59 protein-coding genes and 1 pseudogene (1 of these 60 cut by a window edge) are annotated in these 54,175 nt (G+C 66.7%); 32 read left to right on the top strand and 28 right to left on the bottom strand.

The genetic code is table 11. From position 1 onward, the window contains the following. Window positions 1-1,467, bottom strand: partial view of an amidohydrolase family protein gene (locus EPO55_RS09470; protein ID WP_296336429.1) — the 5' portion only. It extends 207 nt beyond the left edge of the window; the window shows 1,467 of its 1,674 coding nt (coding positions 1-1,467); the start codon lies at window positions 1,465-1,467; its stop codon lies beyond the left edge, outside the window. A 109-nt stretch (window positions 1,468-1,576) separates the two neighbouring features. Between EPO55_RS09470 and EPO55_RS09465 the strand changes: the two genes are divergently transcribed. From EPO55_RS09465 to EPO55_RS09450, 4 genes are read left to right on the top strand one after another with little or no spacing between them, the layout of a single operon-like run. Next, window positions 1,577-2,698 carry an NADH:flavin oxidoreductase/NADH oxidase gene (locus EPO55_RS09465; protein ID WP_296336428.1) on the top strand — a complete coding sequence of 374 codons (1,122 nt, stop codon included), beginning with the start codon at window positions 1,577-1,579 and terminating at the stop codon, window positions 2,696-2,698. Window positions 2,699-2,733: 35 nt separating this feature from the next. Further along, complete coding sequence (locus EPO55_RS09460) at window positions 2,734-3,948, top strand: CoA transferase (RefSeq protein ID WP_296336426.1); 1,215 nt, start codon at window positions 2,734-2,736, stop codon at window positions 3,946-3,948. Beyond that, window positions 3,935-5,113: a 3-hydroxybenzoate 6-monooxygenase gene (locus EPO55_RS09455; RefSeq protein ID WP_296336425.1), complete on the top strand. Its 1,179-nt coding sequence runs from the start codon at window positions 3,935-3,937 to the stop codon at window positions 5,111-5,113. The genes EPO55_RS09460 and EPO55_RS09455 overlap by 14 nt, the downstream gene beginning before the upstream one ends. A gap of 5 nt (window positions 5,114-5,118) precedes the next feature. Next, window positions 5,119-6,051, top strand: coding sequence for a hypothetical protein (locus EPO55_RS09450; RefSeq protein ID WP_296336424.1), 933 nt, complete (start codon window positions 5,119-5,121; stop codon window positions 6,049-6,051). A 3-nt stretch (window positions 6,052-6,054) separates the two neighbouring features. Here EPO55_RS09450 and EPO55_RS09445 read toward each other — a convergent pair whose 3' ends face one another. After that, window positions 6,055-6,549 carry a hypothetical protein gene (locus tag EPO55_RS09445; RefSeq protein ID WP_296336423.1) on the bottom strand — a complete coding sequence of 165 codons (495 nt, stop codon included), beginning with the start codon at window positions 6,547-6,549 and terminating at the stop codon, window positions 6,055-6,057. 121 nt (window positions 6,550-6,670) lie between these two features. Here EPO55_RS09445 and nadA point away from each other — a divergent pair, with 121 nt between their 5' ends. From nadA to EPO55_RS09430, 3 genes are all read left to right on the top strand, one after another. Further along, entirely contained in the window at window positions 6,671-7,645 is a 975-nt protein-coding gene (nadA, locus tag EPO55_RS09440; RefSeq protein ID WP_296336422.1) for a quinolinate synthase NadA, read from the top strand. Window positions 7,646-7,655: 10 nt separating this feature from the next. After that, the gene (nadC, locus tag EPO55_RS09435; protein WP_296336421.1) at window positions 7,656-8,549 is read left to right on the top strand and encodes a carboxylating nicotinate-nucleotide diphosphorylase; all 894 of its coding nucleotides are present in this window, start codon (window positions 7,656-7,658) and stop codon (window positions 8,547-8,549) included. Window positions 8,550-8,616: 67 nt separating this feature from the next. After that, window positions 8,617-8,739: a hypothetical protein gene (locus EPO55_RS09430; protein ID WP_296336420.1), complete on the top strand. Its 123-nt coding sequence runs from the start codon at window positions 8,617-8,619 to the stop codon at window positions 8,737-8,739. A gap of 26 nt (window positions 8,740-8,765) precedes the next feature. Here EPO55_RS09430 and EPO55_RS09425 read toward each other — a convergent pair whose 3' ends face one another. The 6 genes from EPO55_RS09425 to EPO55_RS09400 all read right to left on the bottom strand — a co-directional run bounded on the left by EPO55_RS09425 (window position 8,766) and on the right by EPO55_RS09400 (window position 15,764). Continuing rightward, window positions 8,766-10,493: a hydantoinase B/oxoprolinase family protein gene (locus EPO55_RS09425; protein WP_296336419.1), complete on the bottom strand. Its 1,728-nt coding sequence runs from the start codon at window positions 10,491-10,493 to the stop codon at window positions 8,766-8,768. A 93-nt stretch (window positions 10,494-10,586) separates the two neighbouring features. After that, the gene (locus EPO55_RS09420) at window positions 10,587-12,716 is read right to left on the bottom strand and encodes a hydantoinase/oxoprolinase family protein (RefSeq protein WP_296336418.1); all 2,130 of its coding nucleotides are present in this window, start codon (window positions 12,714-12,716) and stop codon (window positions 10,587-10,589) included. Then, on the bottom strand, window positions 12,713-13,852 hold the full coding sequence (locus EPO55_RS09415; protein WP_296336416.1) for a CoA transferase: 1,140 nt from the start codon (window positions 13,850-13,852) through the stop codon (window positions 12,713-12,715). Before EPO55_RS09415 ends, EPO55_RS09420 begins: the two co-directional genes overlap by 4 nt. A 616-nt stretch (window positions 13,853-14,468) precedes the next feature. Then, window positions 14,469-14,765 carry a pyridoxamine 5'-phosphate oxidase family protein gene (locus tag EPO55_RS09410; RefSeq protein WP_296336415.1) on the bottom strand — a complete coding sequence of 99 codons (297 nt, stop codon included), beginning with the start codon at window positions 14,763-14,765 and terminating at the stop codon, window positions 14,469-14,471. A 26-nt stretch (window positions 14,766-14,791) separates the two neighbouring features. Further along, complete coding sequence (locus tag EPO55_RS09405; RefSeq protein ID WP_296336414.1) at window positions 14,792-14,977, bottom strand: DUF3309 domain-containing protein; 186 nt, start codon at window positions 14,975-14,977, stop codon at window positions 14,792-14,794. A gap of 409 nt (window positions 14,978-15,386) precedes the next feature. Further along, window positions 15,387-15,764, bottom strand: a complete 378-nt coding sequence (locus tag EPO55_RS09400) for a Rid family hydrolase (RefSeq protein ID WP_296336413.1) — start codon at window positions 15,762-15,764, stop codon at window positions 15,387-15,389. Between the two features lie 153 nt (window positions 15,765-15,917). Here EPO55_RS09400 and EPO55_RS09395 point away from each other — a divergent pair, with 153 nt between their 5' ends. The 4 genes from EPO55_RS09395 to ade all read left to right on the top strand — a co-directional run bounded on the left by EPO55_RS09395 (window position 15,918) and on the right by ade (window position 18,871). Continuing rightward, entirely contained in the window at window positions 15,918-16,319 is a 402-nt protein-coding gene (locus EPO55_RS09395; protein ID WP_296336412.1) for a PPOX class F420-dependent oxidoreductase, read from the top strand. Window positions 16,320-16,408: 89 nt separating this feature from the next. After that, entirely contained in the window at window positions 16,409-16,687 is a 279-nt protein-coding gene (locus EPO55_RS09390; RefSeq protein WP_296336411.1) for a type II toxin-antitoxin system RelE/ParE family toxin, read from the top strand. Between the two features lie 12 nt (window positions 16,688-16,699). Further along, entirely contained in the window at window positions 16,700-17,014 is a 315-nt protein-coding gene (locus EPO55_RS09385; RefSeq protein WP_296336410.1) for a HigA family addiction module antitoxin, read from the top strand. A gap of 141 nt (window positions 17,015-17,155) precedes the next feature. After that, window positions 17,156-18,871, top strand: coding sequence for an adenine deaminase (gene ade / locus EPO55_RS09380; protein ID WP_296336409.1), 1,716 nt, complete (start codon window positions 17,156-17,158; stop codon window positions 18,869-18,871). 501 nt (window positions 18,872-19,372) lie between these two features. Here the strand turns inward: ade and phnE are convergent. Genes phnE through psrA form a run of 4 tightly spaced genes read right to left on the bottom strand, consistent with a single transcriptional unit; the run spans window position 19,373 to window position 23,032 of the window. Next, window positions 19,373-20,167, bottom strand: coding sequence for a phosphonate ABC transporter, permease protein PhnE (gene phnE, locus EPO55_RS09375; protein ID WP_296336407.1), 795 nt, complete (start codon window positions 20,165-20,167; stop codon window positions 19,373-19,375). A 2-nt stretch (window positions 20,168-20,169) separates the two neighbouring features. Beyond that, entirely contained in the window at window positions 20,170-21,000 is an 831-nt protein-coding gene (gene phnC / locus EPO55_RS09370; protein ID WP_296336406.1) for a phosphonate ABC transporter ATP-binding protein, read from the bottom strand. A gap of 35 nt (window positions 21,001-21,035) precedes the next feature. Continuing rightward, complete coding sequence (locus tag EPO55_RS09365) at window positions 21,036-21,899, bottom strand: phosphate/phosphite/phosphonate ABC transporter substrate-binding protein (protein WP_296336405.1); 864 nt, start codon at window positions 21,897-21,899, stop codon at window positions 21,036-21,038. 20 nt (window positions 21,900-21,919) lie between these two features. Beyond that, entirely contained in the window at window positions 21,920-23,032 is a 1,113-nt protein-coding gene (gene psrA, locus EPO55_RS09360; protein ID WP_296336404.1) for an iron-containing alcohol dehydrogenase PsrA, read from the bottom strand. 107 nt (window positions 23,033-23,139) lie between these two features. Between psrA and EPO55_RS09355 the strand changes: the two genes are divergently transcribed. Further along, complete coding sequence (locus EPO55_RS09355; protein ID WP_296336403.1) at window positions 23,140-24,054, top strand: LysR substrate-binding domain-containing protein; 915 nt, start codon at window positions 23,140-23,142, stop codon at window positions 24,052-24,054. A 184-nt stretch (window positions 24,055-24,238) separates the two neighbouring features. On the opposite strand, the gene EPO55_RS09350 is transcribed toward EPO55_RS09355, so the two are convergent. Genes EPO55_RS09350 through EPO55_RS09315 form a run of 8 tightly spaced genes read right to left on the bottom strand, consistent with a single transcriptional unit; the run spans window position 24,239 to window position 31,692 of the window. After that, on the bottom strand, window positions 24,239-25,039 hold the full coding sequence (locus EPO55_RS09350; RefSeq protein WP_296336401.1) for an SDR family oxidoreductase: 801 nt from the start codon (window positions 25,037-25,039) through the stop codon (window positions 24,239-24,241). Between the two features lies 1 nt (window position 25,040). After that, window positions 25,041-25,595: a carboxymuconolactone decarboxylase family protein gene (locus tag EPO55_RS09345; protein WP_296336400.1), complete on the bottom strand. Its 555-nt coding sequence runs from the start codon at window positions 25,593-25,595 to the stop codon at window positions 25,041-25,043. A 12-nt stretch (window positions 25,596-25,607) separates the two neighbouring features. Continuing rightward, window positions 25,608-26,423, bottom strand: a complete 816-nt coding sequence (locus EPO55_RS09340) for an SDR family oxidoreductase (protein ID WP_296336399.1) — start codon at window positions 26,421-26,423, stop codon at window positions 25,608-25,610. 10 nt (window positions 26,424-26,433) lie between these two features. Further along, the gene (locus tag EPO55_RS09335) at window positions 26,434-27,309 is read right to left on the bottom strand and encodes an MBL fold metallo-hydrolase (RefSeq protein WP_296336397.1); all 876 of its coding nucleotides are present in this window, start codon (window positions 27,307-27,309) and stop codon (window positions 26,434-26,436) included. Between the two features lie 10 nt (window positions 27,310-27,319). Then, window positions 27,320-28,432 carry an S-(hydroxymethyl)glutathione dehydrogenase/class III alcohol dehydrogenase gene (locus EPO55_RS09330; protein WP_296336396.1) on the bottom strand — a complete coding sequence of 371 codons (1,113 nt, stop codon included), beginning with the start codon at window positions 28,430-28,432 and terminating at the stop codon, window positions 27,320-27,322. Between the two features lie 57 nt (window positions 28,433-28,489). Continuing rightward, window positions 28,490-29,470, bottom strand: coding sequence for a nitronate monooxygenase family protein (locus EPO55_RS09325; RefSeq protein WP_296336394.1), 981 nt, complete (start codon window positions 29,468-29,470; stop codon window positions 28,490-28,492). A 3-nt stretch (window positions 29,471-29,473) separates the two neighbouring features. Continuing rightward, a complete protein-coding gene (locus EPO55_RS09320; protein WP_296336393.1) occupies window positions 29,474-30,601 on the bottom strand; it encodes a CaiB/BaiF CoA-transferase family protein in 1,128 nt (375 codons plus the stop codon). After that, complete coding sequence (locus tag EPO55_RS09315) at window positions 30,598-31,692, bottom strand: CoA transferase (RefSeq protein WP_296336392.1); 1,095 nt, start codon at window positions 31,690-31,692, stop codon at window positions 30,598-30,600. Before EPO55_RS09315 ends, EPO55_RS09320 begins: the two co-directional genes overlap by 4 nt. A 61-nt stretch (window positions 31,693-31,753) precedes the next feature. Between EPO55_RS09315 and EPO55_RS09310 the strand changes: the two genes are divergently transcribed. Beyond that, window positions 31,754-32,968, top strand: a complete 1,215-nt coding sequence (locus EPO55_RS09310) for an LLM class flavin-dependent oxidoreductase (protein WP_296336391.1) — start codon at window positions 31,754-31,756, stop codon at window positions 32,966-32,968. Window positions 32,969-32,977: 9 nt separating this feature from the next. Here EPO55_RS09310 and EPO55_RS09305 read toward each other — a convergent pair whose 3' ends face one another. Next, window positions 32,978-33,790: a metal-dependent hydrolase gene (locus tag EPO55_RS09305; protein ID WP_296336390.1), complete on the bottom strand. Its 813-nt coding sequence runs from the start codon at window positions 33,788-33,790 to the stop codon at window positions 32,978-32,980. A gap of 126 nt (window positions 33,791-33,916) precedes the next feature. On the opposite strand from EPO55_RS09305, the gene EPO55_RS09300 reads away from it, so the two are divergent. Both EPO55_RS09300 and EPO55_RS09295 read left to right on the top strand, forming a co-directional pair. Continuing rightward, window positions 33,917-35,089 (top strand): thiolase domain-containing protein, encoded by a 1,173-nt coding sequence (locus tag EPO55_RS09300; protein WP_296336389.1) that lies wholly within the window; start codon window positions 33,917-33,919, stop codon window positions 35,087-35,089. A 3-nt stretch (window positions 35,090-35,092) separates the two neighbouring features. Beyond that, complete coding sequence (locus tag EPO55_RS09295; RefSeq protein WP_296336388.1) at window positions 35,093-35,485, top strand: Zn-ribbon domain-containing OB-fold protein; 393 nt, start codon at window positions 35,093-35,095, stop codon at window positions 35,483-35,485. Here EPO55_RS09295 and EPO55_RS09290 read toward each other — a convergent pair. Beyond that, window positions 35,482-36,837 (bottom strand): bifunctional 3-(3-hydroxy-phenyl)propionate/3-hydroxycinnamic acid hydroxylase, encoded by a 1,356-nt coding sequence (locus EPO55_RS09290; RefSeq protein WP_296336432.1) that lies wholly within the window; start codon window positions 36,835-36,837, stop codon window positions 35,482-35,484. The two genes, EPO55_RS09295 and EPO55_RS09290, sit on opposite strands and share 4 nt — an antisense overlap. Window positions 36,838-36,904: 67 nt before the next feature. On the opposite strand from EPO55_RS09290, the gene EPO55_RS09285 reads away from it, so the two are divergent. Genes EPO55_RS09285 through cydB form a run of 5 tightly spaced genes read left to right on the top strand, consistent with a single transcriptional unit; the run spans window position 36,905 to window position 42,616 of the window. Next, window positions 36,905-38,602, top strand: a complete 1,698-nt coding sequence (locus tag EPO55_RS09285) for a hydantoinase B/oxoprolinase family protein (protein ID WP_296336387.1) — start codon at window positions 36,905-36,907, stop codon at window positions 38,600-38,602. Beyond that, window positions 38,599-39,123 (top strand): hypothetical protein, encoded by a 525-nt coding sequence (locus EPO55_RS09280; protein WP_296336386.1) that lies wholly within the window; start codon window positions 38,599-38,601, stop codon window positions 39,121-39,123. The genes EPO55_RS09285 and EPO55_RS09280 overlap by 4 nt, the downstream gene beginning before the upstream one ends. Then, window positions 39,120-40,139: an asparaginase gene (locus EPO55_RS09275; RefSeq protein WP_296336385.1), complete on the top strand. Its 1,020-nt coding sequence runs from the start codon at window positions 39,120-39,122 to the stop codon at window positions 40,137-40,139. The genes EPO55_RS09280 and EPO55_RS09275 overlap by 4 nt, the downstream gene beginning before the upstream one ends. 30 nt (window positions 40,140-40,169) lie before the next feature. Next, complete coding sequence (locus EPO55_RS09270) at window positions 40,170-41,606, top strand: cytochrome ubiquinol oxidase subunit I (RefSeq protein WP_296336384.1); 1,437 nt, start codon at window positions 40,170-40,172, stop codon at window positions 41,604-41,606. Between the two features lie 2 nt (window positions 41,607-41,608). Further along, window positions 41,609-42,616, top strand: a complete 1,008-nt coding sequence (gene cydB / locus EPO55_RS09265; protein ID WP_296336383.1) for a cytochrome d ubiquinol oxidase subunit II — start codon at window positions 41,609-41,611, stop codon at window positions 42,614-42,616. Between the two features lie 110 nt (window positions 42,617-42,726). Here cydB and EPO55_RS09260 read toward each other — a convergent pair whose 3' ends face one another. Next, window positions 42,727-43,080, bottom strand: coding sequence for an MliC family protein (locus EPO55_RS09260; RefSeq protein WP_296336382.1), 354 nt, complete (start codon window positions 43,078-43,080; stop codon window positions 42,727-42,729). A 53-nt stretch (window positions 43,081-43,133) separates the two neighbouring features. On the opposite strand from EPO55_RS09260, the gene EPO55_RS09255 reads away from it, so the two are divergent. The 8 genes from EPO55_RS09255 to EPO55_RS09220 all read left to right on the top strand — a co-directional run bounded on the left by EPO55_RS09255 (window position 43,134) and on the right by EPO55_RS09220 (window position 48,175). After that, window positions 43,134-43,928, top strand: a complete 795-nt coding sequence (locus tag EPO55_RS09255) for an alpha/beta fold hydrolase (RefSeq protein ID WP_296336381.1) — start codon at window positions 43,134-43,136, stop codon at window positions 43,926-43,928. A 5-nt stretch (window positions 43,929-43,933) separates the two neighbouring features. Next, complete coding sequence (locus EPO55_RS09250) at window positions 43,934-45,109, top strand: M20 aminoacylase family protein (protein ID WP_296336431.1); 1,176 nt, start codon at window positions 43,934-43,936, stop codon at window positions 45,107-45,109. A 10-nt stretch (window positions 45,110-45,119) separates the two neighbouring features. Then, window positions 45,120-45,650, top strand: a complete 531-nt coding sequence (locus tag EPO55_RS09245; RefSeq protein WP_296336379.1) for a hypothetical protein — start codon at window positions 45,120-45,122, stop codon at window positions 45,648-45,650. After that, window positions 45,647-46,243 carry a DsbA family protein gene (locus tag EPO55_RS09240; RefSeq protein ID WP_296336378.1) on the top strand — a complete coding sequence of 199 codons (597 nt, stop codon included), beginning with the start codon at window positions 45,647-45,649 and terminating at the stop codon, window positions 46,241-46,243. The genes EPO55_RS09245 and EPO55_RS09240 overlap by 4 nt, the downstream gene beginning before the upstream one ends. 76 nt (window positions 46,244-46,319) lie before the next feature. Further along, a complete protein-coding gene (locus tag EPO55_RS09235; RefSeq protein WP_296336377.1) occupies window positions 46,320-46,766 on the top strand; it encodes a DUF2267 domain-containing protein in 447 nt (148 codons plus the stop codon). Beyond that, a complete protein-coding gene (locus EPO55_RS09230) occupies window positions 46,759-47,232 on the top strand; it encodes a host attachment protein (RefSeq protein WP_296336376.1) in 474 nt (157 codons plus the stop codon). The genes EPO55_RS09235 and EPO55_RS09230 overlap by 8 nt, the downstream gene beginning before the upstream one ends. Before the next feature lie 29 nt (window positions 47,233-47,261). After that, complete coding sequence (locus tag EPO55_RS09225) at window positions 47,262-47,924, top strand: phosphoribosyltransferase (protein ID WP_296336375.1); 663 nt, start codon at window positions 47,262-47,264, stop codon at window positions 47,922-47,924. A 38-nt stretch (window positions 47,925-47,962) separates the two neighbouring features. Next, a complete protein-coding gene (locus EPO55_RS09220; protein ID WP_296336374.1) occupies window positions 47,963-48,175 on the top strand; it encodes a ChaB family protein in 213 nt (70 codons plus the stop codon). A 10-nt stretch (window positions 48,176-48,185) separates the two neighbouring features. Here the strand turns inward: EPO55_RS09220 and EPO55_RS09215 are convergent, their stop codons facing one another. Both EPO55_RS09215 and EPO55_RS09210 read right to left on the bottom strand, forming a co-directional pair. After that, window positions 48,186-48,572, bottom strand: a complete 387-nt coding sequence (locus tag EPO55_RS09215; protein ID WP_296336373.1) for an HPF/RaiA family ribosome-associated protein — start codon at window positions 48,570-48,572, stop codon at window positions 48,186-48,188. Between the two features lie 164 nt (window positions 48,573-48,736). Beyond that, window positions 48,737-48,994, bottom strand: coding sequence for a DUF6356 family protein (locus tag EPO55_RS09210; protein ID WP_296336372.1), 258 nt, complete (start codon window positions 48,992-48,994; stop codon window positions 48,737-48,739). A 90-nt stretch (window positions 48,995-49,084) separates the two neighbouring features. On the opposite strand from EPO55_RS09210, the gene EPO55_RS09205 reads away from it, so the two are divergent. Continuing rightward, entirely contained in the window at window positions 49,085-49,564 is a 480-nt protein-coding gene (locus tag EPO55_RS09205) for an Lrp/AsnC family transcriptional regulator (protein ID WP_296336371.1), read from the top strand. Between the two features lie 60 nt (window positions 49,565-49,624). Beyond that, entirely contained in the window at window positions 49,625-50,620 is a 996-nt protein-coding gene (locus tag EPO55_RS09200) for a hydroxyacid dehydrogenase (protein WP_296336370.1), read from the top strand. A 22-nt stretch (window positions 50,621-50,642) separates the two neighbouring features. Here the strand turns inward: EPO55_RS09200 and EPO55_RS09195 are convergent, their stop codons facing one another. Beyond that, window positions 50,643-51,464, bottom strand: a complete 822-nt coding sequence (locus EPO55_RS09195) for an alpha/beta hydrolase (protein ID WP_296336369.1) — start codon at window positions 51,462-51,464, stop codon at window positions 50,643-50,645. Window positions 51,465-51,496: 32 nt separating this feature from the next. Then, window positions 51,497-51,658 (bottom strand): Rdx family protein, encoded by a 162-nt coding sequence (locus tag EPO55_RS09190; protein ID WP_296336368.1) that lies wholly within the window; start codon window positions 51,656-51,658, stop codon window positions 51,497-51,499. Window positions 51,659-51,762: 104 nt separating this feature from the next. Here EPO55_RS09190 and EPO55_RS09185 point away from each other — a divergent pair, with 104 nt between their 5' ends. Further along, window positions 51,763-52,743 carry an aldo/keto reductase gene (locus tag EPO55_RS09185; protein WP_296336366.1) on the top strand — a complete coding sequence of 327 codons (981 nt, stop codon included), beginning with the start codon at window positions 51,763-51,765 and terminating at the stop codon, window positions 52,741-52,743. An 18-nt stretch (window positions 52,744-52,761) separates the two neighbouring features. Here the strand turns inward: EPO55_RS09185 and EPO55_RS09180 are convergent, their stop codons facing one another. Then, entirely contained in the window at window positions 52,762-53,955 is a 1,194-nt protein-coding gene (locus EPO55_RS09180; protein WP_296336365.1) for an MFS transporter, read from the bottom strand. An 80-nt stretch (window positions 53,956-54,035) separates the two neighbouring features. Here EPO55_RS09180 and EPO55_RS09175 point away from each other — a divergent pair. Continuing rightward, a pseudogene (locus tag EPO55_RS09175) lies at window positions 54,036-54,175 on the top strand (TerC family protein); the annotation flags it as partial.

The raw sequence follows: 54,175 nt of genomic DNA, 5'->3' as shown, positions 1-54,175 counted from the left end.
CTTGTGGCCCGGCTCCAGCAGGCCGCGATCGGCGAGGCCGTAGGACAGCGCCGTGCCGCGCGTCTGCTTGGCGATCAGGAATTCGAGCCCAAGCTTCGGTCCGCGCGTGCGGTCACGGCCCCACAGGGTCAGCAGCGAGGTGGGCGAGGAGGCATCGCAGATCACGCCGACATGGGCGCCGCCATCGGCGACGCCCAGCACGGTGGCGGGATCGGTGATCATCTCGCGCACCACGTCGAGGCTGCCGGCTGCATAGTTCTCGAACGGCAGCATCAGCAGGCCCTTGCCACCCTGTGCGAGGATCGCGTCGAGGGCGACTTCCTGCGGTGTGCGGCCGGACCGTTCGGCAATGGCGGCGACCGAGTGGGTGAGGTCGGGCTCGTAGTCCGGACGGTCGGCGATGGGAAACATCTTGTGGAAGGCCTCGCCCATGTAGGCCGGTGCACCGCCGACGCGCGGGGCGAGCAGGCGCTGGCGCAGATCGGTATCCGTCGACAGACGTTGGTAACGCACTGCAGGCGCCAGGTCGCGCAGCTCGCGCCACACCGGATGGGCGGCGAAAGGATGGACGGTGGTTTCCAGCCCCATGATCACGCCGATCGGCCGGCTGCCGACCTGCGCATTGGCCTCGTGTCCTGCCGCGCGCATGCGGTGGATGTTGCCCAAGGTCTCGCGCCAGAGATCGGGCTGGGCATCGACTTGGACCAGCAGGCAGGAAAGCGGGCGGCCGGCTAGCGTTGCCGCCGCTTCCAGCGCCTCGAACTCGCCAGGGCCGAAGTCGGAGTTGACCTCGATCACGCCGCGGCCGGCGCGTCTGATGCCTTGCGCGATGCCCAAAAGCTCGGCCTCGCGGGCCGAAAGCGACGGTGTGAAGCGTCCGTCGCGGGCCTTGTGCTTGGTGGTGCGCGAAGTCGTGAAGCCCATGGCGCCGGCGCGCAATGCCTCCTCGGTGAGCCGCGCCATCTCCTCGATCTCGCGCCCGGTCGGCACTTCGGCGTGCTCGGCGCCGCGATCGCCCATGACGTAGAAGCGCAGCGCGCCGTGTGGCAGTTGGGCGGCGACGTCGACCGCGCGGTCCATCGAGGCCAACGCGTCGAGATAGTCGGGGAAGGACTCCCAATTGAACTTCACGCCCTCGCTCAACACGGTGCCGGGGATATCTTCGACGCCTTCCATCAGGTTGATCAGGTAGCCCGAGGCGCCCGGCCGCACCGGGGCAAAGCCGACGCCACAATTGCCGAACACCGTCGTTGTCACGCCGTGCCAAGAGGAAGGCGTGACGAACGGGTCCCAAGTCGCCTGCCCGTCATAGTGCGTATGGATGTCGACGAATCCCGGCGTCACGAGCAGGCCCGACGCATCGACCTCGCGTCTGGCGGCGCCGAGTCTGGCGCCGACCGCGGCGATCTTTCCATCTTGCACTGCGACATCGGCGACCAGGCGTGGGGCGCCCGAGCCATTGATCACGGTTCCGTTTCGGATGACGAGGTCAAACATGGCGGAAGGATAGGCCCGGGGAGGTGGTCCGGTCTATGTTCGGCCGTTCCGCCTGGAAAGTTCAGAGAGGGAGTTGAGTTTGTCCAAGCCGCTGCTGTTCACGCCCTTCAAGATGCGCGGCGTCGTTGCTTCCAACCGTGCCGTCGTCTCTCCCATGGTCCAGTACCGGTCCACGGACGGCATGGTGAATGACTTTCATCTCGTCCATCTCGGCAAGTTCGCGCTGGGCAAGTTCGGCATCGTCTTCACGGAGAACTGCGCCATCGAACCTCGCGGGCGGGTGACAGAGGGCGATCTCGGCCTGTGGGACGACAGCCAGATCGAGAGCCATAAGCGTCTGACGCGATTCCTGAAGCAGGAAGGGTCTCTGGCGGCGACGCAGATCACCCATTCCGGCCGTAAGGGCAGCACGCCACGCTCGTTCGACAAGCCGGGCGAGCTTGGCCCCAAGGAAGCGGGCTGGCAGCGCTGGCAGGTCGTTGGTCCGACAGAACTTTCCGCCGGCGAGCCCTATTCGCCGGCACCCAGGCAGCTCACGGCGGCAGAGATCGGGGAGATCGTGAAGAAGTTCGGTGCGGCCGCGCGCCGCGCCGACGCTGCGGGCTATGACGTGATCGAAATCCACGGTGCGCACGGTTACCTGTTGGCGCAGTTCCTCTCGCCGATCAGCAACACCCGCAATGACCAGTATGGCGGGGACCGCGCCGGCCGCATGCGCTTCCCCTTGTCCGCGGCCAAGGCCGTGCGCACCAACTGGCCCGAGCACAAGCCCATGTTCATCCGCGTCTCGGCCGTCGATGGCGCGGGCGGCTGGGACGTCGAGGACACGATCGCCTACGCCAAGGAGCTGAAGGCGATCGGCATCGACGTGGTCGACACCTCCTCGGGGGGCCTCACCGGCCTTTCGACGGCGCTGCCGGTGAAACGGTCGCTGGGTTTCCAGGTGCCCTTCGCGGCGGCGGTGAAGCGAGGGGCGGAGATCCCGACCATGGCGGTCGGCTTGATCCTCGACGGGCCGCAGGCCGAGGCGATCCTGCAGGCGGGCGACGCCGATCTGATCGCCATTGGCCGCCAGGCACTTTACGACCCGTTCTGGACGCTGCACGCCGCGCAGGAGCTGGGTTGCGACAGCGACTTCGATATGTGGACGCCGGAATACGGCTGGTGGCTCGAGAAGCGAAAGAACAATCTTCCCAAATAGGCAAGACGCAAAATAAGCAAGACAAGGAAACGCACATGACTGGCATTCTCGCCGGCCTTCGCATCGTCGAAGGCTCGGCTTTCATTGCGGCCCCTCTGGGCGGCATGACGCTCGCCCAACTGGGCGCCGACGTGATCCGCTTCGACGACATCAAGGGCGGTCTCGACAACGACCGCTGGCCGATCACCAAGGATGGCCGCTCGATCTATTGGGCCGGCCTCAACAAGGGCAAGCGCTCGATCGCCGTCGATCTGCGCAACCCGCGAGGCCGCGAACTGTTGACGGCGCTCATCACTGCACCGGGTGAGGGCGCCGGCATCTTCACCACCAACATGCCGGCGCGCGGCTGGCTCGCCTACGAGGAGCTGGCGAAGAAGCGCGCCGACCTGATCGCCCTCAACATCGTGGGCGATCGGCACGGTACGGCGAATGTCGACTATACGATCAACGCCATTACGGGCTTCCCCATGGTGACCGGCCCTGTCGGCCACCAAGGCCCCGTGAATGCCGTGGCGCCGCCGTGGGATCTCGCCACCGCCTATGCCGGCGCCATGGCGATCCTGGCGGCCGAGCGGCATCGCCGCATGACGGGGCAGGGCCAGCGCATTGTGCTGCCGCTGCAGGACATGGCGCTCTCCGTCACATCGGCGCTGGGCTATCTGGGCGAGGCCGTGGTCAACGACGTCGACCGGCCGCGCTACGGCAACGAGATTTTCGGCACCTTCGGCCGCGACTTCAAAACGAAGGACGCCCGCTTCATCATGATCTGCATCTTCTCCGACCGCCATGTCGATGCCTTGGCAGTGGCGGGCGGCTTTGCGGCGGCGTTCAGGAAGATCGAGACCGAGAGCGGTGTCGACCTCAAGACCGACGCCGGCCGCTGGACGGCGCGAGCCGAGCTCTGCGCCGTGATCGAACCCTGGGTGGCCGCGCACACCGCGGCCGATGTGGGTGCGGCGCTCAAGAAGGCCGGTGCGCTGTGGGCGCCCTACCAGACGTTCCGTGAGCTGGCGGCCGACAAGGAAGCCGTGCGCGACAACCCGATGTTCACGGTGCTCGACCAGCCCGGCATCGGACGCTATCCGGTGGCCGCCACACCGCTGCAGTTCGGCGCCCTGCCGCGCGAGGCGCCCAGGGTCGCGCCCAAGCTCGGCCAGCATACGGACGAGATTCTTTCCGCTATCCTCGGCCTGCCGGATCACGAGATCGCCCGGCTGCATGACGAGAAGGTCGTGGGTGGACCCAGATAAAGTTCTCATCGCCGGCGGCGGCATCGGCGGCCTGGCGGCCGCCCTGGCGTTGGCCCAGAAGGGCATCGCCTCGCTGGTGCTGGAGAAGGCTTCCAAGCTCGGCGAGATTGGCGCCGGCATCCAGCTCGGGCCCAACGCCTTCCACTGCTTCGATCGCCTGGGCGTCGGCGAGGCGGCACGCGGCATGGCGGTCTATATCGACAGCCTCAGGCTGATGGATGCCATCGCCGACGGTGAGATCACCCATATCGACCTCGGCGACAAATTCCGTGCCCGCTTTGGCAATCCCTACGCCGTCGTCCATCGCGGCGACTTGCACGGCGTGCTGCTGAAGGCCTGTCAGGACCATTCCCTGATCGACCTCAGGACGCAGGCCCAGGTCGACGGCTATGACCAGGATGGAAGCAGCGTCACGGCCATGCTGGGCAACGGCGATACGGTGAAAGGACGCGCCCTGATCGGCGCCGACGGCCTGTGGTCCAACGTCCGCGGCCAGGTCGCGGGCGACGGCGCGCCGCGCGTCTCGGGCCACACCACCTATCGCTCGGTGATCCCGCTCGAGCAGATGCCGGAGGACTTGCGCTGGAACGCCGCCACTTTGTGGGCCGGCCCCAAGTGCCACATCGTCCACTACCCGCTGTCGGGCTGGAAGGTTTTCAACCTCGTCGTCACCTACCACAATCACGCGCCCGAGCCGGTCGCCGGCAAGCCGGTGCCCGTCGAGGAGGTGCGGAGGGGCTTTACCCACGTCTGCGAGCGGGCGCAGAACATCATCCGCCACGGCAAGGACTGGCACATGTGGGTGCTGTGTGACCGCGATCCCATCGACCAGTGGGTCGACGGCCGCGTGGCGCTGCTGGGCGATGCCGCGCATCCCATGATGCAGTACATGGCGCAGGGCGCCTGCATGGCGATGGAGGATGCGGTCTGTCTGGCAGACTCGCTGTCCCGTTACGATTCCCTCGAGGCTGGCCTTGCCACCTACAAGACCCGCCGCGTGCTGCGCACCGCGCGGGTGCAGCTGATGTCACGCGCCATGGGCGATCACGTCTATCATCCCGACGGCCCGCACGCCGCGCTGCGCAATGTGCTCATGAACGCCAAGAGCCAGGATCAGTGGCTCGATACGCTCGAATGGCTCTACGGCGGCAACGGGCTCGACTGAACGACATGCCGCCTGCCGCCAACCGGCCCCGTGCCGTCGCCATCGAACTCAATGCGGTGCTGGTCGCGTTGATTGGCGACGAGCCGCAGGTGCTGACCCTCGAGAACGGCGCGCTGCTGCCATCGGGGCCGTTCGAGGGCGATCATCCGACCCTGCAGACCGGGTTGCGGGCCTGGGTCGAGCGCCAGACCCATCATCCGCTGGGCTATGTCGAGCAGCTCTACACCTTCGCCGACCGCTCGCGGGCCGCGGCCACCCTGGGCAGGCGCATCGTGTCGATCTCCTATCTCGGTCTCACGCGAGAACGCGCGGCGGCGGGCGAGCATGAGCCCGGCTGGCAGAGCTGGTACCGCTACTTCCCGTGGGAGGACTGGCGCGGCGGCACGCCGGCCGTGTTGTCTCGGCAGCTCCTGCCGCGGCTGCGCCGCTGGATCGACGCGGCCGCGAACGCGATGACCAAGCGCGAGCGCCGGCAACGGGTCGAGGTCAATTTTGCCGACGCGACTTGGAACGAGGACCTGGTGCTGCAGCGCTACGAGCTGCTTTACGAGGCAGGCCTCGTGCCGGAAGCCGCCGCGCGTCGGCCGATCGCCGATCCCTTGCCGGGCGCGCCGATGCACTACGACCACCGCCGCATCCTGGCCACCGGCATCGCGAGGCTCCGGGCCAAGATCAAGTACCGGCCCGTGGTGTTCGAGTTGATGCCGCCCGATTTCACCCTGGGCCAGCTCCAGCTTGCCGTCGAAGCGCTGGCCGGGCGGCCGCTGCACAAGCAGAACTTCCGCCGGCTGATCGACCAGCAGGGCCTGGTCGAGGAGACCGGCGCCGTCTCGGCTGAAACCGGTGGCCGGCCGGCCAGGCTCTACCGCTTCCGCCGCGAGATCGTGATCGAGCGCGCCGTCGCCGGCAGCAAGCTGCCGCTCTCCCGATCTTCCTGAGGGCTATTTCGGGCTGACGCGCTTCCAGTCGGCGGCGACGAAGCCCTGGGCGTCGAGCCGGGTTTCCTTGGCGATCGCGGGCTCAGACCCGCGGCAGATCCAGTCATAGGCCAGCATGCGTTCCGTGCCCATCACGACTCGCGGGATGACCGGTGAGTTGGAGTTGCTGCGGCAGAAGTCGCGCATGCCGGGTGTGGGCGTGCGGTCGGTGTTGGCCTTCAGGCACGACGGACTCTGGGCGTTCTGGCAGACCAGCACATTGCCGCTTACGCAGCGCCAGGAGATACCGTAGATCGCCCGCGGGTATTGCGGATTGACGAACGGCGCCACCATCCACTCCGGAGTCTTGTCCGGGGTGAACTGCCGGTCCGGCATGTCGACCGTGCCGGCCGTCCGGCAATAGGCCTGGGGATCGGTGACGGTGGGTGTCTGGGCCCCTGCGCCCGTTCCGGTGGTGAGCGCCACGAAACCGGCGACGATCGTGAAGAGGCTACGCATGCCGCCCTTCTAGGCGACGGCCGGCCGCTTGTCGAAATCGGGAATTCAGGGGCTTGACGCGATTTATGCTCGTTCATAGCATAAGACTATAAATGCTCATAGTGAGCATAATAGGTGCCCCATGAACGCTTTCCTCCAGACCGCCCAGCTCTACGACAAGGTGAGGTCGGTGATCCTGCCGGCCGAATGGTCCGAGTTCGCGCCCGACGTCGACGCCATCCTGGCGCTGAAGCGCGAGAAGAACGCCGTCATCCTGGCGCACAACTATCAAACGCCGGAGATCTTCCACGGCGTCGCCGACATCGTGGGCGACAGCCTGGCGCTCGCACGCGAGGCGATGAAGACCGATGCCGAGGTGATCGTGCTGGCGGGCGTCCATTTCATGGCCGAGACCGCCAAGCTTCTGAATCCTTCGCGCACCGTGCTCATTCCGGACCTCCGGGCCGGCTGCTCGCTGGCTGAATCCATCATCGCCCAGGATGTGCGCCTGCTGCGCCAGCGCTGGCCGGGCGTACCCATCGTCACCTACGTCAACACCTCGGCGGCGGTGAAGGCCGAGAGCGACATCTGCTGCACCTCGGGCAATGCCAAAAAGATCGTCGAGAGCCTGGGCGTGCCCAAGGTCATCATGCTGCCCGACGAATATCTGGCGCAGAACATCGCGCGCGAAACCGACGTCGAGGTCATCACCTGGGCCGGCCACTGCGAGGTCCACGAGCGCTTCTCTGCCGCCGATGTGCGCCAGGTGCGCGCCGGCCATCCCGGTGTCGTGGTGCTGGCCCATCCCGAATGCCCGCCCGAGGTCGTTGCCGAGGCCGACTTTGCGGGCTCCACGGCGGCGATGGCCGACTATGTCGAGCGCGAGCGGCCGGGCCGCGTCGTTCTGATGACCGAATGCTCGATGAGCGACAACATCGCGGCCCTTCATCCCGAGATCGAGTTCGTGCGGCCCTGCAACCTCTGCCCACACATGAAACGCATCACCCTGCCCAAAATCCGCCGTGCGCTCGAAACCATGAGCCACGAGGTGACGATCGATCCCGCTGTCGCCGAACCTGCCCGCCGCGCCGTCGAACGCATGCTGGCCGTCCACTGAGGAGAGCATCATGAACTTGTCCCCGCTGCCCCTCCTGATGCTCGAGCCGCAGGTGCGCGCCGCCCTCCTGGAAGATCTCGGCCGCGCCGGCGACCTCACCACCGACGCCATTGTGCCGGCCGCAGCCTGGGCCGAGACGGCGCTGGTCGCGCGCCAGCCCGGCGTCGTGGCTGGCCTCGATGCCGCGGCACTCGCCTTCCGCCTGGTCGATCCAGCGATCGAAATCGCGATCGAGCGGCCCGACGGTTCCCGGCTGGTGCCGGGCGACCGCATTGCCATCATCGCCGGCCCCGCCCGCGGCATGCTGACGGCCGAGCGCGTGGCGCTCAATTTCCTCGGACACCTGAGCGGTGTCGCCACCGCGACGGCGACGCTGGTCGAGGCCGTGCAGGGCCACAAGGCCCGCATCTGCTGCACGCGCAAGACCCTGCCCGGCCTGCGCGCGCTGCAGAAATATGCCGTGCGGGCCGGCGGCGGCGTCAACCACCGCTTCGGTTTGGACGATGCCGTGCTGATCAAGGACAACCACATCGCCGCGGCCGGTGGCGTGGCGGCGTCCATCCGTGCCGCCCGTGCCGGCGTCGGCCATCTGGTGAAGATCGAGGTCGAGGTCGATTCGCTCGATCAGCTCGACGAGGCGCTGCGCGAGGGACCGGACGCCGTGCTGCTCGACAACATGGGCCCCGATATGCTGGCCGAGGCGGTGCGCCGCATCGCCGGGCGTGCCATCGCCGAGGCCTCCGGCCGAATCACTCCGGCCACGGCGCCGGCCATCGCCGCCGCCGGCGTCGATCTCATCTCGGCGGGTTGGCTGACGCACAGCGCCCAGGTGCTCGACATCGGTCTCGACTGGCGGCGCCTCAGATGGGACCGCAGCCGCGAAGCCCGTCCCACGGCGGCTTGAGCCAGGTCAAGGCGCCGGGACGTGGCGCCGGTCTACTTACCCTGTGCAGCACTCCGGGGCGGAGGCCATGACGAGACTCCTGGTTCTGATCGTTGCCATCCTGGCGCTCGCCGGCTGCAAGTCGGTGCCGGGCGAGGACGGCCGCTATGCCACGCCGTCGCGCGGCGGCTGGGACAATTTCCGCGGCTGAGGCGGCGCGGGACGAGAAACAGTCTTTCAGGAGGCGCCGGACCGCAGGGCAGCTGTGCGCTTCTCGTCGATGGCCCGGCCATCGGCGGCAATCGCCACGCGATAGTCGCGCTCGGCGCCGGCCGCGCTCACCACGCCGTCGCGCACGTCGCGCAGCACGCGTGCGGGATCGCGAGTCGCGGGATCGCCATAGCCGCCGCCGCCCGGTGACAGCGCGCGATAGCTGCCGGCGCCATGGCGCTCGACGCCGTACTTCGGCGCCTGGATGTGCTGGCCGTCGGCGAGCGTCAGGATCACCTCGCCGCCCGAGCCGGCGCGGCCGCCGGCGACGCCGAAGCTCGACGGCGCGCCCACGCCTTCGCCGCGGAAGGCATAGTCGGCCGGCGTAAAGATCTCGACCTCGTAGTCGCAGCCCGCGCCGCCACGGAAACGGCCGGGGCCGGCGGTGTCGCAGCGCAGCTCCTGCCGCTTGAAGCGCACGGGATAGAGCTGCTCGTAGGTTTCGAGGTTGGGCAGGGTGAGGCCGCCCAGGGTGATGAGATGGCCGATCAGGTGAAAGCCGTCGCGGCCTTCGACACCGCCGCCCGCGGGCGCGCCGGCCCATTGATACATCACGTAGCGCCCGCCATCCGGACGCAGCCCGGCGGTCACGGCATGCACCGCCTTCGACCAGCCGGCCGAGGCGCGCTCCGGCAGCGCCTGGGCGAGCGCCTTCCACATCGCGTGGATGATCTCGTGCGCCACGAACACCGTGTTCATGGTCATCGGCGCCGGCGGCCGCGCATTCACCAGCGTGCCCTCGGGCAAACGAATCTCGACGCTGCGGAAAGCGCCTTCGTTCTTGGGCAGGTCGGGTTCGAAGAACGAGGCGAGCGACATGAACACCGCCGAGGTCGAGTTGGCGATCGAACTGTTCTTGAAGCCACGGATCTGCGGGCTCGTGCCCGCGAAGTCGACGATCATGCGCTGGTCCTTGACCGTCAGCGTGACCACGATGCGGCCGTCGATCGGCTCGAAGCAGTCGTTGTCGACCGGCTCCTCGGCCCGCCAGACGCCTGGGGCCAGGCGATCGATGCAGGTGCGGAAACGGCGGTCGGCGTGGTCGAGCACGCCCTCGAAGAAGTCGTCGGCGCGCTCGCCGCCCAGCTCCTCGACCAGTAGCGCCAGCCGTTCGGCGCCGATGCGGGTCGAGCCGATCATGGCGCGCAGGTCGCCATCCAGCGCCTCGGGCAGGCGGGTGTTGAGCAGCAGCAGGCGCCACAGGTCGTCGCGTACCTTGCCGCCCTCGATCAGCTTCAGCACCGGCAGGCGAATGCCTTCGTGGAAAATTTCCGTTGCCGCCGAATTATAAGTGCCAGCCGCCCCGCCGCCGATATCGGCCTGGTGGGCGCGGTTGCAGGTGAAGGCCACCAGCCTGCCTTTCACGAACACCGGTCGCGCGATCACCCAGTCCGGCAGGTGGTTGCCGCCGGCGGTGTAGGGATCGTTCAGCAGGAACACATCCTCGGGCTCTATGGAATCCTTGAAGTCGCGCAGGATGGCGCGCACGGCGAAGCCGCCGCCGCCGGTATGGATCGGGATGCCGTCGGCCTGGCTGATCAGCGTGCCGCGCGCATCGGCGATGAAGCAGGAGAAGTCGTGGCTCTGGCTGAAGATCGGCGAGCGCGCCGTGCGCGTCATCACCCAGCCCATCTGGTGCGAGATATGGTCGAGCCGGTTCTGCACCAGCGCCAGGGTGACGGGATCAAGGGTCATCGCAGAAGCTCCATCAGCTTCCTCCCCATTCAAATGGGGAGGTGGCGCGGTAATCCGCGACGGAGGGGTCAGGGGCAACAGTCTCGGTGCGGCTCATGACCCCTCCGCCCGCGAAGACGCGGGCACCTCCCCATCTGAATGGGGAGGTGGCGCTGTACCAACATGAACCAGGAAATCGTCGCGCGAATCGACTTCGAGCACGTCGGCCGGGCCGACGAAGGCGGTCATGGTGCGCTCCTCGACCAGCAGCGGACCTTTTAGCCGGCAGCCGGGCGCGAGGTCGGCGCCGTCGTAGATCGGCACATCGCGCCAGCCGTTTGCGGGATCGATCCAGACCTTGCGGGTTTCGCGTGGCCTGGGCATGCCCGCTTGCGGCGGACGCGCGGCCGGCGGCGTCCAGTCGAGCCGGCCGCGACCCACGACCCTGAGCGCCGTGATGTCGATGCGGCCGCCGGGCTGGATATGGCCGAACAGCCGCTGGTGCTCGGCCTCGAAGGCTTTTCGCGCGGCGGCCGCGTCGAACACGCCGCCGATGCTCACCCGCACCGGCCATTGCTGCCCGTCGTAGCGAAGATCCACCTCGCGCTCGATCACGACCGCGTCGGCGCCGAAACCGTCCTTGGCCAGCGCCGCGCGGGCCCGCGCCTCGATCTGGGCGAAGCCTGCCTCGAGCGAGGCGACCTCGGCCTTGTCGAGATCGGCCAGGAACACCTGCAGGTAATCCTGCCGCACGTCCGACTGCAGCATGCCGAGCGCACAGAAGGCGCCGGCGGCGCGCGGCAGCAGGGCGCGGCGGCAGCCCAGCGCGCGGGCGACGGCAGTGCCGTGCATCGGCCCGGCGCCACCGGCCGCCACCAGGGTGAAGGTCGCGGGATTGTGGCCGCGCTCGATGCTGAGCCGCTCCACCGCATGCAGCAGGTTCTGCTCCAGGAGCCGAATGACGCCGGCCGCCGCCTCTTCGACCGAGAGGCCGAGCGGCTTGGCCAGTTTCGTCTCCACCGCCTTGCGCGCCAATGCGCCATCGAGCGTGACCGCGCCGCCGGCCAATGGTCCGGGACGGAGCCGCCCCAGCACCAGTTGCGCGTCGGTGACGGTCGGGTTCTCGCCGCCCAGGCCATAGGCCGCGGGACCGGGCCGGGCGCCCGCGCCCTGCGGGCCGACATGCAGCAGCCCCGCGTCGTCGACCCAGGCGACCGTGCCGCCACCCGCGCCCACGGTGTGGATCTCGACCGAGGGCGTCGTGAGGTGATAGCCGTCGATGGTGAGCGCGTCCGTCACCGGCACCTCGCCGCCCGCCATCACCATGACGTCGCAACTGGTGCCGCCGATCTCCATCGAGATCAGGTTGGCCTTCTCTCCGGGCGCCGCGCAGCCTTTCAGCGCGCCGACGCCGGCCGCCGGGCCCGAGAGCACCAGCATCACCGGCCGCGCCGCCACCTGATCCACCGAGACGGCGCCGCCGTTGCTTTGCAGCAGCAGCAGCGAGCGCGGCAGGCCGAACTGGCGCAGCTGCTCGTCCAGCGCCTGGAGATAGCTCGTCACCTTGGGCGCCACATAGGCGTTGACCACGGCGGTCGAGCCGCGCTCGTACTCGCCCATGGTCGGCATGACGTCGCTCGACAGCGACACCCACTTGCCGTTCCAGCTCTTGGCCAGTTGCGCGCCGACGCTGCGCTCGTGCGCGCCGTCGAGGAAGGAATTGAACAGGCAGACCGCGACCGACTCGACGCCTTCGGCCGTAAAGACCTTGGCCGCCGCGTCCACGTCGTCGGGGTTGAGCGCCGCCAGCTCCCGGCCGTCGGCGCCGATCCGGCCGCGCACCGGCAGGCGCAGATAGCGTGGCACCAGCACCTCGGGGAAGGGCGCGCGATGGTCCCACTGGTTGTCACGGATGCCGCGGCGGATTTCGAGCGAATCGCGAAAACCCCCGGTCGTCAGCATCCCGACCCGGGCGCCCTTCTTTTCCAGGATGGTGTTGGTGGCCACTGTCGAGCCGTGCACGAACAGCGCGCAGTCGCGCAGCAGGGCGCTCAGCGGCAGGTCGAGCTGTTGCGCCGCCAGCCGCAGCACCCCCAGCACGCCTTCGCTGGGATCGGCCGGTACCGACGGCGCCTTGAAGATGCGCACGGCGCCCGCGGAGTCGCGCAGCACCATGTCGGTGAAGGTGCCGCCGACATCGACGCCGATGCGCCACGGCGCGGTGAGGGGAGAGGCCGCGGTCACTTGGGAAGCGACCCCAGGACTTCGTCCGTATGCTCGCCCAGCGTCGGGGCGGAGCGCGGCGAGTGCGGTCGCACATGGTCGAAGGCGATCGGCAGGCCGACCACCTTGGGCCCACCGGGCAGTTGCTGCACCAGCTTCGAGGCCGCCATCTGCTCGGTTTCCGCCAGCTCGCCGATGTCGTTCACCGCGGCGCAGGGCACGCCCGCCGTTTCCATCGCCTCCAGCCAATGCGCGCGGGGCTTCAGCTTCAGCGCCGCGGCGATCATCGGCAACAGCTCCACCTTGTGGGCGACGCGTTGCGCGCTCCTGGCGTACTTGGGATCGGTCGCCCACTCGGGCCGCCCCAGCACCGTGGCGCAGCGCGCCCACAGCCGGTCGTTGCCGGGCGCGAGGCAGATCGGATGATCCGCCGTGTCGAAGGTCTGGTAGGGCACGATCACCGGGCTGCCGGTGCCGTGCCGCTTGGAGACGGAACCGTTGTAGAGATAGGAGTTCACCTGGCCCTCGACCCAGTGCACCGCCGAGTCGAACAGCGAGGTGTCGACCAGGCAGCCCTTGCCCGTCTTGTCGCGCAGCCGGAGGGCCGCCAAAGCCCCAATCGTGCAGAACATGCCGGTCGCCTTGTCGTTGATCGAGGCGCCACAGAAAGTCGGCGGATCCTCCGGCCGGCCGGTCACGCTCATCATGCCGCCATAGGCCTGCAGCAGCGGATCGAAGGCGGGCTTCATGCGCAGCGGCCCCTGGTAGCCGAAGGCCCAGATCGAGCAGTAGATGAGGCGCGGGTGGCGGGCGAGCATCGACTCCGGCCCGATGCCGACCTCGTCGACGACGCCGGGCCGCAGGTTCTGGATCAGGATATCCGCCGTCTCGCAAAGCTTGTGGAGCTTGTCGACATCGGCCGCCAGCTTGAGGTCGAGCACGACCGAGCGCTTGTTGCGGTTCTGCGAATAGAAATAGAGCGAGGTCTCGCCGTCGGGTCCGAACGGAGGCCCCCAGAGGCGGGCATCGTCGCCGCCGTCGGGCTTCTCGATCTTGATCACGTCGGCGCCCATGTCGGCCAGCAGCACGCCGGCCAGCGGCCCGGCCAGCGCCTGGCCCACCTCGATGACGCGAACTCCTTCCAGCGGCAGTGTCACGACGACCCTCTCTCTCGACTTCCCGGCACGCCTTTGATGGCAGCGGGCATCCTAGCCGCCGCTGCCCGGACGCGGCTACGTGCGGGCGCTCGCGAAGCGGAACGCCGCTGCTCGACGAAGGCCTTCTCGACGACAAATCCGCCTTCCATCCGCATTGCATTTCCCCATCGCCGAACTACGCTCACAGGTAGCGGAGGATAGCCATGGCTACATGTCCAGATTGTAGGGGTAGTGGCAGAACTGGAGAGTGCGAACGTTGTGATGGTTCTGGCACGGAATATGTTGCGCTCTTGCTGGCATTTCACTGCCGTACTTGTAAAGGCGACGGCAAGGAAGATTGTCCCAGGTGCGACGGTAGCGGTGAAGTTTAAGGTTTAGCGTCTCGTGAAGGTCTTGTTGTTGTCGTACTTGAAGTCGTCGACAGGGATAGTGCGCTCGCGCTGCAGGCCATTGTTCAAGTTGTCCATAGACGGTGCCCTCGCCGTGCGTCACGCGGAGTAGATCACGATGCTCGCGGCCGGCGGTCAGGGAACGCCGCGACGGCCGCTGATCCGGTCGATGCGGACACGGAAATACAGGAACTCCAGCGGGCGCTCCTTGCCGTCGATGATCGTCTTCACGTAGCCCGCTCCCACCAGACCGGGCGCCGTTGCAGGAGCGCGTGCACGTGCCGCCGGTCGGCGTCGTGCCGGGGCGTGTCCGGCAGCTCTTCGTACCGCCCCTGAACGATCACGGTCTCCCACTTCTCCACGTTGACCAGTTCGTCCGCTTCCACGCAGACCCGGGGATTGGTACGCATCCAGACGATCTTTTCGCTCAGTGTCGAAAAGCTGTAGAGGCAGTCCGCGTCGTAGGCGAACGACATCGGGACGATATGGGGTTGACCGTCCCGGACATGGGCCAGCCGGGTCATTGTCTCGATCGACCTGGCGGTGACCTTCAGGGACGAGGGAGCGGGACCTGGCCGAGCGCGTCGAGGGCGCCGAGCAGCCAGAGGATGACCAGCACCAGGAGGAAGAGGCCGAAGGCGGCCCCCAGCCCGTGCACGCCATGGAAATTGTAGCCGTACCAGCTGCCGCCGCCGAGCAGCACGATCAGCAGGAGGACGATGAGAACCATGACCATGGCGCACCTCTGTTCGCTGCCGCTCCGGCCCGCTCGCGGACACGGCAACAGACCATGGCGGCGCCGCCGGCCTTTTGACCTGCATCAACGACGGGCGGCGGGATCGGCCTAGCGTTCGCTTTCCGCAGTCGCGCGGCGAAGACGCGCCGTTTCGCGGGGCCTCGAAGATGTCGTATCGCATTGCTGGCGTCCTTCTCGCGTGCAGCCTGATGGCGGCCTGTGCCATCGGCGAGGCTGGGCGCGTTCCGCCCTCGGCGACGACGGTCGAGGGCGCCTGTGCGGCGGGCGGGTTCGTTCCGGGAACGGACCCCTATACGGCGTGCGTGCAACGCATGACCGATACGCGGCGGCGAGGCCGGTTTGGCCCGGGCGCCGACGAGCCGCTCATCTCGCGGGACGCGCCGGCGGGCTAGGCCGGCAACGCCGCCGTAATCAGGATCTCGACCAGGTCGCCCTCGGGCATGACGGACTGCACGAACGAGCGCACCGGGCCCTCGCCGTCGGGCATCCACGCGGCCCACACGCGGTCGAAGGCGGGCTTCTGCTCATGGTCGGTCACCACCACGTCGGCGCGCAGGATGCGCGTGCGGTCGATGCCGGCCTTCCTGAGATGCGCGTCGAGCAGCGCCAGCGTCGCAGCCGTCTGGCCGGGCAGGTCGAGCGACTTGTCGGGCGAGGTCGCCACGGCATTGAGCAGACCGCCGCCGCCCGGAAAGCGGTAGATCGACACCGCCGACTTGGCAGGCAGGGCCTTGTTGGGAACGCGGGCGATGTCGGGGTGGGGCAAGCGATTACTCCAAGGTTGTCATCCTGAGCGAAGCGAAGGATCCTTCGCTCCGCTCAGGATGACAGACATTGCCCTCCAGCGCGAAAGCATCGCAGTTGCTATGGTAGGCAGGAGGAAGTGCCCGACCGTGGCGGAGGCAAGGAGTTCAAGGCGATGACCACGATACCCGATGTCTATATGGACCTGTTGCTGGAGAAGAAAGCCTTCGCCCACCTGGCGACGGTGATGCCCGATGGCTCGCCGCAGAACACGCCGGTGTGGTTCGACTTCGCGGACGGCAAGGTCCGGGTGAACTCGGCGCTCGGACGGACTAAGGTGCGCAACATGAAGCAGGGCGCGAAAGTGGCGCTCTCGATCATGGATCCGGACAATCCCGACCGCTACGTCCAGCTCCGCGGCACCGTGACCGGCGTGCGGCAGGACGATGTCGCCGCGAAGCATATCGACCAGCTCGCGTACAAGTACATGGGGCTCGACAAGAATCCCTATGCAAAGGCGGAAGATGTGCGCGTGATGTTCGAAATCTCGGTGTTCTCGGTGCAGGGGATGAGCTGATGATCGGATGTGTGGCAGCAGGGCCGATCTTGGGCGGCCAATGTAAGCTATTTGTTGACGATAGTAAGTGATTAGCTTACATTCTCAGGGTGATCCGAAGCTTTAGAAGCAAGGCCCTTGCCGACCTGTGGGAGAAGGGCCGCACGGCGAAGATAGATGCCCGCATGCATGAACGCATTCTCAGGCGGCTGGATCGGTTGGAGTCGGCCGAGAGACCAGACGAGATGAATCTTCCGGGATTCGATTTCCATCCGCTAAGAGGGTTCAAGCCGACGCGCTATTCCGTCCATGTGAACGGGCCCTGGTGCATCACTTTCGAGTTCGAAGGCGCCGACGCATTTCGTGTCGACTTCGAGCAGTATCATTGAGGAGGCCGAACGATGACCTTTGTTGCCCGGCGCAATCGAGCCCGCTGTCCCACCCATCCTGGAGTGCTGCTGCGGGAGGACGTGATTCCAGCCACCGGCAGGACCAAGTCGGAGATCGCCGGTCTGCTGGGCATCTCGCGACAGCACCTCTACGACATCCTGGGCGAGCGCAAACCAGTCTCGCCATCCGTCGCGGTACGTCTGGGCAAGCTGTTCGGAGACGGCGCCGGTGTGTGGACGCGTATGCAGGCGGCCTACGATACTTGGCATGCCGAGCAGAACGAGGACGTAAGCGGCATCCCGACGATCCGGGCGAAAGCGGCTTAGGTCGGTGATGACGGAAGCATGCGTGCGAGATGTGGGATCGGTCATGACGACCACTCTCGTTTTGTCATCCTGAGCGAAGCGAAGGATGACAAAGGCGGTCATCCCATTGCTAAATCTTCGAGTGGGCCCTATCTGATTCGGATGCGCGAGCTCCTCTCCGTTTCCCAGCTCTCCGACATCATCGAGCAGGCGCGCGGCCAAGCGCCGGCGGACTTGGTCGTAAAAGACGTCGGCATCCTCGACCTCACCTCGGGCGAGATCAAAACGGGCGACATCGCCATCGCCGGCGACCGCATCGTCGGCACCCACGAGACCTACAACGGCGCCACCGAGATCGACGGCCGCGGCCTCACGGCCGTGCCGGGCTTCATCGACGCCCACGTCCATTGCGAATCCACCCTGGTCACGCCGCTGGAGTTCGACCGCTGCGTCGTGCCGCGTGGCACCACCACGGCGATCTGCGATCCGCACGAGATCAGCAACGTGCTGGGCATCCCGGGCCTGAAATATTTTTTGGAGTGCGCGGCCGTCACGGTGATGGATCTGCGCGTGCAGCTTTCGTCGTGCGTGCCGTCGACCCATCTCGAAACCTCGGGCGCCACGCTGGAGGCCGAGGATCTGCTGCCGTTCAAGCATCATCCCAAGGTGCTGGGGCTGGCCGAGTTCATGAACGTGCCGGGCGTGCTGGCGCGCGATCCCAAGGTGCTGAAGAAGCTCGCGGCCTTCTCCGACGTGCAGATCGACGGCCATTCGCCGCTGCTACAGTCCTACGACCTCAATGCCTACATCGCCGCGGGCGTGCGCAACTGCCACGAGACGACGTCGGCTGAGGAGGCGCGCGAAAAGCTGCGCAAGGGCATGCAGATCCTGGTGCGCGAGGGCACGGTGTCCAAGGATCTGGCGGCGCTGGCCGAGCTGATCACCACCGAGCGCGCGCCGTTTCTGGCCTTCTGCACCGACGACCGCAACCCGCTCGACATCGCCGAGGAGGGCCACGTCGATTACCTGATCCGCGCCGCCATCCGGAAGGGCGTGAAACCGCTCAACGCCTATCGCGCCGCGACCTGGTCGGCGGCCCGGCATTTCGGCCTGTTCGACCGCGGCCTGGTGGCGCCGGGCCAGCGCGCCGATCTGGTGCTGCTGGAGGATTTGGAGACCTGCGCCGTGAAGCAGGTGATCTGCCGTGGGAGTCTGGTGACGCCGGATCGGTTCAGGACACGGCCCGACGTGGCGTTGGTGGGCCTCGATTCGGTGAAGCTGAGGCCGGTGACGGCCGAGACCTTCCGCGTTCCGGCGGGCGCTGCGGGGTCGCCACCGGTGATCGGCGTGCGGCCGGGCCAGATCCTGACGGACCGGCTTTCGGTCCCGGTGGCGCGGCGGGACGGCGCGCTGGTGGCCGATGTCGCCTCCGACGTGCTGAAGGTGGTGGTGCTGGGCCGGCACAATACCGAGGGCAGGGTCGGGCGCGGCTTCGTGAAGGGGTTCGGCATCGCCCGCGGCGCCATCGCCTCGTCGATCGGTCATGACAGCCACAATGTCTGCGTCATCGGCTGCAACGATGCCGACATGGCCGTCGCCGTGAACCGGCTGATCGCGCTGAAAGGCGGCTTCGCGGCCGCCGTCGATGGCCAGGTGGTGGCCGAACTGGCGCTGCCCATCGCCGGGCTGATGAGCGACCGGCCGTTCGAGGAAGTTGAGCGGGGGCTGCGCCGCCTGCGCGAGGCGGTGCGCGGCCTCGGCACGACGCTCCACGAGCCCTTCCTGCAGATGGCCTTCCTGCCCCTGCCGGTGATCCCGCACCTCCGCATCACCGATAAGGGCCTGGTCGACGTCGACAAATTCGAACTGGTCGGCTGATCCCCCTCCGGCGCCGTCTTGCGGGGCGGAGGGGGCAGGCCCCTCACGACAATGTCATTTTATATACTTGCAAGTTCAGCAGGTTTATGCCTATATTTCTGGTAGGCTGGCGGGGATTGCGCCGGCCTTTTTCCATTTCGGCAAGACCTGCCCGCGGCCGCCCGCGGGTTCGCTCAAGAGCTTGGTGCAGCCGCCGCGGGTCCTGACCCGTGGGCCTATTGGCCTCTGACCCCCTCCGCCCCCTTCCGGGGGCACCTCCCCCGAGACGGGGGAGGAGTTAAGTCGACTCCCTTCTTCTCCTCCCCCGTCTCGGGGGAGGTGGCCCGTAGGGCCGGAGGGGGCGGACTCCGGGCCCAACTTCGGGCCCAACACTCCCGCGTTTCAGGTGGGCCCGCTCAGCCGGGCAAAAGCCCGCATTCATTGGCTTTCCGGCGCGCGGAGAGCCGATATTCTGTCGGTCGAGTTGGGCCAAAATCGCAAAGTTGGGCCCAACCTGTGCCGCTAGCGGATCATGGCCCGGAGCTTGGACGAGATCAGGTCGGTGACGAGCACGAGGGCCAGGATCACGATCACGCAGGCCGCCGTGTCCTCGTAGGCGAAGAGCTTCATCGAGCTGATCAGCTCGAAGCCGATGCCGCCGGCGCCGACCATGCCGAGCACGGTCGAGACGCGGATATTGGTCTCGAAGCGGTAGAGCACGACGCCGATCCAGGTCGGCAGGACCTGCGGCAGCACGCCGAAGACGATGCGCTGCAAGGTGCCGGCGCCGGCGGCGCGCAAGGCGTCGAGCGGGCCCTCGTCGATCTCCTCGATGGCTTCGGCGAAGAACTTGCCCAGCATGCCGGCGCCATGGAGCGCGATGGCGAGCACGCCGGCGAAGGGGCCGAGGCCGACGGCGGCGACGAAGATCAGCGCCAGGATGATCTCGTTGATGCCGCGCATCACGTTCAGCACCTGGCGGAGCCCATGGAACACCCAGGCGTAGGGCGAGAGGTTGCGGGCGGCGAAGAAGCAGACCGGCAGCGCCAGCACGATGCCGAGCAGCGTGCCCCAGAGCGCGATCTGGACGGTCTCGATCGCCGGCTGGATCAGCTTCTGCATGAAGGCGAAGTTGGGCGGCAGCATGCGGCCGATGAAGTCGCCGATCCACGGCAGGCCGTCGACGAAGCCCGAGATGCTGAGGCGGGTGCCGACGGCCGACCACCACAGCACGGCCGCCGAGAGGCCGAGGACGGGGGCCAGGATCCACCAGCCGAGCGGACCGCGCGGCTTGTTGACGACGAATTGCAGGGACATGTTCAGGCCCTTTCTTCGATGGCGGCGGCGGCGATGACGGCTTCCGCCGCGGTCCGCCGGCGCTCGGTCAGGCGCTGGGCGGCGTCGAGCACGTTGGGATCGTCGAGGCCGGGATAGATGCTGCGGATCACGTCGCCGGTCACGCCCGACGGCGCGCCGTCATAGACGACCTCGCCGGCCGAGAGGCCCACGACACGCTCGGCGAATTCGAGCGCATAGTCGATCTGGTGCAGGTTGCAGAGCACGGCGATGTTGGAGTCCTTGCAGCTTTTCTTCAGGTAGGTCAGCACGGTGCGCGAGGTCTTGGGATCGAGGCTGGCCACCGGCTCATCGGCCAGCATGAACTTGGGCTGCTGGGCGAGCGCCCGGGCGATGCCGACCCGCTGCTGCTCGCCGCCCGACAGCGCATCGGCGCGGCTGCGGGCCTTGTGGCTCATCGCCACCTGCTCGAGGCAATGCAGCGCGATCCGGACATCGGCCTCGGGGAAGAGCTGCAGGCTGCTCAAAATGGGCGAAAGATCGGCCATGCGGCCGACCAGCACGTTCTTCAGCACGCTGAGGCGCTTCACCAGATTGTGCTGCTGGAAGATCATGGCGACGTTGCGTCGGAGCAGGCGGAGGTCGCGGCGGTTGGACGAGAGCGAGGTGCCGTCGACCACGATGTCGCCGGCCGAGGGCTCGATCAGCCGGTTGATGCAGCGCAGCAGGGTCGACTTGCCGGCGCCCGACGGGCCCAGCACGACGACGAACTCGCCGGACCGGATCGAGAGGTTGATATTCCGCAGCGCCTGGAGCTCGCCGTAGGACTTCGCCAGGCCCTTGATTTCGATCATGTGCCGATCTCCTTGGAAGCAGAAGTAGGGCGGCCCTACTTCTGCTTCTTGAGGTCGATGTTGGCGAGCTTGGCGGTCTCGCGCACGACGTCGTAGGCTTGGTCGTTGGTTTCCTTGAAGCCGTTCAGCTTGCCCTGGTCGGACCAGTTGAGGCCCTTGATGGCGAGGAAGGCCGCCTTCACCTTGGCCTTCATCTCGGGCGACAGGTCCTTGCGCCACACCATGGGCGACTCGGGGATCGGCGCCGATTCCCACACGACCTGGATCTGGTCGGCTTTGATGTGGCCCTTGGCGATGGCGGCATCGAGGATGCGATCGGCGATGGTGGCGGCGTCGACCTTGCCGTTGGCCACGGCCAGCGCATTGGCGTCGTGCGCGCCGGTGAAGATCACCGTCTTGAAGTCGCGCTTGGGCTCGATGCCGGCCTTGAGCAGGCCGGCGAGCGGGAAGGCGTAGCCCGAGGTCGAGGCGGGATCGACGAAGGCGAAGTTCTTGCCCTTGAGGTCGGCCAGGGTTTTGATGCCGCTCGACTTAAGCGCGATGATCTTGCTGTGGTAGTAGGTGCGGCCGGCCTTGGCGGTCTCGGCGATGGCGAAGGCCTCGACCGGCGTCACCGTGGTGGCCAGCACGTAGGAGAACGGCCCGAGGTAGGCGATGTCGAGATGCTTGGCGCGCAACGCCTCGATGACGCCGTTGTAGTCGGTGGCGACGAAGCCCTGGACCTTGTAGCCCGAGTTCTTCTCGACCGCGTCGAGGATGTCCTTGCTCTGCGCCAGCATGGCCCGCGAATCCTCCGACGGAATCAGTCCGACCTTGAGAACCTGCTGGGCGTGGACGATCGACGGTGCCGTGAGCGCGGTGCCGGCGGCGAGTACTCCGAAGGTACGACGTGTGATCATGTTTTCCTCCCGTTTGTTTTTTAGGCAGCGAGTTCCGCGACGAGACTTTCGCGTCGTCCGATGAAATTCTTTCCGCGATCGCCCGCCAGGGCATCGTCGATCAGGCGCGACCAATCGGCCGCCTTGATGCCGTGATCGGTGGCATCGGGCGAGATGCCGAGCTTCTTCAGGAAGGCTTCCAGTCGAGCCGCACCCGCGGCGAGGTCGGGGCCGAAGATGCGGCGCAACGCTGCGTCGCAGGCGGCATCGCAGCCGGCGACGGCGCGCATCACCATGGGCAGGCTGAAGGAGCAGGCGATGCCGTGCGGCACGCCGTGGTGCAGCGTCAGATGGTAGGACAGCGCGTGGGCAAGCGCCGTGCGCGTGTTGGAGAAAGCGAGCCCCGCGAACAGGCTGGCGCGGGCGAGGCGCGTGCGCAGGGCTTCGTTCCTGAGGTCGTCGGCCAGCAGGGGCAGGGCCTCCAGCACTTCGCGCGCCGCGACCTCGGCCAGCGCACCGGAGACCGGGTTGGCGTTGACGTTCCAGATGCTCTCCAGCGCATGGCTGAGGGCATCGAGGCCGGTGCTGATCGTGACGGCGCGGGGCAGGCCCATCGTCAGCAAGGGATCGACCAGCGCGGCCTCGGGATGGAGTGTGTCGCGTGCCAGCGAGTATTTCTTCATCGCCCCGGTGTCCCACACCGTGGCCCACGAGGTGACCTCGCTGCCGGTACCGGCGGTGGTGGGGATGGCGATGATCGGCGTGCGGCCGAGCTCTTCGCCTCCTTTTCCCGTCTCGAGATGGCGGCGCACCCGGTCGAAATCCCCCGATGCGGCGGCCAGCACCTTGGCGGCGTCCATCACCGAGCCGCCGCCCAGCGCCACGATCGCTTCGACAGGCCGTGTGGCGGAGGCGTAGGTGCGGCAGGACTCGGCAAGGCCGGTGAAATCGGGATTGGGGCCGATGTTGCACACCGTGACGGCAGGCGTGCCGGCCATTGCCACGACCCGGCGCGTGAGCTTGCTGAAGACGCCGCCGCCGTTGGCATCGTCGTAGGTGACGAGGCAATAGGGCCGGCCGGCCAATACCTTGCCCAGCGTCTCGAAGACGCCGGCACCGAACTTCACGTCGACCGGATTACGGTAGCGCCACATCCGCGCCTCTCTCCCACAACTCTGTTGCTCTTTTGTGGACAAGTCTCCGGCTGGGTCTCACATTTATCCAATTCAAAGTTTCCCGATGATCCATTGAGAAAATCAATATGAGGCATACCCAGCTCCGGTCCTTCCACGCCGTGGCGCAGCGGCTGAGCTTTACCGCCGCGGCGCGCGAACTGGGCGTGAGCCAGCCCACCATCACCACCCAGGTGAAGTCGCTGGAGAGCGAGTTTGGGGTCGAGCTGTTCGTCCGCCGCGGCCGGCGCATCGAGCTGACGGAGACCGGCAGCGGCCTGCTCGACATCATGCGTCGCCTGTTCGACGACGAGAAGGAGGCAGCCGATTTTCTGAACGAGACGCGTGGCCTCAGGACCGGCCATCTGCGGGTGGGCGCGGTCGGTCCCTACCATGTCACCGACATGCTGGCGGCGTTCAATGCGCGCCATCCCGGCCTCTACGTCTCGGTGACGGTGGCCAACTCGCGCGACACGTTGCGCGACCTGCTCGACTACCGCACCGATGTGGCGGTGCTGGCCCATGTCGACCCCGATCCGCGCCTGGTGGCGATCCCCTACCGCCGTCATCGGGTCGTGGCCTTCTGCCACGTCGACCATCCCTTCGCAAAGAAGCGCAGCCTTCGTGCGCGCGAACTGGAGGGCCAGCGCCTGATTGTGCGTGAACCAGGCTCGACAACGCGACTTGCCTTCGAACAGGCGATGGCCAAGGCCGGCGTGCGGCCCAAAGTCGTGATGGAGATCGGCAGCCGCGAATCGATCCGCGAGGCGGTGGCCAAGGGCATCGGCCTTGGGGTTGTGTCGGAGGCGGAATTCATCCCCGATCCGCGCATCCACGTCCTGCCCGTGACGGACGCGGAGATCTACACCTATGCCCACGTGGTCTATCTGCGCGAACGTCAGAACGCGCGACTGGTGCGGGCCTTTCTTGCGGTGCTGAGTGGATTGCTGGCGGCCGGTCCGGCCGCGGGGCGCCGCTCCCGGTCGCCAACCCCGGGCCGATGACGGCACTGTTTGACCGATACGCCCGTGCACAGCGCCGCGATTCGGACCTTTCCCGAAGAAGCGCCGGCCCTGTGCCGCGGCATCGGCCAAGCCGTTGGCGTAGCGGGCCAATTGCCCGATCGCGGCACAGGCAGCGGCACACCTGGTGGTGTCTTGCGGCACATTTCGTGTGCCGCTGCCGCCCTCAGCCGCGCCGTACGCCCGCGCCGCCGTCCACCGGCAGCGTCACGCCGGTGATGAAACTCGCCTCGTCAGAGGCCAAAAAGAGCGCGGCGTTGGCGACGTCCCAGCCGGTGCCCATCTTGCCGCGCAGCGGCACCTTGGCATCGCGCTCGGCCTCGACCTCGGCGCGGGTCTTCTTGAAAGTGCGGGCGCGCGTGTCGACCGCCATCGGCGTGTTCATCAGGCCGGGCAGGATGACGTTGGCGCGGATGCCGTATTCGGCGTTCTGATAGGCGAGCTGCTCGGTGAAGGAGACCATCGCCGCCTTCGTGGCCTTGTAGGCGACGTAGGGGTAGGTGGAGATCACGGCGTTCGAGGAAATATTGATGATCGAGCCGCTCCTCTGGGCGCGCATGATCGGGATCACGTGCTTGGCGGCGAAAATGCAGCTCTTGAGGTTGATCGCCACGCAGCGGTCGAACGCCGCCTCGTCGAGTTCGAGCAACTCGGAATCGCCGCCCGAGAGGCTGACGCCGACGTTGTTGTGCAGGATGTCGATGCGGCCCCAGCGGCCATGCACGTCGGCCACCATGGCCTTGATCTCGGCCTCCCTGGTAACGTCGGCCTTGAAGGCCATCGCCGTTCCCTGGTTGGCGCCGATCATTTCGACCGTTTCCTGGGCCGACTTGAGATTGTGATCGACACACAGCACCTTGGCGCCCTCGCGCGCAAAGGTGAGGGCCGTCGCACGGCCGTTGCCCATGCCTTCGCCGGGGCTTTGGCCGGCGCCGACGACGACGGCGACGCGATCTTTCAGGCGCATGTCAGGACACTCCCGGAATTGGATACTGCTTCAGCACTTCCTTGTATTGCGGCTCGTTGTCCATCTTCATGGTGGCGAGGACGCGCACGACCGCGCAGTAGAAGGCGATGGTAAGCACAAGGTCGGTCATGTGCTCGTTGCTGAGGTCCTTCTTGATCTCGGCGAAGGTGGCATCGGACATGGCGAGCTCGCGCACCATCTCGCGTGCGCCCTTCAGGATCGCGCGGGCCAGCGGCTCGAGCTTGGAGGGCTTGCCTTCGGTCTCGAGGAAGAGGTTCTGGATGTCCTCGTCGGTGACACCGAATTCCTTGCCGATCTTCACATGGTGGGTGAATTCGTACTCCGACTTCTCCATCCAGCCGACCTGAAGGATGGCGAGCTCGCGCAGCCGTGGATCGAGTGTGCTCTTGTTGCGGATGTAGCCGCCGATTCCATGGAAGGCGCGCGCCATGCCGGGCGAATTGACGAGCAGCCGCGTGAGATTGATCGGCCGCTTGAGCAATTCCTTGTGTTCGGGCGGAAGCTGCTCGGCATCGAGATAGGGCAGGCGGGCCATCTGTTCGTCTCCTCACTGAGCTGCTGAGTCGCGTTCCGGGCCCTGCAGCGTGACGCCGCCGTCGACCACCAGCACATGGCCGGTGATGTAGCGGGCGTGGTTGGAAAGCAGGAACCGCACGGCATGGCCGATGTCCCAGCCGGTGCCTTCGATTTTCAGAACCGAGGCCTTGGCGCGCTGGGCGCGGTTGGCCTCGCTCATGCCGTTGCCGCGATTGACCATCGGCGTGTACATCGGGCCGGGGCAGATGCAGTTGACCCGGATATGGTCCTTGCCGTGATCGACCGCCATCGCCTGGGTGAGTCCGATGACCGCGGCCTTCGAGACGGTGTAGGTGGTGAGGCCGCGCGGCCTGAGCGCCGAGATCGACGAGATGTTGATGATGGCGCCGCCCTTGGCCGTCTTGATCATGGCCGGGATCGCATGCTTGGAGAGCAAGAACATCGTCTCGACGTTTACTTGCATGACCCGCCGGTATTCCTCGGGTTTCTCGTCGATCACGCTGCCGCGGCTGCCGATGCCGACATTGTTGTCGAGAAAGTCGAGCCGGCCCCAATGATCGACCGCGGCGTCGACCAGCCGCTTGCATTCGGCTTCCCTGGTGACGTCGCCGGCATGCGCTGCCGCCGTGCCGCCCTCGGCCTTGATCATCTCGACCGTGCGCTCCGCCAGCTTGAGGTCGAGGTCGGCGACCAGCACTTTGGTGCCGGCGCGCGCCAGCAGGATCGCGGCCGCCCGGCCGTTGCCGATGCCGTCGCCCGCCGCGCCGCCGCCGGAAATGATCGCCACCTTGCCGGCGAGGCCGGCGTCGTCCTCGGGACCTTTCATCGTCGTCTCCTTATGGTCGATCCCAGTCGATGCGGAAGCTGTCACCCTGCGGCCTGATGTAGCCCGCATTGGCGCCGGGGAAGTGAGCGGGGCAGAGCAGCGCATTGCTCTCGACGCAATCTTCGAGGAGCTGGCGCCTGGAGCGCGCCGACATCTCCTGGTCCCAGCAGAACTGGCTCGACCAGTCGGGATGATAGACCTGGATCGGGTGATGCATGATGTCGCCCGAGAAGCAGGCCTGCTTGCCGCCGTCCTTGAGGTTGATGGCGATCGAGCCCGGCGTGTGGCCGGGATAGTCCTTTATGGTGAGCAGCGGGTCGGGCTGGTGATCCGCCTCGATCATCACGGCCTTGCCGGCCTCGACGATCGGCAGAACCGAATCGTCGAACGAGCCGTCGTTGACGCCGTCCTTGGTTTTGCGCTCGTTCTCCCAGTGCGCGTACTCGCGCCTGGCGAAGAGGTACTTGGCATTGGGGAAGGTCGGCACCCAGCGGCCGTTCTCCAGTTTGGTATTCCAGCCGACATGATCGACATGCAGGTGCGTGCACATCACGAAGTCCACGGACTCGGGCGGGCAGCCGCAGGCGCGGAGGCGGTTGAGGAACGGCGTGTCGAGCTTGTTCCAGGCCGCGTTGTGGCGCTGCTTGTCGTTGCCGAGGCAGGTGTCGATCAGGATGGTGTGCCTGCCCGTCTTCACCACCCAGGTGTGGACGGAGCCGACGAGACGGTCGGAGCCCGCCTCGACATGGTCGGGCAGCATCCAGCCCTTCTGGGCGTCGAACGCTTCCTGATTGAACTTGGGGAACATGCGATTGGGCCTGAAGCCTGCAGCGCAGAGTTCCTCGACCTTCTCGATGGTGGCGCCACCGATCTTGCGAACCGTCATGGCGCTTCCCCTAGAAGGTGACGACGCTTCGGATCGACTCGCCGCGATGCATCAGGTCGAAGGCGTCGTTGATCTTCTCGACCGGCATGGTGTGGGTGATCAGCGAATCGATGTCGATCTTGCCGTCCATGTACCAGTCGACGATTTTCGGCACGTCGCGCCGGCCTTTGGCGCCGCCGAAGGCCGTGCCCATCCAGGTCCGTCCCGTGACGAGCTGGAACGGCCGCGTGGCGATCTCCTGGCCGGCGCCGGCCACGCCGATGATCACCGACTTGCCCCAGCCACGGTGGCAGCACTCCAGTGCCTGGCGCATCAATTTGGTGTTGCCCACGCATTCGAAGCTGTAGTCCGCGCCGCCGTCGGTCAGCTCGGCGAGATGTGCCACGAGATCCTTGGTGCCGAGGTCTTTCGGGTTGACGAAGTGCGTCATGCCGAACTTGCGGCCGAGCGCCTCGCGCGCCGGGTTGAGATCGACACCCACGATCATGTTGGCGCCGACCATGCGGGCGCCTTGCAGCACGTTGAGGCCGATGCCGCCCAGCCCGAACACCACGACGTTGGCGCCGGGCTCGACCTTGGCGGTGTTGATGACCGCGCCGATACCCGTCGTGACGCCACAGCCGATGTAGCAGACCTTGTCGAACGGCGCGTCGGGCCGGATTTTCGCCAGCGCGATCTCGGGCAGCACGGTGTGGTTCGAGAAGGTCGAGCAGCCCATGTAGTGATGGATCTTCTTTCCCTTGATCGAAAAGCGCGAGGAGCCGTCGGGCATCACGCCCTGGCCCTGGGTGGCGCGAATCGAGGTGCAGAGGTTGGTCTTGCCCGAGAGGCACGACTTACACTGGCGGCACTCCGGCGTGTAGAGCGGAATCACGTGGTCGCCCTTCTTCAAGGACACGATCCCGGGCCCGACATCGACCACGACGCCTGCGCCTTCGTGACCGAAGATCACCGGGAACAGGCCTTCGGGGTCGCCGCCGGAGCGCGTGAACTCGTCGGTGTGGCAGACGCCCGATGCCTTGATCTCGACCAGCACCTCGCCGAACTTCGGCCCTTCGAGGTCGACTGTTTCGATCTCGAGGTTCTTGCCGGCTTCGTAGCAGACCGCTGCCTTTGTCTTCACGCGAATATTCCCCCGACTTCGGAAGCGGGGAGCCTAGAGCAGGGGAGCGGCCCCAGTCTATGCCGCGACTGACTTGGCCAAGGTGTGCGCCATTTCAGACTTCGCCTCGCGATACTGCTGGATCAGGCGGCGGCAAAGCTCGGAGGCAGTGGGAATGTCCTCGATGTTCCCGACGCCGTGACCGGCCGTATAGATGTCCTTCCAGCGCTTCTTGTTCTCCGATGCCGCCACGATCTTGCCCGGCAAGGTCGTGCGCAAGACATCGAGGTCGATGCCGGCGGACACCAGGCTGGGCGTCAGCCAGTTGGCCGGCGCGCCGTCGATCGAGGCGGTGAGGAAGACGTCGGTGGCACGGGTCTTCAGGATCATGTCCTTGTGCGCAGGCACCGCCATCGCTTCCTTGGTCGCGATGAAGCGCGTGCCGATATAGGCGAGGTCGGCGCCCATCGCCTCGGCCGCCAGCACGTCGCGGCCGGTGGTCTGGCCGCCGGCCAGCACGACAGCGAAGTGATCGCCCAACTGGCGCACCTCGTTCATCAGGGCGAAGGGATTGATGGTGCCGGTATGGCCGCCGGCGCCACCGGCCACGGCGATCACGCCGTCGACGCCGGCTTCCAGTGCCTTTTCGGCGTGGCGGCGGTTGGCGATATCGTGCAGCGCCACTGCGCCCCAGCCATGGATGCGCTTGATCGCATCACCCGGCGCGCCCTTCGACGTCAGCACCACCGGCACCTTGTACTTCTCGACCAGTTCGAGGTCGCCGGGGTAGCGCGGGTTGGAGGCGTGGACGACCAGGTTCACCGCCCAGGGGGCGGGCGTCTGACCCGAATCCTCGAGCCGCTTCATGCCCTCCTGCATCTCGTCGAGCCAGGCCTGGAACTCCTCGCGGCTGCGCGTGCCGTGGGCGGGGAAGCTGCCCATGAGGCCCTCGGCACAACAGGCGAGGGTGAGGGCGGGATTGGAGACCAGGAACATCGGCGCGGCGATGGCGGGAATCGCCATGCGCTCCATCAGTTTCTTCACTTCAGCGCGTGCCATGGCTCAAACCTCTCCCACTGCGGGTGTCGTCGAAGTGACGCCCGCCTCGGCCAGCTTCTTCAATTGTGCGTCGTCGTAGCCCAGCAGTTCGCGCAGCACCTCGCTCGTGTGCTGGCCGAGATCGGGGCCGGGGCGTTCGATGCTGATGCCCTTGCCACCGAGGCGGTAGGGCAGGCCTTTGACCAGGCCACCGCGCTCGTCGCGAACCAGCGTCACCCCCTGCAGGGCAGTGTTGCGCAGAAGATCGTTGCCGTCGTTACAGATGGCCGCGGCGATGCCGCGCGCCAGCAGCGCCGATACGGCCGCGGCGCTGTCGTGGCTGGCGCAGAGGGCTTCGAGGCCGGCGTCCGGCTTATCGAGGGTGAGAGCGATCCAGCGCCCGTCCTTGCAGCGATAGGCATCCTGCTGGGCCACACCTTCTTCCCGGTTGCCGCGCCGGCCATTGGGCCGTGCCGGATCGGCCGCGGCCACGAGGATCTCCTCACCCAGGGTGAAAGACGCCACCTCGCGCTGTGAGAAGTCGAGAAACGCGCCTTTGCCGGTGTGGCGCGCTTCCATGACGGCCGTGATCACGATGCCGGTAGCGAACAGCGACACGATCTGGTCGGGATAGTTCACGTCCATGCCGGAGATGCGTGGCTCCTCGCCTTCGTAGCCGGTGAGAGAGGCGATGCCCGAGGTCGCGTCGAGTGTGCTGCCGAACGAAACGTTCATGCGCTCCGGCCCGGTGTCGCCCTGGCTCGAAATGGCGGCGAACACGAGGCGCGGATTGATCGCGCTCAGGTCATTGTAGCCAAGGCCCGCGCGGTCGAGCACGCCGCGACGGAAATTCTCGACCACGACGTCGCAATGGCCAGCGAGCTCGCGGATCACGCGCTGTCCCTCGGGATCCTTGAGGTTGAGTGCCAGGCCACGCTTGTTGCGGTTGGTGAAACGGAACTGCGGCGAGCGGTTCCACCAGCCGTCATCGTTGTCAGGCTTGCCGACGACGCGGAAGGGATCGAGATAGGCGCCCGACTCGATCTTGATCACGTCGGCACCGAGATCGGCCAGCATGGCGGAGGTATTGGCGCCGGCCGTGAGCAGCCCGAAGTCGAGGACGCGGATGCTGTCGAGTGGACGCGCACTCATGCCGCCAACTCCGGCGCTGGCTTTGGCGCAAACGAACGGCCATTCCACTGCACGGGCAATTGCGGCAGGCGGAGCTTGCCCAGCTTCGGATGCGCCATCTCGGCCAGGAAGCCGCGCGCGACATACTGCTCCGTCTCCAAAAGTTCGGCGGGGGAGAAGATCGGTCCGAGCGGCACGCCCTTGGCCTGGGCGGTCGTCTGAATCTCGGCGCGGGTCTTGTCGGCGAACCACGGCGCGATGATCTCATACAGCTCGGCGATGTTTTGGCGGCGGCCGGCGCGGGTGCTGAACCTGGGATCGCCGAGGCGCGGATCGCCGATCAGGGCGCGCGTCGCCGGCCACTGGGTGGCGGTGTAGACGACGGCCACGTGGCCATCGCGGCACGGCACGATCTGGAACTCCGAGTTTTTGCCTTCGCGGCCGGGCGAGATGCCGCTTGCGTCGGCGCCTGAGGCGGCCTTCCAGTTCACCCACTGCATCACTTCGGCCAGCGACACGCGGACATCGGGCGCAGTCTGGCCGGCGGCGCGGGCGGCCAGCGCCGCGGCAAGGCCAGTGAAGGCGGTGAGGCCCGCGGCGTAGGAGGCCTGGTGGCCCCCTAGTCGCAACGGCTTGCGCTCGGGCTCGCCCACCATGTGCAGCAGGCCGCCCATTGCCAGGATGGCGAACTCACTCACCGGCTGACCGGCGGCGTCCATCTCGACCGGAAACGCCGCGATCTCGATCGGAGTCGCGCGCGAGGCACGTAGCAGCGGTGCCGAGGCCGCCGGCTCCTCGAACAGCACGGCGCCGGCCTTGTCGAGCAGGCCTTTCAGCGCGATGCGACCCACGTCGCTGGCAAGGTCGAGCACCAGCGAGCGCTTGGAAGTGTTGAGGAACTGGAAGAGCGCGCTTTCGCCCTGCGGCAGGAACGGCGGCGCGCGGCGCACCGGATCGCCGCCGGGTGGTTCAATCTTGAGCACATCGGCGCCGAGATCGGCCGCGATCTTGGTGGCGAGCGACGTCGCCAGACGAAGGCAGAGCGGCACGTTCGTGTCGTTCACCTCGAGGATCGTGAAGCGGGCCAGCGGCAAGGCGGTATCGTCGCTCATCGTCTGCATATCGTGGCGTGTGCTACTGTGCCGGTCTACGGACGAATTTCGCGGGGACTTCATGGCTCAGACGGGTAATCACAAGGGGCTCACATTCGGCATCTTCCTGGCGCCGTTTCATCGCGTCGGCGAGAATCCGACGCTCGGCATGGCGCGCGACATGGAGCTGATCGAGTGGATCGACGAGCTGGGCTATGACGAGGCCTGGATCGGCGAGCATCATTCCGCCGGCTGGGAGACCATCGCCTCGCCGGAAGTCTTCATCGGCGCTGCCATCGAGCGCACGCGCTACATCCGCCTCGGTTCGGGCGTCACCAGCCTGCCGTACCATCACCCGCTGATGGTCGCGAACCGCTTCGTGCAGCTCGACCATATGTCCCGCGGCCGCACGATGCTGGGGTGCGGCCCGGGCGCTCTGCCGTCGGATGCCTACATGATGGGCATCGGACCCTCGACCCAGCGGCCGCGCATGGAAGAGGCGCTGGCCGCCATCATGGCGCTGCTGAAGTGCGAGGAGCCGGTCACCATGAAGACGGACTGGTTCGAGCTGAAAGAAGCGCGCCTGCATCTGGCGCCCTACAGCTACCCGCACTTCCCGATAGCCTGCGCCAGTACCATCACGCCGTCGGGCATGATCGCCGCCGGCAAGCACGGGCTCGGCGTATTGTCGATCGGCGCCGGCATTCCGGGCGGGCCGGAAATGCTGGGCAAGCAGTGGGGCATCTACGAGGAGACTGCGGCCAAGCACGGCCACAAGGCCGACCGCTCCAAATGGCGGGTCGTGGTGAACGCGCATGTGGCCGAGGACGACGAGCAGGCGCTGCGCGAGGTCCACGCCGGCGAACGCAACGAGACCGTGACCTATTTCGAGGACACCCTGGGCCGGCCGCCGGGCCGCGCCGACGATCCGCTGCGCGACGGCGTCAAGATGGGCACGACACTCGTGGGCAATCCCGACACCGTGGCCAAGGGCATCGAGCGACTTCTGGGCTATTCCAACGGCGGCTTCGGTGGCGTGCTGTTTCGCGCCCATGAATGGGCCAGCCGCGAAAGCACGCTGAGGTCCTACGAGCTGTTCGCGCGTTACGTGATGCCGCGCTTCCAGGGTTCGCTCGACACCATCGTCAACTCGAACCAGTGGGCCAAGGACAACCGCAAGGGCATCTTCGGGCCCAACGTCGCGGCGGTGAAGAAGGCCTTCACCGACGCCGGCCGCGAGGCGCCCGAGGAGTTCCGGGCCCGCACGCCGGGTGCGCGCGACGTGGCGGGGGACTAGGACTGGCGACTAGAACTGCTTCTTGGTGCCCGGCTCGGCGTCGATCACCTGGATCGAGGTCTGGCCCAGCGCCGCCTTGTATTCGGCCGGCGTGCCCTTGAGGAAGGGGTTGCTGGCGTAGTGCATGGGCCAGGCCATCTTGGGCTTGATCAGCTCCTTGGTGGCGTAGGCAGCGTCCTTCGGGTTCATGACGTAGTGGCCGCCGATCGGCACCAGCAGCAGGTCGGGCTTGTAGTAATCGCCGATCAGCTTCATGTCGCCGAACAGGCCGGTGTCGCCCATATGGTAGATCTTGAAGCCGTTCTCGAGCTCGATGATGAAGCCGACCGGCTCGCCCGCACTGTAGGTCGTGTTCTTGCCGGTCACGGGATCCTTGAGCAGCATCTCGGAGGAATGCTCGGCGCGCACCATGGTGATCTTGACGCCGGGGAAGGGCTCGATGATGCCGCCCTTGTTCATGCGCGGCACGAGATTGGCGGGCATCAGGCCGAGCGTCAGCAGCATCTGGTTGAGACCGGCCGGCGCCCAGAGCGGCGCATTGTTCGTCTTGGAGATCTCGATCGCATCGCCGAGATGATCGCCGTGGCCGTGCGTCACCAGGACGAGATCGACTTTGCCGATCTTGCCGAGGTCCTTGAGCTCGGGCGGGATCTTGGTGGCGCCCATGATCCAGGGATCGATCATGATCACCTTGCCGCCGGGCGTCGTGAGCTTGAAGGCGGCCTGGCTGTACCACAGCAACTCGGCCTTACCTTGGGCATTGGCTGCACCGGCCAAGGCCAGGCAGGTCGCGGTAATGATGGAAAGAAGCCGGAAAATCATGAGCGTGCCCCCCAGATTGTTTCGCAGAGCCTAGCACCATTTTTCGCAGCGAAAGAGCGCACTTTCCTGTGAGCCGCCAATCGCCCAACATGTGCACCGCACAATGACCAGGGGGACGGCCCAGCAATGAGTATCAAGGGCAAAGCCTATATTGCCGGCATCTACGAGCATCCAACGCGGCTCGCCAAGGATATCTCGCTGGCGCAAATCCACGCCCAGTGCGCCAAGGGTGCGCTCGAGGATGCCGGGCTCACCAAGGACGATGTCGACGGCTATTTCTGCGCCGGCGACGCGCCCGGCCTGGGGCCGATGTCTATGGTCGAGTACATGGGGCTGAAGCCGCGCCACGTCGATTCGACCGATACCGGCGGCTCCTCCTACGTGCTCCATGTCGGCCATGCCGCCGAGGCGATCGCCGCCGGCAAGTGCAAGGTGGCGCTGATCACGCTCGCCGGCCGGCCGCGCGCCGAGGGCATGGCGACCGGCACGGTGCCGCGCTCGCGCGGCGGCACGCCGACGCCGGACGAGCCTTTCGAGTTTCCCTACGGGCCGACGGTGGTGAACATGTACGCCATGTGCGCCATGCGCCACATGTACGAGTTCGGCACGACATCGGAACAGCTCGCCTGGATCAAGGTCGCGGCCTCGCATCACGCCCAGCACAATCCGCACGCGCTGCTGCGCGACGTGGTCACGGTCGAGGAGGTCGTGAACTCGCCGATGATCTCCGATCCGCTGCACCGGCTCGACTGCTGTGTCATCACCGATGGCGGCGGCGCGATCGTGGTCGTGGCGCCGGAGATCGCGGCCAAGCTCAAGCGGCCCAAGGTCAAGCTGATCGGCGCCGGGGAGTTCATCAAGACGCAGATGGGCGGCAAGGTCGATCTCACCTACTCGGGCGCGCGCGTGAGCGGTGCGGCGGCCTTTGCCGAAGCGGGCGTCAAGCCCGCTGACATCAAGTACGCCTCGATCTACGACAGCTTCACCATCACGGTGCTGATGCAACTCGAAGACCTCGGCTTCTGCGAGAAGGGCAAGGGCGGCGCCTTCGTGGCCGACGGCAACCTGATCGCAGGCACCGGCAAGCTGCCGTTCAACACCGACGGCGGCGGGCTTTGCAGCAACCACCCCGGCAACCGCGGCGGTCTCACCAAGGTGCTGGAGGCGGTTCGCCAGCTGCGCGGCGAGGCCCACCCCGCCGTGCAGGTGAAGAACTGCAATCTCGCCGTCGCGCATGGCACGGGCGGTTCGCTCGGCCTGCGCCACGGCAGCGCCACCGTCATTCTGGAGAGGGAGTAGGCCATGGCCGCGCAAGAAAGAAAGCTGCCGGCACCGGCGGTCAGCCAGGAGACGCAGGCCTATTGGGATGCCGCCGCCAAGGGCAAGCTGCTGGTGCGCAAGTGCACGGGCTGCGGCCAGGCGCACCACTATCCGCGCACGATCTGTCCCTTCTGTTTCAGCGACAAGACGGAGTGGATCGAGGCATCGGGCAAGGGCACGATCTATTCCTACAGCGTCATGCGCCGCGCCCCGGTGCCCTACGCCATGGCCTATGTGACCCTGGCCGAGGGCCCGCGCATGGTGACCAACATCGTCGACTGCGACTTCGACAAGCTGAAGTGCGAGCAGGCGGTGAAGCTGGTCTTCAAGCCGACCGACGGCGGGCCGCCGCTGCCGATGTTCACGCCGGCCTAAGCCGCGACGGCGAAGATGTAGCGGTCGGGCCGCAGCAGTGCGGCCCGCACGCCGTGTTGGGTGAGCCACTCCTGTCCGACACCGGGCAGGAGGACGGCATCCGGTCTCAGATGTTTTAGCAACGCCGTTTCGCCGACGATGGCGAAGCGCTGGCCGATTGCCTCGTCCATGAGGCGGCCGTCGGTCAGTCGCGGTTGCGGGAAGATCGTGCCGACCGGCGGCGGCCCGTCGCTGCGGCAGCCCGGCCCGAGCTGCGGCTGGGGGAAGTCGAACATCTCCGCTCCCGAGGCGAAGCGCTGGTCGCGCGCTGCCGCTGCGGCCGGATCGGTTTCCTGCAGCACCGCACCCAGCTTCACCGCCAACTCGATGAATACGCGGACGTGCGGCAGGCGTTCGCTCTCGTAGGTGTCGAGCAGGCTATCGTCGGCGCCGTCCTTGACGACGGCAGCGAGCTTCCAGGCGAGGTTGGCCGCATCGCGCAGACCTGCGCACATGCCCTGGCCGAGGAACGGCGGTGTCTGGTGGCAGGAATCGCCGGCCAGCAGCAGCCGGCCCTGGCGCCAGCCTTCCTGGACGACCGAATGAAAGGTGTAGACGGCGGCGCGTTCGATGTGCGCGTCCTCCGGTCCCAGCCAGCGCTCGATCATCGGCCAGAAAATTTCCGGCTCGGTCAATCGTTCCTGATCATCGCCGGGCATCAGCATGATCTCCCAGCGCCACCGCCGGCCGCCGACATGCACGACCGTCATCGGCCGGGCCGGATCGCAGAGCTGGACGGTGTGATCGGGCAGGGTGCACACGCGCGGCCGGTCGAGGTCGCACAGCAGATCGACCACGAGCCAGGGCTGATGCAGGCCGAGGTCGTGCTGGCGGCTGCCGATCGCGCGGCGCACCAGCGAGCGCGCGCCGTCGCAGCCGACCACATAGCGGGCGTCCACGTCATCGACCGAGCCGATTTCATGGCCGAGATGGACGCGCACATTGGGAAACCGCGCCATGCCAGCGCGCAGGGTCTCTTCGAGAACCGGTTGATGGAAATACCAGTTGCCCGCCCAGCCATGTGGGCCCGGACCGTCGACGCCGCGGCGGACCATGAGCGTGCGGCGGTCGGCGTTGACGAAGTGCATACCCTTGGACGAGGCGCGCGCCGCGGCGGCGACACGGTCGGCCAGGCCCACCGATTGGAAGATACGCATGACCTCGCCGTCGAAATGCACGGCGCGCGGCAGCGGATGGATTTCGCGCTCGCGGTCGTAGATGTCGACCGCCAGACCGGCCTGGCCCAGCAGATTGGCCAGCAGCGCGCCGACCGGCCCGCAGCCGACGATGGCCACGTCAGTAGAAGCGGCTATGGTGGAACTCCCCCGTAGGCGCGACGATCATAGAGCAGGAAGGCACGGCCTGTGCTAGTGATTCACCATGTCGAACCTCGATCCCGTCACCTTGACCGTCATCCAGAACGGCCTGATCCAGGTCTGCAACGAAATGGACCTGGCTTTCGTGCGCTCGGCGTTCTCGCCGGTGATCTCCGAAGGAATGGACCGTTCCGACGGCATCTACGACGCCGTGGACGGCTCGCTGATTGCCCAGGGCGAACTGGGATTGCCCGTCTTCGTCGGCACCATGCAATTTTCGACCCGCGCCGTCATCGAGCGGGTGAAGAGCCACTATGCGGGAAAGGTGGCGCCCGGCGACGTCTTCATCGTCAACGACCCCTATCTCGGCGGCACCCATCTGATGGATGTGCGGTTCGTCAAACCGTTCTTCTACAAGGGCGAGGTTTTCGCCTGGCTCGCCAACACAGGCCACTGGCCCGACGTCGGCGGCATGGTGCCCGGCGGCTTTTCGGCCAGCGCCACGGAGGTCGAGCAGGAGGGCCTGCGCCTGCCGCCGGTGAAGTTCTTCAAGAAGGGCGAGATGGACCATGAGATCCTGTCGATCATCCTCAGCAACATCCGCATTGCCGACCAGCGTATCGGCGACATCAAGGCCCAGGCCGCGGCGCTCACCACCGGCGAGGTGCGGCTGACCGCGCTGATCAACCGCTACGGCGCTGATGTCGTGCGGGCTGCGATCGCCGAGATGCGCCATCGTGCCGAGCGCCAGATGCGAGCCAAGATCGCCGATATTCCCGACGGCATCTACGTGGGCACGTCGCAGGTCGACAGCGACGGCGTCGTTGACGAGCCGCTCACCATCCGGATGAAGATCACCAAGAAGGGCGACGAGCTGCTTTTCGACATGACCGGCTCGAGCCCGCCCTGCCGCGGGCCGATGAACAGCGTCATCGCCACCACCAAGTCGGCGATCTATCTCGCCATCAAGCACATCTTCCCCGACGTGCCGATCAATGCCGGCACCTTCGAGCCCCTGAAGATCGTCGAGCCCGAGGGCACCTTCCTGTATGCGAAGTATCCGCGGCCGGTCTCGGGCTGTGCGGCCGAAGTGAGCCAGCGCATCGCCGAGGCGGTGTTTGCCGCACTCACGCATGCGATTCCCGACATTCTGTTCGCCGCTCCCGCCGGTACGTCGGGCAACCTCGGTGTCGGCGGCTTCGATCCCGAGCGCAACCGCAGCTACATCATGTATCTCTTCACAGGCGGCGGGTATGGCGGCTTCCTGGGCGGCGATGGTCTCAGCAACGGCTGTTCGACCATAGGCATTTCCAAGATGCCGCCGGTCGAGGTGCTGGAGCAGTTCTATCCGATCCTGTTTGAGGAATTCTCGCTCCGCGAGGGCTCGGGCGGCGCCGGCGAGTTCCGCGGCGGCTTCGGCATCAACTATGCGATCAAGCTCCGGCGCGGCGAGGCGCGGGTTTCCATGGTGATGGATCATGGCCGGACCGGCCCGCAGGGCGCGCTGGGGGGCGGCGCGGGGGGCGTCAACACCGTGGCCGTGACTCAAGGCGGCAAGACCTACCGCCCGCCGCATCTTTCCAAGGACCAGGACATCGAAATGGGCGTCGGCGACGTGGTGCGCGTGTCGACGCCGGGTGGCGGCGGCTTCGGCGATCCCACGAAGCGCGATCCGGCGCTGATCGCGCGCGATGTCGCGCGCGGCTACTACACCGCCGAACAGGCGCGCGAGAAGTTCGGGCTGCGGCCCGCCGCGGAATGAACCTGCTCCGGCGACAGCTCTTCGCCCTGCCCTTGGCGATGGCTGCGGGCGACGCATCGGCGCAGACCGGATGGATCGTGGTGCCGGGCGCCGACAATTCCTTCCTGGTCGATATGCCGGGTACGCCTGTTTACAAGGTGATCGACACGACGACGCCAGCCGGCACGCCCTTCGTCTATCACTCCTACAGCCTCGAATATCGGCGGCTGTCGTTCGTGGCGCAGACGGCGCTCTTTCCGGCCGAGGTCGACGTGGCGCGGCCGCGCACCAACCTGCAGATGGTGCTCGACGATCGCGCCCAGCGGCTCCAGGGCAACAAATGGACCCAGGTCGATTGGCGGCAGGTCCAAGGTGCGCCCGCTGTCGAAGCGATCGGCCCGATCACGGGCGGCAGCGCGCTGCGCCAGCTCGTGGTGCTGAAGGGCCGCCGCTTCGTCTCGCTGGGCTATCTCGCGCCCGCCGACGCCATGCGCGCGCCTGAGGCCGAACGCTTTTTCCGCTCGTTGAGGTTGCTCACATGACAAGGCCGCGCATCAAAGTTCTTGCGTTGGGCGGCACCATCGCGACGCGGCCCGATGCTTCGGGCGCGATGCAGATGGGATTGGGCGCCGACGATCTCGTGGCGGCCGTGCCCATCCTGGCGACGCTGGCCGAGATCGATGCTGAGACGGTGTCGCGCGTCGGCAGCCATTCGCTGGGCTTCGACCAGATCCATGCGCTGGCGGCCAGGATTGCAGCCCTCGAGGTCGATGGTGTCGTTGTGACGCAAGGCACCGACACGCTCGAGGAGACCTCGTTCCTGCTCGATTTGCTGCTCGATCGCGACATACCGGTGATCGTGACCGCGGCGATGCGCAACCCGGCGCTCACCTCGCCCGATGGACCCGGCAACCTGCTCGCCGCCGTGCGCGTGGCCTGCGATCCGTGGGTGCGGGCACATGCCAGGGCCCTGGGTGTGATGGTTGTGATGCTGGACGAGGTCTATGCCGCGGCCGATGTGCTCAAGGTTCACCCGACGCGGCTCAACGCCTTTGCAGCCCCTCAGGCCGGCCCGCTCGCAGCGCTCGTCGAGGATCGCGTGGTGCCGCTCGCGCTGCCGGTGCGTGATGCGATCGTCGTGGCACGTGCGCGGCTTGGCGACGCATCGGGTGGCAAGGAGTCGCCGGTTGCCCTGCTGTGGCTCGGCCTCGACGAACCCGGCTACCTGCTCGAGGCGATCGTCGATCATCGCGACCAGCTGGGTTATCGCGGCGTGGTGTTGGGGGCGATGGGTGGTGGCCACGTGCCGGAGAGGGCGACGCCACTGGTCGTGCGGCTCGCCGGGATCGTGCCGACGGTGGTCTCGCCGCGCGCCGGCGGCGGGCCGATGCTGCGACAAACCTACGGTGGTCCCAGTTCCGAGATCGCGCTACGCAAGGCGGGCCTGATCTGGGGTGGCCGGTTGCATCCCCTGAAGGCGCGGGTGCTGCTGGAGACGTGTCTCCGGGCCGGGCTCGGCCGCGCCACCATTGCCGAAGTGTTCGACGCCTTCGGCTAGGAGTAGAATGGCCGGCGCGAGGTGATCGTCATGTTCGAAGTCTTCGACGCGGTCCTGCTGGCCCGGCTGCAGTTCGCCTTCACGGTCTCGTTCCATTTCATCTTTCCGTCCTTTTCGATCGGCCTCGCGAGCTATCTCGCGGTGCTCGAAGGTCTGTGGCTGTGGACGGGCCGGCAGATCTATCTCGACCTGTTCAAGTACTGGCTGAAGATCTTTGCGCTCGCCTTCGGCATGGGCGTGGTCTCGGGCATCGTCATGGCCTACCAGTTCGGCACCAACTGGGCGGCCTTTTCCGACAAGGCGGGACCGGTCATCGGGCCGCTGATGGCCTACGAGGTGCTGACCGCCTTCTTCCTCGAGGCGGGCTTCCTGGGCGTCATGCTGTTCGGCATGAACCGCGTCGGTCGCACCCTGCATTTCGTCGCCACGCTGGCGGTCGCGGTCGGCACCTTCATCTCGGCCTTCTGGATCCTGTCGGCCAACAGTTGGATGCATACGCCGGCGGGCTTCGTCATGAATGCTGGCGGCCAGTTCGTGCCCGCCGACTGGCTGGCGGTGATTTTCAATCCGTCCTTTCCCTACCGGCTGGTTCACACCGTGTTCGGCGCCTATCTCACGACCGCGCTGGTGGTGGGCGCGGTCGGCGCCTGGCATCTCTTGCGAGCCAAGTCGGACAAGGGAGGGGCAAACGACGGCGCGCGGGTCATGTTTTCCATGGCCATGGGCATGATCACGGTGGTGGCGCCGCTGCAGATATTCGCCGGCGACCAGCACGGGCTGAACACGCTCGAACACCAGCCGGTCAAGGTCATGGCCATGGAGGGACATTTCCAGAGCTATCCCGACGGCGCGCCGCTGATCCTGTTCGGCTGGCCCGACCGGGCGGCGGCCGTGACGCGCTTCGCGGTCGAGATCCCCAAGGCCTCGTCCCTGATCCTGAAGCACTCGCTCGACGCGCCGCTCAAGGGTCTCGACTCGGTCGACCGCAAGGAATGGCCGCCGGTGGCGATCGTGTTCTGGGCCTTCCGCATCATGGTCGGCATGGGGATGCTGATGCTGGCGCTGGCGGCGCTCAGCCTGCTCGCGCGCGTTCGGCACCGGCTCTACGACTGGCCATTGCTGCATCGCTTCGCCCTCATCATGGGGCCGGCCGGCTTCGTGGCGGTGATCGCCGGCTGGGTGACGACCGAGGTCGGGCGCCAGCCTTACACGGTGTATGGCCTGCTGCGCACCGTCGACTCGGCCTCCAGGCTCGACGCGCCGGCGGTCGCGGCCTCGCTGCTGGCCTTCATCGTCGTCTACTTCGTCGTGTTCGGCGCCGGCGTCTTCTACATCCTGAAGCTGATGGGTCAGCCGCCGCACCGTGGCGAGCAGGGGCCGGACCGCGGCCAGCCGGTGCGTGCGGCGGGGCTCACGCCGGGGCCCGTGGTGGCCGAGCCGATGGCGACCGGCGGCCGGGAGTCCTGATCATGCCCTTTGCATTCGATCTGCCCGCCATCTTCGCCTTCGTCATCGCCTTCGCGATCTTCGCCTATGTCGTGATGGACGGCTTCGATCTCGGCATCGGCATCCTGTTCCCGGCGCTTCCGCCCGGCCGCGAGCGCGACAGCGCCATGAACTCCATCGCGCCGGTGTGGGATGGCAACGAGACCTGGCTGGTGCTGGGCGGCGGCGGGCTGCTGGCGGCCTTTCCGCTTGCCTACGGCGTGATCTTTTCGGCGCTTTACGCGCCGATCATCGCCATGCTGCTGGCGCTCGTTTTCCGTGGCGTCGCCTTCGAGTTCCGTTGGCGCGATCCCGGCCACCGCGCCATCTGGGACATGGCCTTCAACGTCGGCTCGACCGTCGCCACGCTCGCACAGGGCATCACGCTGGGCGCCCTGCTGCAGGGTATCGTGATCCGCGATCGCGGCTATGCCGGCGGCTGGTTCGACTGGCTGACGCCGTTCAGCCTGCTGGTCGGCGTCAGCCTGGTCTGCGGCTACGCGCTGCTGGGCGCCACGTGGCTGATCATGAAGAGCGAGGGCCCGCTGCAGGAGCGCTGCTATCGGCTGGCGTTTCGCCTTGGCATCGTGGTGATCCTCGCGATGGCCGCGGTGAGCGCCTGGACGCCGTTCCTGCGCGACGCTTACTGGCTGCGCTGGTTCGCCTGGCCGCAGGTTCTGTTCACCGCCCAGGTGCCGCTGCTGGTCGTCATCGCCTCGGCCACCTTCTTCCTCGGTTTGCAGCGGCAGCACCACTACATACCGCTCCTGATGGCACTGGCGCTGTTCACGCTCGGTCTCGCCGGCCTCGGCATCAGCCTCTATCCCTATGTCGTGCCACCGGCGATTTCGATCTGGGATGCCGCCGCGCCCGATGTCAGCCTGAAGTTCATGCTGCCGGGTGTACTGGTGATGGTGCCCATCATCCTCGCCTATACCGGCTATTCTTACTGGGTCTTCCGCGGCAAGACCGGCCACGAGGGCTACCACTGACGTGAAACCGACGGCGCGACAGTTGCTGTGGTTCGTGGGTCTGTGGGCGGCCGGCGTCGGCGTGACCGCACTGGTGAGCTACGGCATCAGGTTATGGCTGAGATGACGCCTTACACCACGCGCCGCGTCGGCCGGCAGTTGAAGGCGAGCGGCTTTGCACTGCCACCGTTCTCGCGCAAGGTCGCAAGATCGTCACGGCCGGCCCATTCGTTGGTCGTGTCGACGTAGCGGAAACCCTGGTCGGTCGGCTGGTATTCGAGACGCCACGTCCTGCCATCGAGCGTCACCGAGGCCCGGTTCTTGGCGTAGACCACCGACACTTCCTTGCGGCCGTCGCAGAGATAGGCGATGCCCTGTGGTGTCGGATCGTCCGGCGCGGGCCGTGGAATCAGGCTCGTCTGGGGTTGCTGCTCGGCGGTGCAGCCGCACAGCAGGGCAATCGCGACAATCGACAGGCGCTTCATCCTGCGCTTTCCTCCCTGGGTCGGCAGCTTAAGGAATTCGGGGGAACGTGCAAATGCCACTCTTCAAATTGCGCGATGGCGCGGAACTCTACTACGAGCGGAACGGCAGCGGCCCACCTTTGTTCCTGGTGCCGGGCCTGGGCGGCGATGGCCGTTTCTGGGAGTCGAACGCAGCCGAGCTCGCCCGGTCTTTCACGGTGGTCGTGCACGACCACCGCGGGACCGCGCGCAGTACGCTGTCCCGGCTCACCTACAGTGTCGAGCAGATGGCCGACGATGCCCTGCAGCTCATCGAGGGGCTGGGTTACGACCGGGTCCATTGGTGCGGCCACTCGACCGGCGGTGCCATGGGCCAGGTGCTGGCCATCGACCATCCCGGCCGCATCGACCGGTTGGTGCTGAGTTCGACCTGGGCCAAGACCGACGCCTTCTTTCGCCGCCTGTTCGAGGTCCGCTCCCTGATGCTGCGCGAGCTGGGGCCGGCCGCCTACCTGAAGGCGAGCGCGCTCGCCCTCAACATGCCGTCCTGGGTGCGCGACCACGATGCTGACCTGGTCGCCGCCGAGGGCCGGGCTGCCGAGACCATTCCGGTGCCGGAAATCGTGCTGTCGCGCATCGCCGCCATCGTCGCCCATGATCGTCGCACCGAGCTTCAGAAGGTGCGGGTGCCGACCCTGGCCATTTGCGCGCGCGACGACACCGTAACGCCGCTCTATTTCACGGAGGAGCTGGTTCGCCTGATCCCGGGTGCACGGGCTTATGTGCTGGCGGACGGCGGCCATGCATATCCGAACGTGCATGGCGCGGAGTTTCGTCGTGTAATGACTGCCTTCCTGTTGGAGTCCTGATGCCCATGAATATCGAGCCCAAGATCGCCGCCTTCGCCCACGAACTGACCGCCATCCGCCGCGACATCCACGCCCATCCCGAACTGGGCTTCGAGGAGGAGCGGACCAGCACCATCGTGGCGCAGAAGCTGAAGGAGTGGGGCCTCGAGGTCACGACCGGCATCGGCAAGACCGGCGTCGTCGGCACCATCAGGGTCGGCAACAACCCGCGCGCCATTGGGCTCCGCGCCGACATGGACGCGCTGCCGATGGACGAGCTCAACACCTTCGACCATCGCAGCACCCACAAGGGCCGCATGCATGCCTGCGGTCACGATGGCCACACCACGATGCTGCTGGGCGCCGCCAAGTATCTCTCGGCGACGCGCAACTTCGACGGCACCGTCCACCTCATCTTCCAGCCGGCCGAGGAGGGCCGCGGCGGCGCCGAGGCAATGGTCAAGGATGGACTGTTCGACAAATTTCCCTGCGAACAGATCTTCGGCATGCACAACCGGCCGAAGCTCGACGTCGGCAAGTTCGCCATCCGCTCCGGTCCGCAGATGGCGGGCGGCGGCCTGTTCGACATCCACATCACCGGCAAGGGCGCCCATGGCGCCCGACCGGAGACCGGCATCGACCCGGTGATCATCGCCACCCAGATCATCTCGGCGCTGCAGAGCGTGGTGTCGCGCAACGTGGCGCCGCTCGATTCGGCGGTGATCTCGGTGACGCAGATGCACTCGGGCGATGCCTACAACGTCATCCCGCAGGAGGCGGTTCTGCGCGGCACCATCCGTGCCTTCCGCAAGGAGACCATGGCGCTGATCAAGGAGCGCATCGAGACGATCTCCGCCGGCATCGCCAAGACGCTGGGTGGCAGCGCCAAGGCCGACGTGCGCATCGCCTTCCCGCCGCTGGTCAACGACAAGGACGCGGTGAAGTTCATCGCCGACGTCGCCGCCGGAATCGTCGGCCACGAGAACATGAATCGCGAGGGGCCGTACGTCATGGCGTCGGAGGACTTTTCCTACATGCTGGAGAAGGTGCCGGGCGCGTTCATCAATATCGGCAACGGCGGCGGCGAGGGCGGCTGCGAGGTGCACAATCCGAGCTATGATTTCAACGACGAGATCCTGACCCTGGGAGCCACGCTGTGGTCGCGCGTCGTGGAGACCAGGCTCGCGAAGGACGCGCGCTGAGGGGCATGAGGTGACGAACGCTCCACCCGACGCCAGGCACTGGTTGCTCAGGGATCTGCCCTATGCCGCGATGCTGGCGCTCGCGGTGGGTGGTCTCGTGCTCACCAGCTTCCGCGGGCCCACGACATACTACTATTGGATGGCGCTGGCGCCGATCTATGGGCTGATCTGCATCATCTCGGGCTGGCGCCACCTCGACACGGGCGCCGGCCACATGCGCCTGATGGTTACCCAGGCGTTGCACTGGCTCGCCTTCGTCGGGGCCATGTGGCTGATGTTCCTGCCCGAGGTGCGCGGCATCGACAGCGACAATGCCACCAGTCTCACGCTGCTGATCCTGCTGGCCCTCGGCACCTTCGTCGCCGGGGTGCACGCGAAGGTGTGGCGCATCTGTGCGGTGGGTGTGTTTCTCGCGGCCTCTGTGCCGGCGGTGGCGTGGGTCCAGGAATCGGCCATGCTGCTGCTGGTCGCCGCGCTTCTGCTGTTCTTGGTGGGCGTGGCTTTCTGGTGGATGTGGCGGCGCGAGACCGGGCGGCTGTGACGGAAATCGTCCTGTGGAGCGACTACGTCAGTCCCTACGCCTTCGTCGCCAAGGCGTGGGCCTACCAGCTTGAAGCCGATTACGACATCGCCATTGCCTGGAGGCCCTACACGCTCGACATCGCTTCGTTCCAGGGATCGGTGGCCGAGCGCGACGCCCATCACTGGCGTCGCGTGCGCTATGCCTACATGGACGCCCGGCGTTTTGCCAACAAGCAGGGCCTGACGCTGATGGGTCCGAAGAAGATCTTTTACGCCCGGCCGGTCAATGCCGGCATGCTCTATGCCCAGCAGCACGATGTCTTCCGCGCCTACAACGATCGCGCGTTCGACCGCTTCTGGCGGCGTGAACTCGATCCTGAGAGCCCCGAGGCCGTTGCCGCCGTGCTTGTCGAGGCGGGCGCGCCTCAGGGTTTCGAGGACTATCTCGCAGGCGAAGGCGGGGCCGAACATGACCGCCTGCGTCTCGAGGCCGAGGCATCGGGCGTCTTCGGCGTGCCCACCTTCGCCTTCGACGGTGAACTGTTCTGGGGTGGCGACCGGATCGGCCTCTTGCGCGAACGGCTCGACGAGAAGGGTGTGAGGCGGCGCTAGCCGGCGGTTGACTCAGATCAAGCGGTGCGTCCCGGCAAAGGTCTAGGCTTCTGCATGGAGAACGGGAGGAGCGGCCATGAGCGCAACCGACCTCGGCGTATTCGACAAGACCCTTCAGGAATCCAATCACTGGCTCAAGCTCATGATGGTCGAGCTTGGAACCGACAGTCATCGCGCGGCGTTCGGCGCCCTGCGCGGCACGTTGCATGCCCTGCGCGACCGGATCGGGCCGGAGAACGCCGTCCATTTCGGGGCGCAGCTTCCGATGCTGTTGCGCGGCGCCTACTACGAGGGCTGGCATCCGGCTGCGACGCCGACCCGCGAGCGCCATCTCGCGGACTTCATCGAACATGTCGCGGCCGAACTGCCGCGTGCCGGAGAGATCGAGGCCGGGGCGGCTGCACGGGCCAGTTTTGCCGTCATGGCCCGGTGTCTGGATCGCGGGGAAATGTTGAAACTGCGTCATCTTCTGCCGCATGAAGCCCTGAACCTCTGGCCCGATGAGTTGCTGCGCGATGCTTAAGCCGAAACGCCCCCGCACATGGGTCGTGGTCGCCGACGGCGCCCGGGCCCGCTTCTTCGTAGCGAGCGAAGACACCAACAAGTTTGTCGCCGCGCGGCAGGCCGACCTGATCGCTCCGGAGAGCCGTGGGCATGCCCGTGACCTCAAGAGCGACAAGCCAGGCCGCAGCTACGCCTCGTCCCGGAGCGGCGCGCGCCACGCGCTCGAGCCGGCCCATGATCCGCACAAGCTCGAGAAGCACCGCTTCTCGGCGGTGCTGGCAGAGACGCTCGACGGTGCCTGTGGGCGCCGGGAGGTCGACCATATCATCCTGGTGGCGCCGCGCCGCAGCCTTGGCGAACTGCGCGGCTTGATGACTGCGCGTGTGCAGCGCTGCATCGGCAAGGAGGTCGCCAAGGACCTGACCAACGAAACAGTGGCGAGCCTGTGGCGGCGTCTCGGATCGCTGGTGAAGCCCGCCCGCTAGGCGGGCAGGGCTGCCCGCAGGGAGAGGCAATGAAGTTCAAGGACCGTGCCGAGGCGGGCCACAGACTGGCTGAGGCCTTGAGCGCCTATGCCGATTGCAAGCCCATCGTTCTGGCGTTGCCACGCGGCGGCGTGCCGGTTGGTGCGGCCGTGGCGACCGCCTTGGGCGCACCGCTCGACCTCGTTCTCGTGCGCAAGATCGGCGCGCCGGACCAGCCGGAACTGGCGCTGGGGGCCGTCGTGGACGGCGGTGCGCCCATGATTGTGCGCAACCCAGGGATTCTGGCCGCAACGGGCACGAGCACAGCCGACTTCGACGCGATCGGCGCACGGGAATTGGCGGAAATCGAGCGTCGGCGCGGCCGCTATCTCGGCACGAGGGCGCCGGCCGACGTCGCCGGGCGGGTCGTCATTGTGGTCGACGACGGTATTGCAACGGGGGCGACCATGCGCGCCGCGCTGCGCGCGACCCGACAGCGTGGCCCGGCCCGGCTGGTGCTGGCAGTCCCCGTGGCATCGTCGAGTGCCCTGGCGTCGCTGCGGTCGGAAGTCGACGAGGCCGTCTGCCTGACCTGTCCCGAGGGCTTTCGTGGGGTTGGGCAGTTCTATGACGATTTTCGCCAAGTGACGGACGACGAGGTCGTCGCTCTGTTGGCGCGCCCACCAAACGACCCACCGCCCGTTCGTGTTTAGAAGAGCGGCCACCGTCGATCATGCTGCAAGAGGGAGTCATGCCCTACGCGTCGAACCATGCCCTTCCGCCGTCGGTGCGCAATCACCTGCCGCCGCCGGCACAGGACATCTATCGCGAGGCCTTCAACCACGCCTGGCAAACCTATGCACTCGACCCGCGGCGCGAGGAGATCTGCCATCGGACGGCCTGGGCGGCCGTCAAGCATCGCTATGTCAAGGGCGAGGACGGAGATTGGCGCTCCCGCCGCTAGGCAGGGGCTTCTAGGGCTCCGGCGGACGATCGAGCGAGCGATCGATGCGCTCGTGCAGTTTCTTCACGTCGCCACGCTGCTTCTGGGCCCGCTCCTTGAGCAGCCGCTTGGCCCGCCGGAAGGCGTCGTTGACGGCGAACTGCGGATTGGAGAACCGGTCGTCGGCTTGCGGGGTCTGATCGATGTTGATGTCGATGCCGCCCGGCAACGTCATGTGGATGTTGGCGCTGAACAGGCCGCTGGTGCGGTGGTGCTTGTCGGGAATCTTGACCACGACATGGCAGGCGGTCAGGCGGCCGTAGAGCTGCTCCAGCGTCTCGACATGACCGGTGATCATCTGGCTCAGCGCATCGCTGGCATCGCCACCCTGGAAGCTGATTTTGAGGGGTGTTTCCAAGTCGATCCTCCCTGCGATGCAACGGCGTTCTCAATGAACGTGGGGCGCGCGCAACAGGTTGCAAGCGGTCGAGGTGCGGCATTTGTCGTTGACGGTGACCGGCACCAACAAACGCTCCTGCGCCGCAGCGGGCGCCGTCGCGAACGCGGGAGGAAGAAGGCTGGCTAGTCGCCGGCAACGGCGGCGCGATGCTCCGGCGTGAGGCCGGAAGGAGTTCGCACGACACGATGCGTTACCATGCGGTGATGCAGGCCGCGGATCGTGTCGCTTCCCCGGGTCAGGCAGAGCCATGGAAAGAAGCCATGTACGAAGCAGGCAAGTGCGCCAACCATCATCCGGCTGCCGAAGCCGAAGGACATGGCCATGTGCTGGAGGTAGGTCTCGTTGACCGAGGCGGGGTGGTCGGTGAAGCGGCGGATCATTGGATAATTCTACCGGCTGTGGCGGGAAACGGCTTGCTAGCTTTGCGCAATCTGGCGCAGATTTGAGAAATTCATTCCAAGGAACTGCCAATGCCTGGGAAATTATCGCTCGATTCCTTCGACAAGAAGATTCTGGATTGCCTGCAGGACGACTCGGACATGGCGCTGGCCGAGATCGCGCGGCGGGTCGGCCTCTCGACCACGCCGTGCTGGCGGCGCATCAACCGGCTGCAGGAGGAGGGCATCATCCGTGCCCGGGTGGCGCTGCTCAATCGCAAGGCGGTGAATGCCGGGGTGACCGTGTTCGTGGCGGTTCGCACCGCCCAGCACACCGCCCAATGGCTCGGCCGCTTCGCCAAGGCGGTGGCGTCGTTTCCCGAGGTCATGGACTGCTACCGCATGAGCGGCGAGATCGACTACCTGATCCGCCTCGCGCTCCCCGACATCGAGGCCTACGACGCCTTCTACAAGCGCCTGATCGCCAAGGTCGACCTCAGCGACGTCACCTCCATGTTCGCCATGGAGGAGATCAAGTCCACCACGCGGCTCCCGCTCACCTACCTCCCCTAGCCTCGGCCCGGCACGGGCTCTAGGATCGGCAGAGTTCGATCCGGGAAAGCAGGGGAAACGATGACCACGGGCCCAAGTACAGGCAAGAACCGCAAGAAGGTGCTGATCGTCGGCCGCATGCCGCAGGCCGGTCTGGACGTGCTCAAGAAGCGCGACGACGTCGATTTCGAGATCCTGGCCGACGACACGGTTCCGTCGCTGCACCCCAAGCTCAAGGACGCTCATGCCGTGACCCTGGGCGGCACGCCGTTCCGCCAGGCCGAGCTCACCGCCGCGCCGGAGATGATGGTGGTTGCCCGACTGGGCGTCGGCTTCGACGCTGTCGAGGTGCCGGCGCTCAACAAGCGCAAGATTCCGCTCATGACCACGGGCATCGCCAACTCCGTGTCGGTGGCCGAGCATGCGATGTACATGCTGCTGGCTTCGGCCCGCCTGGTGAAGAAGTACGACCGCTTCGTACGCGAAGGTGGTTGGGGTGAGCGGCTGGCCGACCTGCCGGCCGATCTTTCCGGAAAGTCGATCCTGGTAGTCGGCATGGGCCGCATCGGTTCGCGCACCGTGAAGCGTTGCGCAGCCTTCGAGATGGACGTCTTCGTTCTCGATCCCAACATCTCCGAGGCCGAGATCAAGAAGGCGGGCGCCACCAAGGTGACCGACCTCAAGGCAATCCTGCCCAAGGTCGATTTCGTCTCGGTGCATTGCCCCAAGGCGCCCGAGACGATCGACATGTTCAACAGCGAGACCCTGGCGCTGATGAAGCCCGACGCCTTCCTGGTGAACACCGCGCGCGGCGGCATCATCAACGAAGACGCGCTCTACAAGGCGCTCTCCACCGGCAAGTTGCGCGGTGCCGGCCTCGACGTGCTCGACAAGGAGCCGCCTGACGCCTCCAACAAGCTGTTCGGCCTGGAGAACGTGATCTTCAGCCCGCACATGGCCGGCGTCACCAAGGAGGCGAGCGACCGCATGGCGGTGACTGCCATCGAGAACATCCTGAGCGTGTTCGACGGCCGCCCCAACGCCGCCCATTGCGTGAACAAGGAAGTGCTGAAGTGAAGGGCCTTTAGCCCTTCACGTCCTAACCCTTCAAGAACGCCAGCAGGTCGGCGTTGAGCTGGTCCTTGTGGGTGGCGGCCAGGCCGTGGTCGCCGCCCTTATAGACCTTGAGCGTCGCGCCCTTGACGAGCTGCACCGCGCGATGGGCGGCAGCACCGATCGGCACGATCTGGTCATCGTCGCCGTGGATCAACAAGGTCGGCACGTCGAACTTCTTCAGGTCCTCGGTGAAGTCGGTCTCCGAAAATGCCTTTATGCAGTCGTACTGATTCTTGAGGCCGCCCATCATGCCCTGCAGCCAGAAGCTGTCGCGCAGGCCCTGCGTCACCTTCGAGCCGCTGCGATTGGCACCGAAGAAAGGCGTGGTCAGATCCTTGTAGAACTGCGAGCGGTCAGACGCGACGCCCCTGCGGATGCCGTCGAACGCATCGATCGGCAGCCCGCCGGGATTGGCCGCCGTCTTCAGCATGATCGGCGGCACGGCGCCGACCAGCACCGCCTTGGCGACGCGCTTCGTGCCGTGGCGGCCGATGTAGCGCGCGACCTCGCCGCCACCGGTCGAATGGCCGATCATCGTGGCGCCCCTGATGTCGAGCTTGTCGAAGAGCTCGGCGAGATCGTCGGCGTACTGGTCCATGTGGTTGCCGCCCCACGGCTGGCTCGAGCGGCCATGCCCGCGGCGATCGTGCGCGATGGTGCGGAAGCCATGTTCGGCCAGGAACATCATCTGGTCTTCCCAGGCGTCGGCTGTGAGCGGCCAGCCGTGCGAGAAGACGACCGGCGTGCCGCTGCCCCAGTCCTTGTAGAAGATCTCGGTGCCGTCCTTGGTCTTGATGGTGCTCACGCGATACTCCTTGGGAAATCGTGACAGCCGGCTCAGGGACGAGCGAGATCCTCGATCTCGTCGTCGGTCGGGAAGCGGCCGGTCTTGCTACGGGTGTATTTCAGGGCGCCATCGACGGTGACGTCGAACTGGCCAGATCTGCCGGCGCGCAGCTCGACTTCCGCCGCACCCAGTCCTTCGAGGCGATCCCTCACACGGAGGGCCTGCGGCTTGTAGCCTCAAGCGCCGCAGTATTCGATCAGGACTTTCATCCTGTTAAGGTGGCGGCCTGGGCTCGCGCCATCAAGGGGGACATCGGATGAAATACGGACCGCTCGGCCGCTCGGGCCTGATCGTGAGCAGGATCTGCCTCGGCGGCAATTCGTGGGGCGCCAAGGGCCGCCGCGGCTGGGGCAAGTTCGACGAGGCCGAGGCGCCCGCCTACTTCAGGCGCGCCCTCGACGTCGGCATCACCTTCTTCGACACCGCCGACACCTACAACTACGGCCGCTCCGAGGAGATCATGGGCGCCACGCTCATGAAGATGGTGAAGCGCGAGGAGTTCGTGCTCTCGACCAAGGTCGGCATCCGCATGAGCGATGTCGCCAACGATCAGGGCACCGGCCGCAAGCATCTGATGGCCTCGGTCGACGCCCAGCTGAAGCGCCTGCAGACCGACTACATCGATGTCTACCAGGTCCACCGCCTCGATCCGCATACGCCGGTCGAAGAGACGATGTACTCGCTCGACCAGATCGTGCGTTCGGGCAAGGTGCGCTACATCGGCGGCTCGACCATGCCGGCCTACAAGTTCGCCCAGATGCTGATGGTCGCCGACTGGAAGGGCTACGCGCGGCCGATCGCCATGCAGAACCTCTACAACCTGATCCAGCGCGAGGAGGAGCGCGAGATGAACCGCCTCTGCCACGAGCAGGGCGTCGGGCTCATTCCCTATTCGCCACTGGCCCGCGGCTTCCTCGCCGGCAACCGCAGCAAGGAAGGCGGCGGCGCCACCGAGCGTTCCAGGAACGACGCGGTGGTGAAGGCGGGAACCTACCGCGATTGCGATTGGGAGGTCGTGAAGCGCCTGAAGAAGGTCGCTAAAGCCAGGGAGGTGACGCCGGCCCAGGTGGCGCTCGCCTGGTTGCTGGCCAAGTCCTACATGGGGGCCCCGATCATCGGTGCCACCGGCCTCGATCAGCTCACCTCGGCGGCCAAGGCGACCGAGATCGCGCTCACGCCGGAGGAATCGAAGCTGCTCGAGCAGCCGTACGAATTCCGGGTGTCGCCGGAGAACTAGGGACTTGCGCGCCCCCAGCTATGAGCTTCGTCTCTTGATGGCGTGTGCGAACCATAGCGCGAGCAGGGGCAAGAAGACCGCGGCGACCCAGAACACCGGTGGCGCGCCCCAGCGGTCGACGATGGGCGCGGCGATGGGCACGCCCACCGCCTGGCCCAGGAACAGGCAGAGCGCGAACAGCGCCATGCCGGCGCCGCGCGCCTCCGGCGCCATCTGCGTGCCATGGGTCTGCAGCGTGTTGTGCAGCATGTAGAACGACACGCCCGAGACCACGATGGCGGCGAACTCGAATTCGGCCGACGGCGCCAGCGCCATGCCGGCGAAGGCGAGGCCGAGGCCCGCGCCGCCCCACAGGCAGAGGCCACGTTCGCCCAGCAGGCGCACGAGATGATGCGCCACCATCACATACATGAATCCGCCGGCGCCGAAGGCCGCGACCGCGAGGCCGATGGCGGCAAAGCCCAGGCCGAAGCGCTGATGGAGATCGGCGCCGACGAAGGTGAAAGCGCCCCAGAACACGCCACCCTCGAGCGCCACGACGATGATGACGGTGCGCGCCCACGGTCGGCGCAGCACGCGCACCATCTGGCCGACCATCGAACCCTCGGCACGCGCGCCCGGCCGGGCGATGTCGGGCCGGGCACGCATGACGACGATCAGGGCGCCGCCGGCCACGATGTAGATCGCGGCCAGCACCCAGAAGACCGAGCGCCAGCCCAGCCAGTCGCCGATCGCGCCGCCCAGTGCGGCGCCGGTCATGAGGCCCAGCGTCTGGCCGGTGAGGAAGCGGGCGAGCATGGCCTGGCGCTTCTCATAGCTCACGTTGTCGCCCACCCAGGCGATGGCGAGCGGGATGATGGCCGAGCTGGCGACGCCGGTCAGGAAGCGCGCCAGCGTGAGGATACCCAGCGACACCGCCAGCGCGCTCAGCACGCAGCAGAGGGCGGCCCCGATGCAGGCGATGGTTACCACCGGCATCTTGCCGTAGCGGTCGCCGAACGGCCCATGCACCAGCACGAATACGCCGTTGGCGAACAGGAAGGCGGTAGCCACGATCGAGGCGCCGCCGACGGTGGTGCCGAACTCGGTGGCGAGCTGGATCAGGAGCGGATCGGTCACGCGCATATTGGCGGCCGAGGCGAAGGCCGCGACCGACAGCAGCGCAATAGCGAGCGTAGGGGTGGGCCGCGGCGGGGCGGCGGAGGGGGACATCGGTAGCGGGCTTAGCGGCTGGGCGCCGCAAAGGAAAGGTCCCTTGGCGGGAGGCAGCGATGACTTATGCTGCAGGGATGATCGCAGAATTCCTCGCGCTCGCCCGCGACCCTCATGCCTGGGCCGCACTTGCCACGTTGATCGTCATGGAAGTCGTGCTCGGCATCGACAACCTGATCTTCATTTCGATCCTGACCAACAAGCTGCCGGAGCATCAGCG

It is taken from the genome of Reyranella sp., assembly GCF_004296935.1.
Classification (GTDB): Bacteria; Pseudomonadota; Alphaproteobacteria; order Reyranellales; family Reyranellaceae; genus Reyranella.
Note: the sequence above shows the minus strand (reverse complement) of the source record. Positions and strands in the feature narration are given on the sequence as shown.

Excerpts from the sequence above, each read along its gene's own strand:
- EPO55_RS09430 (WP_296336420.1), top strand. The coding sequence starts at position 8,617 with ATGACGAGACTCCTGGTTCTGATCGTTGCCATCCTGGCGCTCGCCGGC.
- EPO55_RS09185 (WP_296336366.1), top strand. The coding sequence starts at position 51,763 with ATGAAATACGGACCGCTCGGCCGCTCGGGCCTGATCGTGAGCAGGATC.
- EPO55_RS09255 (WP_296336381.1), top strand. The coding sequence starts at position 43,134 with ATGCCACTCTTCAAATTGCGCGATGGCGCGGAACTCTACTACGAGCGG.
- EPO55_RS09315 (WP_296336392.1), bottom strand. The coding sequence starts at position 31,692 with ATGAGCGACGATACCGCCTTGCCGCTGGCCCGCTTCACGATCCTCGAG.
- EPO55_RS09345 (WP_296336400.1), bottom strand. The coding sequence starts at position 25,595 with ATGGCCCGCCTGCCCTATCTCGATGCCGAGCAGCTTCCGCCCGAACAC.
- EPO55_RS09410 (WP_296336415.1), bottom strand. The coding sequence starts at position 14,765 with ATGACCCGGCTGGCCCATGTCCGGGACGGTCAACCCCATATCGTCCCG.
- nadA (WP_296336422.1), top strand. The coding sequence starts at position 6,671 with ATGAACGCTTTCCTCCAGACCGCCCAGCTCTACGACAAGGTGAGGTCG.
- EPO55_RS09305 (WP_296336390.1), bottom strand. The coding sequence starts at position 33,790 with ATGATTTTCCGGCTTCTTTCCATCATTACCGCGACCTGCCTGGCCTTG.
- EPO55_RS09275 (WP_296336385.1), top strand. The coding sequence starts at position 39,120 with ATGACAAGGCCGCGCATCAAAGTTCTTGCGTTGGGCGGCACCATCGCG.
- EPO55_RS09285 (WP_296336387.1), top strand. The coding sequence starts at position 36,905 with ATGTCGAACCTCGATCCCGTCACCTTGACCGTCATCCAGAACGGCCTG.
- EPO55_RS09355 (WP_296336403.1), top strand. The coding sequence starts at position 23,140 with ATGAGGCATACCCAGCTCCGGTCCTTCCACGCCGTGGCGCAGCGGCTG.
- EPO55_RS09260 (WP_296336382.1), bottom strand. The coding sequence starts at position 43,080 with ATGAAGCGCCTGTCGATTGTCGCGATTGCCCTGCTGTGCGGCTGCACC.
- EPO55_RS09460 (WP_296336426.1), top strand. The coding sequence starts at position 2,734 with ATGACTGGCATTCTCGCCGGCCTTCGCATCGTCGAAGGCTCGGCTTTC.
- EPO55_RS09385 (WP_296336410.1), top strand. The coding sequence starts at position 16,700 with ATGACCTTTGTTGCCCGGCGCAATCGAGCCCGCTGTCCCACCCATCCT.
- nadC (WP_296336421.1), top strand. The coding sequence starts at position 7,656 with ATGAACTTGTCCCCGCTGCCCCTCCTGATGCTCGAGCCGCAGGTGCGC.
- EPO55_RS09225 (WP_296336375.1), top strand. The coding sequence starts at position 47,262 with ATGAAGTTCAAGGACCGTGCCGAGGCGGGCCACAGACTGGCTGAGGCC.
- EPO55_RS09210 (WP_296336372.1), bottom strand. The coding sequence starts at position 48,994 with ATGATCCGCCGCTTCACCGACCACCCCGCCTCGGTCAACGAGACCTAC.
- EPO55_RS09295 (WP_296336388.1), top strand. The coding sequence starts at position 35,093 with ATGGCCGCGCAAGAAAGAAAGCTGCCGGCACCGGCGGTCAGCCAGGAG.
- EPO55_RS09320 (WP_296336393.1), bottom strand. The coding sequence starts at position 30,601 with ATGAGTGCGCGTCCACTCGACAGCATCCGCGTCCTCGACTTCGGGCTG.
- EPO55_RS09230 (WP_296336376.1), top strand. The coding sequence starts at position 46,759 with ATGCTTAAGCCGAAACGCCCCCGCACATGGGTCGTGGTCGCCGACGGC.
- EPO55_RS09310 (WP_296336391.1), top strand. The coding sequence starts at position 31,754 with ATGGCTCAGACGGGTAATCACAAGGGGCTCACATTCGGCATCTTCCTG.
- EPO55_RS09335 (WP_296336397.1), bottom strand. The coding sequence starts at position 27,309 with ATGACGGTTCGCAAGATCGGTGGCGCCACCATCGAGAAGGTCGAGGAA.
- EPO55_RS09445 (WP_296336423.1), bottom strand. The coding sequence starts at position 6,549 with ATGCGTAGCCTCTTCACGATCGTCGCCGGTTTCGTGGCGCTCACCACC.
- EPO55_RS09250 (WP_296336431.1), top strand. The coding sequence starts at position 43,934 with ATGAATATCGAGCCCAAGATCGCCGCCTTCGCCCACGAACTGACCGCC.
- EPO55_RS09280 (WP_296336386.1), top strand. The coding sequence starts at position 38,599 with ATGAACCTGCTCCGGCGACAGCTCTTCGCCCTGCCCTTGGCGATGGCT.
- EPO55_RS09340 (WP_296336399.1), bottom strand. The coding sequence starts at position 26,423 with ATGAAAGGTCCCGAGGACGACGCCGGCCTCGCCGGCAAGGTGGCGATC.
- EPO55_RS09300 (WP_296336389.1), top strand. The coding sequence starts at position 33,917 with ATGAGTATCAAGGGCAAAGCCTATATTGCCGGCATCTACGAGCATCCA.
- phnE (WP_296336407.1), bottom strand. The coding sequence starts at position 20,167 with ATGTCCCTGCAATTCGTCGTCAACAAGCCGCGCGGTCCGCTCGGCTGG.
- EPO55_RS09180 (WP_296336365.1), bottom strand. The coding sequence starts at position 53,955 with ATGTCCCCCTCCGCCGCCCCGCCGCGGCCCACCCCTACGCTCGCTATT.
- EPO55_RS09200 (WP_296336370.1), top strand. The coding sequence starts at position 49,625 with ATGACCACGGGCCCAAGTACAGGCAAGAACCGCAAGAAGGTGCTGATC.
- psrA (WP_296336404.1), bottom strand. The coding sequence starts at position 23,032 with ATGTGGCGCTACCGTAATCCGGTCGACGTGAAGTTCGGTGCCGGCGTC.
- EPO55_RS09365 (WP_296336405.1), bottom strand. The coding sequence starts at position 21,899 with ATGATCACACGTCGTACCTTCGGAGTACTCGCCGCCGGCACCGCGCTC.
- EPO55_RS09450 (WP_296336424.1), top strand. The coding sequence starts at position 5,119 with ATGCCGCCTGCCGCCAACCGGCCCCGTGCCGTCGCCATCGAACTCAAT.
- ade (WP_296336409.1), top strand. The coding sequence starts at position 17,156 with ATGCGCGAGCTCCTCTCCGTTTCCCAGCTCTCCGACATCATCGAGCAG.
- EPO55_RS09325 (WP_296336394.1), bottom strand. The coding sequence starts at position 29,470 with ATGGCACGCGCTGAAGTGAAGAAACTGATGGAGCGCATGGCGATTCCC.
- EPO55_RS09270 (WP_296336384.1), top strand. The coding sequence starts at position 40,170 with ATGTTCGAAGTCTTCGACGCGGTCCTGCTGGCCCGGCTGCAGTTCGCC.
- EPO55_RS09205 (WP_296336371.1), top strand. The coding sequence starts at position 49,085 with ATGCCTGGGAAATTATCGCTCGATTCCTTCGACAAGAAGATTCTGGAT.
- EPO55_RS09395 (WP_296336412.1), top strand. The coding sequence starts at position 15,918 with ATGACCACGATACCCGATGTCTATATGGACCTGTTGCTGGAGAAGAAA.
- cydB (WP_296336383.1), top strand. The coding sequence starts at position 41,609 with ATGCCCTTTGCATTCGATCTGCCCGCCATCTTCGCCTTCGTCATCGCC.
- EPO55_RS09220 (WP_296336374.1), top strand. The coding sequence starts at position 47,963 with ATGCCCTACGCGTCGAACCATGCCCTTCCGCCGTCGGTGCGCAATCAC.
- phnC (WP_296336406.1), bottom strand. The coding sequence starts at position 21,000 with ATGATCGAAATCAAGGGCCTGGCGAAGTCCTACGGCGAGCTCCAGGCG.
- EPO55_RS09235 (WP_296336377.1), top strand. The coding sequence starts at position 46,320 with ATGAGCGCAACCGACCTCGGCGTATTCGACAAGACCCTTCAGGAATCC.
- EPO55_RS09425 (WP_296336419.1), bottom strand. The coding sequence starts at position 10,493 with ATGACCCTTGATCCCGTCACCCTGGCGCTGGTGCAGAACCGGCTCGAC.
- EPO55_RS09350 (WP_296336401.1), bottom strand. The coding sequence starts at position 25,039 with ATGCGCCTGAAAGATCGCGTCGCCGTCGTCGTCGGCGCCGGCCAAAGC.
- EPO55_RS09405 (WP_296336414.1), bottom strand. The coding sequence starts at position 14,977 with ATGGTCATGGTTCTCATCGTCCTCCTGCTGATCGTGCTGCTCGGCGGC.